The sequence below is a fragment of the Gordonia sp. YC-XJ4 genome, from assembly GCF_059511865.1.
In genome coordinates, this window is sequence record NZ_CM183447.1 from 1,899,145 (window position 1) to 1,956,293 (window position 57,149).

The 57,149-nt window shown below is 67.7% G+C and carries 53 protein-coding genes (2 of these 53 only partly in view); 33 read left to right on the forward strand and 20 right to left on the reverse strand.

Annotated elements, in window-relative coordinates:
* On the reverse strand, nt 1-555 hold the 5' portion of the coding sequence (gene pdxR, locus AC5ZH6_RS08330; RefSeq protein WP_020171767.1) for a MocR-like pyridoxine biosynthesis transcription factor PdxR. Its footprint begins 921 nt before the window's first position; the window shows 555 of its 1,476 coding nt (coding positions 1-555); its start codon is at nt 553-555; its stop codon lies off the left edge, out of view.
* Between the two features lie 83 nt (nt 556-638).
* On the opposite strand from pdxR, the gene AC5ZH6_RS08335 reads away from it, so the two are divergent.
* Nucleotides 639-1,403, forward strand: coding sequence for an SDR family oxidoreductase (locus tag AC5ZH6_RS08335; protein WP_020171766.1), 765 nt, complete (start codon nt 639-641; stop codon nt 1,401-1,403).
* Nucleotides 1,400-1,879: a carboxymuconolactone decarboxylase family protein gene (locus AC5ZH6_RS08340; protein ID WP_006372270.1), complete on the forward strand. Its 480-nt coding sequence runs from the start codon at nt 1,400-1,402 to the stop codon at nt 1,877-1,879. The genes AC5ZH6_RS08335 and AC5ZH6_RS08340 overlap by 4 nt, the downstream gene beginning before the upstream one ends.
* 17 nt (nt 1,880-1,896) lie before the next feature.
* On the opposite strand, the gene AC5ZH6_RS08345 is transcribed toward AC5ZH6_RS08340, so the two are convergent.
* Complete coding sequence (locus AC5ZH6_RS08345; protein ID WP_020171765.1) at nt 1,897-2,349, reverse strand: MarR family winged helix-turn-helix transcriptional regulator; 453 nt, start codon at nt 2,347-2,349, stop codon at nt 1,897-1,899.
* Between the two features lie 58 nt (nt 2,350-2,407).
* Between AC5ZH6_RS08345 and AC5ZH6_RS08350 the strand changes: the two genes are divergently transcribed.
* Nucleotides 2,408-2,776 (forward strand): cupin domain-containing protein, encoded by a 369-nt coding sequence (locus AC5ZH6_RS08350; protein ID WP_014359437.1) that lies wholly within the window; start codon nt 2,408-2,410, stop codon nt 2,774-2,776.
* A gap of 15 nt (nt 2,777-2,791) precedes the next feature.
* Here the strand turns inward: AC5ZH6_RS08350 and coaA are convergent, their stop codons facing one another.
* Entirely contained in the window at nt 2,792-3,733 is a 942-nt protein-coding gene (gene coaA, locus AC5ZH6_RS08355; RefSeq protein WP_006372267.1) for a type I pantothenate kinase, read from the reverse strand.
* Nucleotides 3,734-3,889: 156 nt separating this feature from the next.
* On the opposite strand from coaA, the gene AC5ZH6_RS08360 reads away from it, so the two are divergent.
* The 4 genes from AC5ZH6_RS08360 (at nt 3,890) to phoH2 (ending at nt 9,265) form a co-directional block, all read left to right on the forward strand.
* Nucleotides 3,890-5,140, forward strand: coding sequence for a hypothetical protein (locus tag AC5ZH6_RS08360; protein WP_020171764.1), 1,251 nt, complete (start codon nt 3,890-3,892; stop codon nt 5,138-5,140).
* 76 nt (nt 5,141-5,216) lie between these two features.
* Nucleotides 5,217-6,548: a serine hydroxymethyltransferase gene (gene glyA / locus AC5ZH6_RS08365; protein WP_014359439.1), complete on the forward strand. Its 1,332-nt coding sequence runs from the start codon at nt 5,217-5,219 to the stop codon at nt 6,546-6,548.
* An 82-nt stretch (nt 6,549-6,630) separates the two neighbouring features.
* Nucleotides 6,631-7,503 (forward strand): acyl-ACP desaturase, encoded by an 873-nt coding sequence (locus AC5ZH6_RS08370; RefSeq protein WP_006372264.1) that lies wholly within the window; start codon nt 6,631-6,633, stop codon nt 7,501-7,503.
* Between the two features lie 454 nt (nt 7,504-7,957).
* Entirely contained in the window at nt 7,958-9,265 is a 1,308-nt protein-coding gene (gene phoH2, locus AC5ZH6_RS08375) for an RNA 5'-3' helicase PhoH2 (protein ID WP_006372263.1), read from the forward strand.
* A 57-nt stretch (nt 9,266-9,322) separates the two neighbouring features.
* Here the strand turns inward: phoH2 and AC5ZH6_RS08380 are convergent, their stop codons facing one another.
* Nucleotides 9,323-10,747 carry an NAD(P)/FAD-dependent oxidoreductase gene (locus tag AC5ZH6_RS08380; RefSeq protein WP_020171763.1) on the reverse strand — a complete coding sequence of 475 codons (1,425 nt, stop codon included), beginning with the start codon at nt 10,745-10,747 and terminating at the stop codon, nt 9,323-9,325.
* A gap of 132 nt (nt 10,748-10,879) precedes the next feature.
* On the opposite strand from AC5ZH6_RS08380, the gene AC5ZH6_RS08385 reads away from it, so the two are divergent.
* From AC5ZH6_RS08385 to AC5ZH6_RS08415, 7 genes are all read left to right on the forward strand, one after another.
* Entirely contained in the window at nt 10,880-11,995 is a 1,116-nt protein-coding gene (locus AC5ZH6_RS08385; protein WP_006372261.1) for an ABC transporter ATP-binding protein, read from the forward strand.
* Nucleotides 11,992-13,173, forward strand: coding sequence for a polyamine ABC transporter substrate-binding protein (locus AC5ZH6_RS08390; protein WP_020171762.1), 1,182 nt, complete (start codon nt 11,992-11,994; stop codon nt 13,171-13,173). The genes AC5ZH6_RS08385 and AC5ZH6_RS08390 overlap by 4 nt, the downstream gene beginning before the upstream one ends.
* Nucleotides 13,170-15,026, forward strand: coding sequence for an ABC transporter permease subunit (locus AC5ZH6_RS08395; protein ID WP_094602264.1), 1,857 nt, complete (start codon nt 13,170-13,172; stop codon nt 15,024-15,026). The genes AC5ZH6_RS08390 and AC5ZH6_RS08395 overlap by 4 nt, the downstream gene beginning before the upstream one ends.
* A gap of 55 nt (nt 15,027-15,081) precedes the next feature.
* Nucleotides 15,082-15,903, forward strand: a complete 822-nt coding sequence (locus tag AC5ZH6_RS08400; protein ID WP_006372258.1) for an SDR family oxidoreductase — start codon at nt 15,082-15,084, stop codon at nt 15,901-15,903.
* 57 nt (nt 15,904-15,960) lie between these two features.
* Entirely contained in the window at nt 15,961-17,229 is a 1,269-nt protein-coding gene (locus AC5ZH6_RS08405) for an acyl-CoA dehydrogenase family protein (protein ID WP_006372257.1), read from the forward strand.
* Between the two features lie 59 nt (nt 17,230-17,288).
* On the forward strand, nt 17,289-18,347 hold the full coding sequence (locus tag AC5ZH6_RS08410; RefSeq protein WP_006372256.1) for a phosphotransferase family protein: 1,059 nt from the start codon (nt 17,289-17,291) through the stop codon (nt 18,345-18,347).
* 112 nt (nt 18,348-18,459) lie between these two features.
* The gene (locus AC5ZH6_RS08415; protein WP_020674412.1) at nt 18,460-19,149 is read left to right on the forward strand and encodes a TetR/AcrR family transcriptional regulator; all 690 of its coding nucleotides are present in this window, start codon (nt 18,460-18,462) and stop codon (nt 19,147-19,149) included.
* A gap of 6 nt (nt 19,150-19,155) precedes the next feature.
* Here AC5ZH6_RS08415 and AC5ZH6_RS08420 read toward each other — a convergent pair whose 3' ends face one another.
* The 3 genes from AC5ZH6_RS08420 to AC5ZH6_RS08430 all read right to left on the reverse strand — a co-directional run bounded on the left by AC5ZH6_RS08420 (nt 19,156) and on the right by AC5ZH6_RS08430 (nt 23,042).
* The gene (locus tag AC5ZH6_RS08420) at nt 19,156-20,406 is read right to left on the reverse strand and encodes an MCE family protein (protein ID WP_006372254.1); all 1,251 of its coding nucleotides are present in this window, start codon (nt 20,404-20,406) and stop codon (nt 19,156-19,158) included.
* Between the two features lie 148 nt (nt 20,407-20,554).
* Nucleotides 20,555-22,072, reverse strand: a complete 1,518-nt coding sequence (locus AC5ZH6_RS08425; RefSeq protein WP_094602265.1) for a class I adenylate-forming enzyme family protein — start codon at nt 22,070-22,072, stop codon at nt 20,555-20,557.
* A gap of 10 nt (nt 22,073-22,082) precedes the next feature.
* Nucleotides 22,083-23,042, reverse strand: a complete 960-nt coding sequence (locus AC5ZH6_RS08430) for a phosphotriesterase family protein (RefSeq protein WP_020171759.1) — start codon at nt 23,040-23,042, stop codon at nt 22,083-22,085.
* A 194-nt stretch (nt 23,043-23,236) separates the two neighbouring features.
* Here AC5ZH6_RS08430 and AC5ZH6_RS08435 point away from each other — a divergent pair, with 194 nt between their 5' ends.
* The gene (locus tag AC5ZH6_RS08435) at nt 23,237-24,235 is read left to right on the forward strand and encodes a L,D-transpeptidase family protein (protein WP_014359451.1); all 999 of its coding nucleotides are present in this window, start codon (nt 23,237-23,239) and stop codon (nt 24,233-24,235) included.
* Between the two features lie 72 nt (nt 24,236-24,307).
* Here the strand turns inward: AC5ZH6_RS08435 and AC5ZH6_RS08440 are convergent, their stop codons facing one another.
* Complete coding sequence (locus AC5ZH6_RS08440) at nt 24,308-25,042, reverse strand: PIG-L deacetylase family protein (protein ID WP_006372250.1); 735 nt, start codon at nt 25,040-25,042, stop codon at nt 24,308-24,310.
* Nucleotides 25,043-25,084: 42 nt separating this feature from the next.
* Nucleotides 25,085-26,485 carry a class II fumarate hydratase gene (locus tag AC5ZH6_RS08445; protein WP_006372249.1) on the reverse strand — a complete coding sequence of 467 codons (1,401 nt, stop codon included), beginning with the start codon at nt 26,483-26,485 and terminating at the stop codon, nt 25,085-25,087.
* 222 nt (nt 26,486-26,707) lie between these two features.
* Here AC5ZH6_RS08445 and AC5ZH6_RS08450 point away from each other — a divergent pair, with 222 nt between their 5' ends.
* On the forward strand, nt 26,708-27,658 hold the full coding sequence (locus tag AC5ZH6_RS08450; RefSeq protein WP_020171758.1) for a type IV toxin-antitoxin system AbiEi family antitoxin domain-containing protein: 951 nt from the start codon (nt 26,708-26,710) through the stop codon (nt 27,656-27,658).
* 42 nt (nt 27,659-27,700) lie between these two features.
* Here AC5ZH6_RS08450 and AC5ZH6_RS08455 read toward each other — a convergent pair whose 3' ends face one another.
* Both AC5ZH6_RS08455 and AC5ZH6_RS08460 read right to left on the reverse strand, forming a co-directional pair.
* Nucleotides 27,701-29,401, reverse strand: a complete 1,701-nt coding sequence (locus AC5ZH6_RS08455) for a fumarate hydratase (RefSeq protein ID WP_006372247.1) — start codon at nt 29,399-29,401, stop codon at nt 27,701-27,703.
* A gap of 22 nt (nt 29,402-29,423) precedes the next feature.
* Nucleotides 29,424-30,287: a LysR family transcriptional regulator gene (locus tag AC5ZH6_RS08460; protein ID WP_006372246.1), complete on the reverse strand. Its 864-nt coding sequence runs from the start codon at nt 30,285-30,287 to the stop codon at nt 29,424-29,426.
* A gap of 70 nt (nt 30,288-30,357) precedes the next feature.
* Here AC5ZH6_RS08460 and AC5ZH6_RS08465 point away from each other — a divergent pair, with 70 nt between their 5' ends.
* Nucleotides 30,358-30,726, forward strand: a complete 369-nt coding sequence (locus AC5ZH6_RS08465) for a nuclear transport factor 2 family protein (RefSeq protein ID WP_020171757.1) — start codon at nt 30,358-30,360, stop codon at nt 30,724-30,726.
* A 47-nt stretch (nt 30,727-30,773) separates the two neighbouring features.
* Here AC5ZH6_RS08465 and AC5ZH6_RS08470 read toward each other — a convergent pair whose 3' ends face one another.
* Nucleotides 30,774-30,959 carry a hypothetical protein gene (locus tag AC5ZH6_RS08470; protein ID WP_006372244.1) on the reverse strand — a complete coding sequence of 62 codons (186 nt, stop codon included), beginning with the start codon at nt 30,957-30,959 and terminating at the stop codon, nt 30,774-30,776.
* A gap of 30 nt (nt 30,960-30,989) precedes the next feature.
* Entirely contained in the window at nt 30,990-31,985 is a 996-nt protein-coding gene (gene glpX / locus AC5ZH6_RS08475) for a class II fructose-bisphosphatase (protein WP_014359458.1), read from the reverse strand.
* A 168-nt stretch (nt 31,986-32,153) separates the two neighbouring features.
* Here glpX and AC5ZH6_RS08480 point away from each other — a divergent pair, with 168 nt between their 5' ends.
* Nucleotides 32,154-32,726, forward strand: a complete 573-nt coding sequence (locus AC5ZH6_RS08480) for a DUF4245 domain-containing protein (protein ID WP_006372242.1) — start codon at nt 32,154-32,156, stop codon at nt 32,724-32,726.
* A gap of 11 nt (nt 32,727-32,737) precedes the next feature.
* On the opposite strand, the gene AC5ZH6_RS08485 is transcribed toward AC5ZH6_RS08480, so the two are convergent.
* The 4 genes from AC5ZH6_RS08485 to AC5ZH6_RS08500 are packed head-to-tail and all read right to left on the reverse strand — an operon-like array spanning nt 32,738 to nt 35,540.
* Nucleotides 32,738-33,220, reverse strand: coding sequence for a GNAT family N-acetyltransferase (locus tag AC5ZH6_RS08485; RefSeq protein ID WP_006372241.1), 483 nt, complete (start codon nt 33,218-33,220; stop codon nt 32,738-32,740).
* Nucleotides 33,221-33,250: 30 nt separating this feature from the next.
* Nucleotides 33,251-33,562, reverse strand: a complete 312-nt coding sequence (locus AC5ZH6_RS08490; protein ID WP_006372240.1) for an exodeoxyribonuclease VII small subunit — start codon at nt 33,560-33,562, stop codon at nt 33,251-33,253.
* On the reverse strand, nt 33,559-34,851 hold the full coding sequence (xseA, locus tag AC5ZH6_RS08495) for an exodeoxyribonuclease VII large subunit (RefSeq protein WP_006372239.1): 1,293 nt from the start codon (nt 34,849-34,851) through the stop codon (nt 33,559-33,561). Before xseA ends, AC5ZH6_RS08490 begins: the two co-directional genes overlap by 4 nt.
* Entirely contained in the window at nt 34,848-35,540 is a 693-nt protein-coding gene (locus tag AC5ZH6_RS08500) for a lipid droplet-associated protein (protein WP_006372238.1), read from the reverse strand. The genes xseA and AC5ZH6_RS08500 overlap by 4 nt, the downstream gene beginning before the upstream one ends.
* Nucleotides 35,541-35,592: 52 nt before the next feature.
* Here AC5ZH6_RS08500 and AC5ZH6_RS08505 point away from each other — a divergent pair, with 52 nt between their 5' ends.
* A complete protein-coding gene (locus AC5ZH6_RS08505; RefSeq protein ID WP_014359464.1) occupies nt 35,593-36,546 on the forward strand; it encodes a 4-hydroxy-3-methylbut-2-enyl diphosphate reductase in 954 nt (317 codons plus the stop codon).
* A gap of 33 nt (nt 36,547-36,579) precedes the next feature.
* On the opposite strand, the gene mycP is transcribed toward AC5ZH6_RS08505, so the two are convergent.
* Complete coding sequence (mycP, locus tag AC5ZH6_RS08510) at nt 36,580-37,944, reverse strand: type VII secretion-associated serine protease mycosin (protein WP_006372236.1); 1,365 nt, start codon at nt 37,942-37,944, stop codon at nt 36,580-36,582.
* Between the two features lie 71 nt (nt 37,945-38,015).
* A complete protein-coding gene (gene eccD / locus AC5ZH6_RS08515; protein ID WP_006372235.1) occupies nt 38,016-39,548 on the reverse strand; it encodes a type VII secretion integral membrane protein EccD in 1,533 nt (510 codons plus the stop codon).
* A 162-nt stretch (nt 39,549-39,710) separates the two neighbouring features.
* Between eccD and AC5ZH6_RS08520 the strand changes: the two genes are divergently transcribed.
* From AC5ZH6_RS08520 to AC5ZH6_RS08575, 12 genes are all read left to right on the forward strand, one after another.
* Nucleotides 39,711-43,943 carry a type VII secretion protein EccC gene (locus AC5ZH6_RS08520; protein ID WP_020171754.1) on the forward strand — a complete coding sequence of 1,411 codons (4,233 nt, stop codon included), beginning with the start codon at nt 39,711-39,713 and terminating at the stop codon, nt 43,941-43,943.
* Nucleotides 43,944-43,948: 5 nt separating this feature from the next.
* A complete protein-coding gene (locus tag AC5ZH6_RS08525) occupies nt 43,949-45,274 on the forward strand; it encodes a type VII secretion-associated protein (RefSeq protein WP_496169196.1) in 1,326 nt (441 codons plus the stop codon).
* A gap of 221 nt (nt 45,275-45,495) precedes the next feature.
* Nucleotides 45,496-45,939, forward strand: coding sequence for a 50S ribosomal protein L13 (gene rplM / locus AC5ZH6_RS08530; protein WP_006372232.1), 444 nt, complete (start codon nt 45,496-45,498; stop codon nt 45,937-45,939).
* Nucleotides 45,936-46,532, forward strand: a complete 597-nt coding sequence (gene rpsI, locus AC5ZH6_RS08535; protein ID WP_006372231.1) for a 30S ribosomal protein S9 — start codon at nt 45,936-45,938, stop codon at nt 46,530-46,532. The genes rplM and rpsI overlap by 4 nt, the downstream gene beginning before the upstream one ends.
* A 1-nt stretch (nt 46,533) precedes the next feature.
* The gene (gene glmM, locus AC5ZH6_RS08540) at nt 46,534-47,862 is read left to right on the forward strand and encodes a phosphoglucosamine mutase (RefSeq protein ID WP_006372230.1); all 1,329 of its coding nucleotides are present in this window, start codon (nt 46,534-46,536) and stop codon (nt 47,860-47,862) included.
* A gap of 13 nt (nt 47,863-47,875) precedes the next feature.
* The gene (locus tag AC5ZH6_RS08545) at nt 47,876-48,571 is read left to right on the forward strand and encodes an HAD family hydrolase (RefSeq protein WP_006372229.1); all 696 of its coding nucleotides are present in this window, start codon (nt 47,876-47,878) and stop codon (nt 48,569-48,571) included.
* A gap of 169 nt (nt 48,572-48,740) precedes the next feature.
* A complete protein-coding gene (locus tag AC5ZH6_RS08550; RefSeq protein WP_006372228.1) occupies nt 48,741-49,115 on the forward strand; it encodes a hypothetical protein in 375 nt (124 codons plus the stop codon).
* Nucleotides 49,108-50,151: a hypothetical protein gene (locus AC5ZH6_RS08555; RefSeq protein WP_006372227.1), complete on the forward strand. Its 1,044-nt coding sequence runs from the start codon at nt 49,108-49,110 to the stop codon at nt 50,149-50,151. Before AC5ZH6_RS08550 ends, AC5ZH6_RS08555 begins: the two co-directional genes overlap by 8 nt.
* Nucleotides 50,148-50,408 (forward strand): hypothetical protein, encoded by a 261-nt coding sequence (locus AC5ZH6_RS08560; RefSeq protein WP_006372226.1) that lies wholly within the window; start codon nt 50,148-50,150, stop codon nt 50,406-50,408. Before AC5ZH6_RS08555 ends, AC5ZH6_RS08560 begins: the two co-directional genes overlap by 4 nt.
* 10 nt (nt 50,409-50,418) lie before the next feature.
* On the forward strand, nt 50,419-51,360 hold the full coding sequence (locus AC5ZH6_RS08565) for a dienelactone hydrolase family protein (protein WP_006372225.1): 942 nt from the start codon (nt 50,419-50,421) through the stop codon (nt 51,358-51,360).
* 6 nt (nt 51,361-51,366) lie between these two features.
* Nucleotides 51,367-53,229 carry a glutamine--fructose-6-phosphate transaminase (isomerizing) gene (gene glmS, locus AC5ZH6_RS08570; RefSeq protein WP_006372224.1) on the forward strand — a complete coding sequence of 621 codons (1,863 nt, stop codon included), beginning with the start codon at nt 51,367-51,369 and terminating at the stop codon, nt 53,227-53,229.
* Nucleotides 53,230-53,244: 15 nt separating this feature from the next.
* The gene (locus AC5ZH6_RS08575; RefSeq protein ID WP_168436252.1) at nt 53,245-54,681 is read left to right on the forward strand and encodes an NAD(P)H-hydrate dehydratase; all 1,437 of its coding nucleotides are present in this window, start codon (nt 53,245-53,247) and stop codon (nt 54,679-54,681) included.
* Between the two features lie 46 nt (nt 54,682-54,727).
* Here the strand turns inward: AC5ZH6_RS08575 and AC5ZH6_RS08580 are convergent, their stop codons facing one another.
* Nucleotides 54,728-55,216, reverse strand: coding sequence for a hypothetical protein (locus tag AC5ZH6_RS08580; RefSeq protein ID WP_006367578.1), 489 nt, complete (start codon nt 55,214-55,216; stop codon nt 54,728-54,730).
* Nucleotides 55,217-55,426: 210 nt separating this feature from the next.
* Here AC5ZH6_RS08580 and alr point away from each other — a divergent pair, with 210 nt between their 5' ends.
* The gene (gene alr / locus AC5ZH6_RS08585) at nt 55,427-56,599 is read left to right on the forward strand and encodes an alanine racemase (RefSeq protein WP_006367577.1); all 1,173 of its coding nucleotides are present in this window, start codon (nt 55,427-55,429) and stop codon (nt 56,597-56,599) included.
* Nucleotides 56,593-57,149 carry the 5' portion of an alpha/beta fold hydrolase gene (locus AC5ZH6_RS08590; protein WP_006367576.1) on the forward strand. 571 nt of this gene lie beyond the right edge of the window, so only the first 557 of its 1,128 coding nucleotides appear in the window; it begins with the start codon at nt 56,593-56,595; its stop codon lies beyond the right edge, outside the window. Before alr ends, AC5ZH6_RS08590 begins: the two co-directional genes overlap by 7 nt.

Genomic DNA, 57,149 nt, shown 5'->3' on the forward strand with positions numbered 1-57,149 from the left:
GGCACGGGCGAGGTAGGCGGCCAGTTCGGTGCGCAGTGTCTCGCTGCCGTTGGGTGCCGACGGCGCGAAGACGGAGTCGGAGGCGCCGTTCAGTGCACGTCGTGTCGAGGCAGCCCATGCCGACCGCGGAAACAGCGACGGATTCGGTTGCCCGAGAGCGAAATCGTGGTCTGCAGTGGGCAGGGTGACCGTTGGTGGCGCCAGACTGGCCGGCTGCGGATGTATCCCGCCGGCCACTCGTGTGCCCGAGCCCTGACGCGCGGTGAGGCGGCCCTCGGCAACGAGTTCGGCGTACACGGCCGCCACCGTGCCGCGGGCGAGTCCGAGATCGGCGGCCAGCGACCGGTACGGCGGCACCATGGTTCCCGGGGGTAGCCGACCATCGGAGATGGCGTCGCGCAGGGCGTCGGCGAGAGCGCGGCGTCGCATGGCTCCGCGTCCTCGTGCCGTCGTCGACGGGTCCGGCTGGAGATCGAGGAACAGGTCGGTGCCCAGGCGTGCCGCCACACGCTCCCACGGGTCGCCCTCGGTCGAATTGACCTTCTTTTCGGCCATCGGATTGGACCTCTTTTCCGGTGCAATTACTCCCTACCGTAGGTGACACGACACTCGAGATGTGAAACCGGAGGAGGCAAGGGATGCGGACAGTCGTGTTCGGGGCGAGCGGTGAGATCGGACGCCACCTGGGCGAAACGTTGCAGGGCAGAGGGATCGAGGTGGTCGCCGCGCAGAGGTCGGCCGGTGTCGATGCGTACACCGGCGACGGCGTGGCGCAGGCGTGCGCAGGTGCCGATGTCATCGTCGATTGTGTCAACGTCACGACCACTCGTGCCAAGGTCGCCGTCGACTTCTTCGGCACGGTTGCGCGGCGGATCGCCGAGGGGGCGGTCACCGCCGGGGTGGGCCGTGTTGTCTGCCTGTCGATCATCAATGCCGCCGATCCGGCGGTCAACGCGAAGTTCGGCTACTACCAGGGCAAGGGTGAGCAGGAGCGGGTCTACCGCGAGTTGCTCGGGCCCGAGGTGCTGAGGGTGGTGCACTCGGCCCAATGGTTCGAACTCGCCGAGCAACTGCTCGGGCGCATGAGTCTGGGGCCGGTGGCGATGGTGCCGCGCATGAGGTGTCGGCCGTTGGCTGCTGCCGACGCCGCCGACGCCGTGGCCGATGCGGCGCTCGAACCCGCACGCGGCGATGTCGAGGTGGCCGGGCCGGAGGTACTGGACTTCGCCGATCTGGCGAAAGATGTTGCTCGTCAAGACGGTTCCCCACGATGTGTGATTCCGGTGCGTATCGGGGGTCCGGCGCTTCGGACGAACGGGTTGTTGCCGCGCGACGGGTTCGTGCAGACCGACACAACCGTCGAGACCTGGCTCGCCCGGCGCGGTGAGCGGGTGTCGCGATGAGCCCGGTGACGCCTGATGGCGTACGTTATTGGTTGCCGACGGCCAACCCCGGTGTCTACAAGGCGCTCGTCGCCCTTCAGCGCGCCTCGGCGGATGGGCTCGATCGAGAGCTGGTGGAACTCATGAAGATCCGCGCTTCGCAACTCAACGGGTGCGCGTACTGCCTACACATGCATCTCTCCGATGCGCTCGGTCTGGGCATGGATCCGATCACCCTCGGGATGGTCGGGGTGTGGCGTGAATGTCTTTCGATGTTCGACGAGAAGTCCAGAGCGGCATTGGAGTTGACCGAATACGTTACTCGAATCGGCGACGACGGGGTGCCCGATGAGGTCTACGAGCGGGTGCGTTCGGTGTTCGGTGACGAGGCCTTCGGTCAGGTGCTCGCATCGATCGCCATGATCAATGTCTGGAACCGGATTGCCCTCACCGGGGGCTATCCCGCCGGTCTCGACGAGCGCACAGTGCATTCCTGAGTTTTCGTCGACACGAGTCACCACAGGGGGCGGGGAGTGGCGTCCGTGCCGAGCCGCTGCAATGCGCCGACGACCGTCGCCATCGCGTCGTGCCCGATGTCGCGCTCGAGGTCGGCGGCGACGTCGGCGGCGCTCTGCGCGGCCAGCCGGGTCACCGCCCGACCGCGTCTGGTGAGTTCGACCAGCCGCGCCCGCCGATCGGTCGGATGCGGCCCGCGTGTGACATAGCCCTGATCCTCCAGCGTTTCCACGATCGCGGCGGCCGATTGCTTGGTGACCCCGAGATGTGCGGCGATCTCGTTGACCGTCGCCCCGGCGGAGGCGATCCGCGCAAACACCAGTCCGTGCACCGGACGCAGGCCCGGGTGTCCGTGGGCCACGATCCGGGAGTTGATGTGTTCGGTGACCGCCGACTGTGCGCGCATCAGCAAGAACGGAAGGTCGGCCATCGGGGGACCCGGGGTTGACATGTGGACAGTCTAGCTGTCTTATAAAGACAGTTTAACTGTCTGATGAGGAGTGGTTGTCATGTCTGTCGTCGTTCGACCGGTGGTTCACGGAATGCATGGTGCGCGGTTCGAGTCCTTTGTGGCGCCGTCGCGCGGTAGTGCCGAATTATGTGCGTGGCGAACGGTTCTGGAATCCGAACAGATCGGCACGGCGCATCGGGTGGATCGCGAGGAGGTCTTTCTGGTGTTGACCGGGGGGCCGGAGTGCGAGCTTGATGGTCGGCGGCACACCTTGGCGGCGGGGTCGGTCGTCCACGTGCCGGCCGGATCGCGAGTGCGGCTGGACAATCCGGGATCGGCGGAGGCGACGGTGTGGGTCACCGCACCGGCCGGCCTGACCGCGGTCACCGACTCCGGGGAGACGATCACTCCGCCCTGGGCTCGCTAGGGAGTGTCCGCGGGTTCACAACTTGCGCAGGCGAACCCGATTGATCGAGTGGTCGGCGTCCTTGCGGAGCACCAGACTCGCTCGGGGGCGGGTCGGCAAGATGTTCTCGCGCAGGTTGGGCAGGTTGATCGAGGTCCAGATATCCCGCGCGGCGATCATCGCCTGGTCGTCGGTCAACGACGCGTAGTGGTGGAAGTGCGAATTGGGGTCGGCGAACGATGTCGACCGCATCTGCAGAAACCGGGAGATATACCATTTCTCGATGTCGTCGGTCTTGGCATCGACGTAGATCGAGAAATCGAACAGGTCCGACACCATCAGGGTGGGGCCGGTCTGTAAGACGTTGAGCCCCTCCAGGATCAGGATGTCGGGCTGGCGGATGTAGTGGCGGACATCGGGAACGATGTCGTAGGTGAGGTGTGAATAGACCGGCGCGGTGACCTCCCGGGCGCCCGATTTCACCTCGGTGACGAAGCGCAACAGCGCCCGACGGTCATACGACTCGGGAAAACCCTTGCGGTGCATGATGGCCCGACGTTCCAACTCCGCGGTCGGCAGCAAGAAGCCGTCGGTGGTGACGAGATCGACCTTGGGGTGCGACTCCCAGCGTGCGAGTAGCGCCGCGAGCACACGCGCGGTCGTGGACTTGCCCACCGCGACACTGCCCGCGATGCCGATCACGAACGGGACCTGCTTTTCTCCGTGGCGGTCGCCGAGGAAGGTCGAGGTCGCGGCGAACAGTCGTTGTCGCGCGGCCACCTGCAGATGGATGAGTCGCGACAACGGCAGGTAGACCTCGGCGACCTCGGTCAGGTCGATCTGTTCGCCGAGGCCGACGAGCTGATCGAGTTCGTCGGAGGTCAACACCATCGGCATCGATTCACGCAGTTCACGCCACTGTTTGCGGTCGAGTTCCATGTACAGGCTCGGATCGCGATCGCTGGAGTGGCGTGCCATCAGCGCAGCACCGGATCCGTGACGGTCGCTGCATGGGTGCTCGACATGCCACCCACCCTATAAGCACCGCAGAATCGGCGGTGTCGGTGCCCTATCGGGACGAACGCGACATGACGGCGTGGCCGTTACGCGATGTGGTGGGTAGCGTGTCCGACTATGTCTCCTGCCCAGGCGAGCACCTCATCGTCCGACGTGGTCACCGCATACCTCCGGCTCGGGCTGGCCTTCGATCGCCTCGAGGAGGGATTCGTCGACGCCTACACCGGCGACCCGAACCTGCGTGCCGCGGTGGGCAATGCACCGGCACCGCAACCCGCCGAGCTCGCCGACGTCGCACGGGGACTGCTCGCCGATCTACCCGGCGACCTCGATCCGGACCGTGCCGCCTTCGTCGGCACCCACCTGCGCGCGCTGGAGTGTTCGGCCCGCAAATTCGCCGGCGACGACATCGGTTTCGTCGACGAGGTGCGCGCGTACTTCGACGTCGACATCGAGCCGGAGGACCCGGCGATCTATCGGGCGGCGCACGCCGAACTCGCTGCGGCCCTCGGTGTTCCGGGAAGTTCGGGGGAAGCGCTGGCGGCGGCCTATGCCCGCCATCGGCGTGCCGACGAGATCCCGCCGGAGCGGGTCGACGAGTGCGTGCGTGCCTTCAGCGGCGCACTGCGTGAGCGGGTGCGCGCCACCTATCCGCTGCCCGACTCCGAGATCGTCGACTTCGAGGTGGTCACCGACAAGCCGTGGTCGGGATTCAACTACTACCTCGGCGACTATCGCTCCCGGGTGGCGATCAACGTCGATCTGACACAACACATGTCGAACCTGCCGCACCTGATCGCCCACGAGGCCTATCCGGGTCATCACACCGAACACTGCCGCAAGGAGCAGCGACTCGTCGGTGGGGGACAGCAGGAGCAGACGATCTTTCTCGTGAACACCCCGCAATGCCTCATGGCCGAGGGTTTGGCCGACCACGCCCTGCACGCGATCGTCGGGCCCGAGTGGGGTGTGTGGGCGCAGGAGATCTACGCCGATCTCGGCCTCCGGTTCGACGGGCAGCACGCACAACAGGTGAGCCGGGCGACCGCCGGGCTGCTCGGCGTGCGCCAGGACGCCGCCCTGATGCTGCACGATCAGCACCGCGACGCCGACACCGTCGCCGAATTCTTGCAGCGCTGGCTCCTCGCGCCGCCCGAACGGGCGCGACAGATGCTGCGCTTTCTCACCTCGCCGTTGTGGCGCGCCTACATCTCCACCTACGTCGAGGGCTACCGTCTGCTGGAACGCTGGCTCGACTCCGATGCCCCCGGTATCGGCGGTGCCGATCGTGCCGCGCGCTTCGGGCGGCTGCTCGACGAGCCATTGATCCCGGCGTCGTTGCGAGCCGAACTCGGCGCGACCGCCTGACCTCGCCCCGGAGGTCCGCAGCGGAGGGTCCGGGGAGGATTCGGTCAGCGGGCGCCGGGCCCATAGACTTGCGGGCATGACCGAGAACGCCTCGTCCGCACAGTCCGTGAACTCGACGTCGGTGAACGCGATGTCGCTGGTCGACGTCGACCCCGACGTCGCCGCCGCGATGAACGGTGAGTTGAGCCGGCAGCGCGACACCCTCGAGATGATCGCGTCGGAGAACTTCGTCCCGCGCGCGGTCCTGCAGGCGCAGGGCAGCGTCCTGACGAACAAGTACGCCGAGGGATATCCGGGTCGGCGCTACTACGGCGGTTGCGAGTACGTCGACGTCGTCGAAGACATCGCGCGTGACCGGGCCAAGGCGCTCTTCGGAGCCGACTTCGCCAATGTGCAGCCGCATTCGGGCGCGCAGGCCAACGCCGCGGTGTTGATGGCGTTGATGAATCCGGGTGAGACCCTGCTGGGTCTCGACCTCGCACACGGCGGGCACCTGACCCACGGGATGCGACTGAACTTCTCCGGCAAGCTCTACGAGAACGCCTTTTACGGCGTGAGCAAAGAGGACTTCCGCATCGACATGGACGAGGTGCGCAAGATCGCCCTCGACACCCGCCCGAAGGTGATCGTCGCCGGGTGGTCGGCCTATCCGCGCACCCTCGACTTCGACGCGTTCCGCTCGATCGCCGACGAGGTCGGCGCCTACCTGTGGACCGACATGGCCCACTTCGCCGGCCTGGTCGCCGCCGGGCTGCACCCCAACCCGGTACCCGCCTCCGACGTCGTCTCCTCGACGGTGCACAAGACCCTCGGCGGACCGCGCTCGGGCATCATCCTGGCCAAGCAGGAATGGGCCAAGAAGCTCAACTCGGCGGTGTTCCCCGGTCAGCAGGGTGGTCCGCTCATGCACGTCATCGCCGGTAAGGCGGTCGCACTGAAGATCGCGGGCACCGAAGAGTTCGCCGAGCGGCAGCGTCGCACCCTGTCCGGCGCGAAGATCCTCGCCGACCGTCTCACCGGCGCCGACGTCGCCAAGGCCGGTGTCTCGGTCCTCACCGGCGGCACGGACGTGCACCTGGTGCTCGTCGACCTGCGCAACAGCCCGCTCGACGGCCAGCAGGCCGAGGATCTGCTGCACGAGGTCGGCATCACCGTGAACCGCAACGCGGTGCCCTTCGATCCGCGCCCGCCGATGGTCACCTCGGGACTGCGCATCGGTACCCCCGCGCTGGCCACCCGCGGGTTCGGCGACGAGCAGTTCACCGAGGTCGCCGACATCATCGCTACCGCGCTGGCCGCCGGGACCGGCGCCGACACCTCGGCGTTGCGGGCACGCGTGTCGCGTCTCGCGCTGGACTTCCCCCTCTACGACGGGCTCGAGTCGTGGGGGCTGATGAGCCGCATCTGATCGGCCGTCGCGGCGGGCGGCGCGCCACGCAGGCGATGTCCGGATTGCCCCCGATGGTTACGCATCCGTATCCTCTTACGCGATGAACGCACTCACCGAAGACGACCTGATCATTGCGCTCGAGAAGGCGCTTCCGGAGATCGCCGAGGATCACGCCGCGGCGGCCACGCCCTGGAACCCGCACGACTGGGTGCCGTGGGACGACGGCCGCAACTTTGCCTTCCTCGGCGGTGACGACTGGGATCCGTCGCAGGCGACGCTGTCCGACGAGGCGCGCGCCGGCACCCTCGCGCTGCTGCTCACCAAGGACAACCTGCCGTCCTACCACCGTGTGCTCGCCAAGCACTTCCCGGCGTTCTCCGACTGGCGTCAGCTCGTCGGGGTGTGGACCGCCGAGGACAACCGGCACGCCATCGTGTTGCGCGACTACCTGGTGGTGCGTCGCGCGATCGACCCGGTCGATGCCGAGGAGCGTCGTCGCGAGCACGTCACCAAGGGGTACCGCCAGCGTCCCGAGCTCGTCCGGGATCTCGGCCCGCTCGACGTCCTGGCATTGATGGCGGTGCACGAGTACCAGTGCGTGCACTACGTCAAGCGTCTGGCGACCGCGGTGACCGACGACGTCTACCAGACGATCCTCACCAAGATCGCCGGTGACGACGAACTGCAGGCCCGGACCTTCACCAACTTCCTCGGTGCCGGGCTCGTCGCCGATCAGGACGCCACCGTGATCGCCGTCGACGAGGCGCTGGCCCGACTGACCACCGAGCCCATCGGATTCGACATCGACGACTTCGACGCGGAGCGCGCGCTGATCGCCGACTACGAGAGCGGCGAGACGCACGCCGCGATCGCCGCCGCCATCGCCGACGGCCTCAAGCTCGAGAGCTTGCAGGAACTCGGTGACGACGCGCAGGCCGCACGGCAGCGCATCCAGGCGCTCGCCGGCCGATAGTCCGCCAACTCACCACACTCCCGGTACCCCGCGATCACGTGGGTGCCGGGAGTGTGTGCGTGAGCGGGTGCCGCGGTCTCGCGTCGCACGCGGTTCCGGCGCTGTCCCGGGCCAGTCACCGGCGGTGAAAACTGTTCCGGACATGCCGATTGAGCACGGCTTTTCTCCCGGTGGCGGCGCCATCGTCACTTCGCTCAAACGATACGTGCGTTTACGCGAAATTCACGCCGACACACCTTCTCCGGCGCGCCGCCACGCGCCACACCGCGTACGTTGGCGAGTGACGGGCCGCGGGGAAGCGGTTCGTCCGGGAGGTTCTCATTCGTGGTTTGCAAGAGCAGCGCGAGGGGGCCGGCCCCGGTCCCCGTCCACTTCGGCTAACCGGAGCGGACCGAGACCCAGCCGGTCGACTTGAACTGGTTTGTGCGGGCGCCGCACAAATGTAGGAGCCCACGTGACCACACGCACCTACGTCCTCGACACCTCCGTCCTGCTCTCAGATCCCTGGGCGGTCACCCGTTTCGCCGAACACCATGTGGTTCTTCCGCTGGTGGTCATCGGCGAACTCGAGGGCAAACGTCACCACCACGAGCTCGGCTGGTTCGCACGTGAGGCCTTGCGGCTCCTCGACGATCTGCGGCTGGAATACGGTCGACTCGACATGCCGTTCCCCATCGGGGACGAGGGCGGCACGTTACAGGTGGAACTCAATCACACCGATCCGGCCGTACTGCCGGCCGGATTCCGCACGGAGACAAACGATTCACGGATTCTCGCGTGTGCACTCAACCTGCGGGCCGAGGGTAAGAACGTCACCCTGGTCTCCAAGGACACGCCGCTGCGGGTGAAGGCCGGCGCGGTGGGCCTGGCCGCCGACGAGTACCACGCCCAGGATGTCGTGGTCTCCGGATGGTCGGGGATGGCCGAACTCGACGTCGACCAGCCCGCCATCGACACCCTGTTCGCCGACGGCGTCGTGGACATCGATGCAGCCCGGGAACTGCCGTGCCACACCGGGGTTCGGCTGATCGGTCAGGGCTCGTCGAGTGCGCTGGGCCGGGTGAACGACGCCAAGCAAGTGCAGTTGGTGCGCGGCGACCGCGAGGCTTTCGGTCTGCACGGGCGCTCCGCCGAACAGCGTGTGGCGCTCGATCTGCTGCTCGACGACAGTGTCGGCATCGTGTCGCTGGGCGGCAAGGCCGGAACCGGCAAGTCCGCGTTGGCCTTGTGTGCCGGACTGGAAGCCGTCCTCGAACGACGGACCCAGCGCAAGGTGGTCGTCTTCCGGCCGCTCTACGCGGTCGGCGGACAGCAGCTCGGATACCTACCCGGCGGCGCCGACGAGAAGATGGGCCCGTGGGCGCAGGCGGTGTTCGACACGCTGGAAGGCCTTGCCTCGCAAGAAGTCATCGAGGAGGTGCTGGCACGCGGCATGCTGGAGGTGTTGCCGCTCACCCACATTCGTGGCCGGTCATTGCATGACTCGTTCGTGATCGTCGACGAGGCACAGTCGCTGGAGCGCAACGTCTTGCTGACCGTGCTCTCGCGTCTGGGGTCGGGGTCGCGGGTGGTGCTCACCCACGATGTCGCGCAGCGCGACAACCTGCGCGTCGGACGACACGACGGGGTGGCGGCAGTCATCGAAAAGCTCAAGGGCCACCCACTTTTCGCGCACATCACGCTGACCCGCAGCGAACGGTCGCCGATCGCTGCGCTCGTGACCGAAGTGCTCGAGGAATTCGCGCCGGGCGCGGCGTACTGATCACCGGGTGAAAGTCAGGGTGCTCGAAACCTACTGAGTCGCACCGGGTGTCGGGGTTCAGGACCGACCCGACACCCGGTCGGCCATCCGTGCGATGACATTCGTCCGCGATGAGCCATCGGCCAGTTCACGTCGATCGGCCGTGCGGTAGGCGGCGTACATCGTCGCCACGCCGAGCCAACGAAGCGGTTCTGGTTCCCAGTTGCGTGTGCGGTGTCCGACCCACGGTAGGTCGGTGAGATCGGTGCGGTCGCCGGCGACGAGGTCGCACAGCGTTCGCCCGGCCACGTTGGTGGTGGTCAAACCTGATCCCACATATCCACTGGCAGAACCGATTCCGGTGACCGGGTCGTAGCAGATGGACGCCAACCAGTCCCGGCTCACCCCCAGCACCCCACACCAGGTGTGGGCGATCGGGGTGTCCGCGGTGGCCGGGAACATCTCGTGCAACGCGGTTATCAGGGACGCCGTCGTTCGCTCCTGGGTCCGGCCACGATCATCGATGCCGGAACCGAATCGATAGGGAACACCGCGCCCGCCCAACGCAATCCGGCCGTCGGCGGTGCGCTGCGAGTAGGTGTAGGCGTGAGCGGTCTCGCCCAGCAGCTCGCACCCGCCCCATCCGATGCGGTCCCAGATCTCGTCGTCGACTGGCTCGGTGACGATCATCGACGAATTCATCGGCAGTAGCTTGCGGTGTGTACCGGGCATGGTGGCGGTGAAGCCCTCGAGGCAGACCAGAATCGATTCGGCCCGCACCACACCGCGATCGGTGTCGACCCGGCGCGGACCGATGCCGGTGACGGTGGTGCCCTCGAAGATCTGTACGCCCCGGCGGGCCACCGCGTCGGCGACGCCCCGGGTGAGCTTTGCCGGGTTCACCCGCGCGCACTGAGATGAGTACATCGCCGATCGTGCACCCGCAACGGTGATCCGTTCGGCGACGGCGACGTCGTCGAGATACTCCCATCGACCACCGAGATGCTCCTCGTGCTCGATCTCGGCGCGTAGTCGGGCGTCCTGTGCCGCGCAACGGGCGATGTGCAGGACCCCCGACTTCACCGCGCCACACTCGATGGACTCGTTGGTGATGCGGTCGAGAACCTCGTCGACGCCGGACCGCATCGTCGCCGTGAGACGGCGATTCGCGTCGAGACCGTCGCGACCGCGGGAATCGGCGACCGCCGCGTAGGTGCGGCGATTGCCCGCGACCTCGGCCGAGAGCCATCCACCGTTGCGGCCGCTGGCGCCGAAACCGCAGAACTCGCGCTCGAGCACGACGATGCGCGCGTCGGGCAAGCGCTCGGCGAGGTAGTACGCCGACCACAGGCCGGTGAGTCCGCCGCCGACGATCGCGATGTCCGCGTCGCGATCACCCGGCAACGGTGGCCGGATGGCCGACGGTCCGGTGGTGGAGTGCCAGAAGGAGACGTCACCGTTGCGCATGTGCCCACCGTACGTCGCCGAATGTTGCGCGCGCATTAAGAATCAGTTGTTCAGCTGGCTATCGGAGACTGAATCCGTGACGATTTCTGCGAAAGACTGCCGTAATCGATACTCCCAAGGTTCGACCGACCCGCCCGCCGCCGGCGTGGTCGCCAGGAAAGGCCCACCATGACCACTGTCTCGCAGGCTCCGATCGCCGAGTCCGTGCCGACCACCCGCGGCGCGGTTGCCCTCCGGGCGATTCGCAAGGTGTATGCCAACGGCCACGTCGCGGTCACCGGCATCGATCTCGACGTCGCCGCGGGCGAGTTCGTGTCGCTGCTGGGCCCGTCGGGGTGCGGTAAGACGACGCTGCTGCGCATGCTGGCCGGTTTCGGGCGGCCCACCGCCGGTGACATTCTGCTCGACGGTGCCTCGATCGTGGACGTGCCACCCGAACGCCGCCCGGTCAACACCGTGTTCCAGTCCTATGCGTTGTTCCCGCACATGACGGTCGCGCAGAACGTGGGTTTTGGTCTGCGACAACGCAAGGTGGCGAAGAAGGAGATCGGCCAACGTGTCGCCGACGCGCTCGATCTGGTGCAGATGACGCGCTTCGCCGACCGCAAACCGGCCATGCTCTCCGGTGGTCAGCAGCAGCGGGTGGCGCTGGCCCGCGCGCTGGCGAACCGGCCCGACGTGCTGTTGCTCGACGAGCCGATGAGCGCGCTGGACCGCAAGTTGCGCGAGGAGATGCAGATCGAACTCAAACTGCTGCAGAAGGAGCTCGGCACCACCTTCATCTTCGTGACCCACGATCAGGAGGAGGCATTGTCGATGAGCGATCGGATCGTGGTGATGAGCGAGGGGCGCATCGCCCAGGTCGGCATCGGTAAGGACATCTACGCCGCGCCGACCAACCGGTTCGTCGCCGACTTCATCGGCAAACAGACCTTCTTCGACGTCACCGGCGACTACGAGGACGGACGCATCGCCACCACCGACGGGCGTTTCGCCGTCGCCGAGATCCCGGCCGACGCCACCGGTGGCCTGGTCGTCGCGGTACGCCCGGAGGCGATCTGGTTCGCCGAGAACGACTCCGACGTCGACGCCGCCGACAACATCGTGTCCGGCACCGCCGCAGGCGTGTCGTTCCTCGGCGACCTGACGCAGGTGGTGGTCACCACCGACGCCGGCACCGAGGTGCTCGTACGCGGCGCCACCCGCAACTTCCCGCCATTGCACGAGGGACAGCGTGTGCGGTGCACCTTCGCCGCCTCCGACGCCCGGGTGTACGCCAAATGACCGCCCGCACAGCGTCGGACGCATCGGACGCGGTGCGCGCACTGGTGCCGAATCGGTCCGTCGCGCGGATCACCCGTCGCAGCTTCCTCGCCGGAATCGGTGTGGCGGTCGCCGGGGTCACGGTGTCGGCGTGCGGTGGTAGTCACAAGATCGCGAGCTCGGCGCCGATGGGCGCGGCCGCCGAGGGCAGGCTGAACTACTACAGCTGGGGTGACTATGAGGACCCCAACGATCTCGACGGCTACGAGAACCGCTACGGGGTCACGCTACAGGTCGATTCCTTCGGCTCCAACGAGGAGATGATCGCCAAACTCGCTGCGGCACGCGGAACCTCGGGGTATGACGTGGTGGTGCCGACCGGGGTGTACATCCCGCAGATGGTGGAGCACGACCTGCTCGATCCGCTCGATCATGCGCGCGTGCCCAACCTCGCCAACCTGGAGGAGCGGTTCTTCGACCCGCCGTGGAATCCGCGCTCGCGCTACGGCGCCTGCAAGGACTGGGGCACCACCGGATTCATGTATCTCAAGTCGCTGACGACGAGGACGCCGACCACCTGGCGCGATTTCATCGAGCTGGCCCAGGGTCCGGCCCGGGGGAAGGTCAGTGTCCTCGAGGATCCCTGGGAGGTGGTCTCGATCGCCATGGGGGCGTTGAACATCGACCCCAACACCACCGACGAGAAGGATCTCGCCGCGGCCCGGACACTGCTCGTCAACGATCTCGCCCCGACGCTGCAGGGTTACAACTCGTCGATCACGTCGGTGGTGTCGGGCGGCGCCTACAGCTTGCTGCAGGCGTGGAACGGCGATGCGCGTCTGACGCTGACGAACGAGAGCGACCCCGACAAGTGGGGATTCGTTTATCCGCTGCCGACGGCCAACCTGTTCGTCGACAACTTCGCGATCGTGCGCGGGACCCAACACCCGGTCGCCGCACACGAATTCATCAATTACATGCTCGACCCGGAGGTGTCGTACCGGGAGATGGAGTACATCGGCTACCAGACCGGGGTGAAAGGGATGGCGGAGAAGGGCCGGGCCGCCGACCTCGACTACCCCGACCTGTTGTTCCCACCCGATGAGGTGGTCGATCGGCTGGTGTCGGCCAATGTCGACTCGGCCACCCAGGAACGCACCGAGATCCTGGGCCAGATGCAGGCGAGGAGCGCCCGATGACCACTACCGTCGACACCCCCGCGATCAACCCAGAACCGATCACCCCGGAAACGATCAGCCCGACCCCGAAACCGCCATGGCGGCAACGGTTGTTCGGTGCAGGTGGGCTCACCTTTCCGGCCTGGGCGTATCTGCTGTTCTTCTTCGTCGTCCCGGTGGCCTTGGTGGTGTGGTACAGCTTCGGCTACAAACCCGACCAGTTCACCACCTATGCCACCGACCAACTGAGCTTCGGTCGCTATTCGGAAGCCTTCGGCGCGGACTACCGGTCGACCTTCTACAACACCCTCACCATCGCCGTCACCGGAGTGGTGATCGCGCTTGCCGTCGGTGTGCCGTTCGCCTATTGGCTTGCGGTCAAATCGAATCCGCGACGCCGCCCGATCTATCTCGCCCTCATCATCATCCCGTTCTTCACCAACTTCCTGGTGCGCACCATCGGCTGGCAGATCACCCTGGCGCCGTCGGGATGGCTCTCGGGCGTGATGCAGAGCGTGGGGCTGGGCGAACTCGGCATCCTCTACACCCGCGCCGCGGTGCAGGTCGGCGTGGTGTACAACTACCTGCCGCTGATGATCTTCCCCCTGTTCGTCGCCATGGATCGGGCGGGTCTGTCGCTGCGGGAGGCCGGGCGCGACCTCGGTGCCAACCGCTGGACGACGTTCTTCCGGATCACCCTGCCGCTGGCGTCGCCGGGCATCGTCTCGGGCACGCTTCTGGTGTTCATACCGTTGATGGGCGACTACGTGACACCCTCGGTCCTCGGCGGTGCGAAGGGCACGATGGCCGGGCAGATGATCGCCGCGCAGTTCGAGACCGCCCAGAACTGGGCGCTCGGCAGTGCGATGACGGTATCGCTGATGATGATGGTGCTCGTGTGCGTGGTGCTCGCCGGTCTCGTCGTCAAAGGTGTTGCGGTGGTGCTGGATCGGCGGGTCTTCTCGGTGACGCTGCCGACCGGCGGCCCGGCCGATCTCGGCGCCCTGCCGGGTCTGGTGATGACGCCGCGGCGCACCCGGCGGGACTGGTACTCGATCTGCCTGAAGGGGTGGGCGGTCGTGGTCTATGCCTTCCTGTTCCTACCGATCCTGGTGATCGTCGCCTACTCGTTCAACACCGGGCGTGTGCTCGCCTCGTTCGAGGGATTCGGGTTCGGCGCCTACCGCGACGCGCTCACCGACGACACGATCCTGCACAGTGTGCGCATTTCCTTGGAGGTGGGCCTGCTGTCGGCTCTGCTGGCCACGCTCCTGGGGTCGTTGGCCGGCATCGCCATCGGGATGTCGCGGCGCCCGCGCTGGTGGTCGGTGGGGTTGCTGGCCCTGCTGACGGTCACCCTGGTGACGCCCGACATCGCCGATGCGGTGGCCTTCCTGCCCTGGTACGTCACGCTCGGCGTCGACTGGAATCTGTTGCCGTTCAACAACGGTCTGGTGCGGTTGGTCATCTCGCACGCAGTGGTGTCGATGGTTGTGGTGACATTCATCGTGCGAGCCCGGGTGTCGGCCCTCGATCCGGCACTCGAGGAAGCGGCCGCAGATCTCTACGCCTCGCCGCTCGCGCGGCTGCGGCACGTGATCCTGCCCGCCGCCACCCCGGGCATCGTCGCCGGGATGATGCTGGCCTTCACGTTCAGTCTCGACGACGTCGTGATCTCGACCTTCGTCCAGCAGCCGGGCTACACGCCGTGGCCGGTCTACATATTCTCCGCGGTGCGTATCGCCCTGCGGCCGGAGGTGGCCGCGATGTCGACGCTGATGCTCGTCCTGACGCTGGTGGTGCTGGCGCTGTCGGCCCTCGTGCTGCGCAGGTCGGGGGAGGATGCGACCTCGATGGCCAAGATGATCGGCTGAGGCACGACCCGACCCGAACCTTGAAGGTGAAACCGGGTTCAAGTACGGTCGGGGCATGGAGATCCAGAACACAGTTGCCGTGGTCACCGGTGCCGGCGGCGGCATCGGTGGCGCGATCGCCCGCGCGCTGAGCGTTGCCGGCGTCCGCGTGGTGCTGACCGACCTCGATTCCGACGCCGTCGCGCGCACCGCCGAGGCGATCATCGAAGCCGGTGGCCAGGCGATTGCGCTGGCCGGCGACGCTTCGGACAACGCGCACATCGACGACGTGCTCGCCACGGCCGGTGAGCATTTCGGCCCCGTTGATCTGTATTTCGCCAACGCCGGAATCGGCGGTGCGGCGGGTCTGGATGTCACCGACGACGACTGGGACACCGTCATCGACGTGAACCTGATGGCACACGTACGCGCCGCGCGTCGGCTCGTGCCCGAGTGGAGCGAACGCGGCCGCGGATACTTCGTCAGCACTGCGTCGGCGGCCGGCTTGCTCACCCAACTGGGGTCGGCGACCTACTCGGTGACCAAGCATGCGGCGGTCGGGTTCGCCGAGTGGCTCAGCGCCACCTACGGCGACGCCGGCATACGCGTCAGTTGTCTGTGCCCGATGGGCGTCGACACCAAGCTGCTGCGTCCCGACCATGCGCCGGACACCGACGGCGAGCGCCTGATGCAACGAGCGGTCGAGACCGCCGGCGCGGTGATCACCCCCGAGGAGGTCGCCGACCTCGTGCTGGCGGCGATCGCCGATGAGCGTTTCCTGATCCTGCCGCATCCGGAGGTACTCGAGATGTACCGACAGAAGGGCGCCGACTACGACAGGTGGCTGCGCGGCATGCGGCGCTATCAGGCCGCGTTGCTCGCACCGCAGGACGCCTGAAGCGCCACCGTCGGCGAATCCGTCGAGACCACAACCGCTCTCATCGAGGAGACAACCATGACATTGTTCGAGCCATCACCGCGCGCCGAGGAATACCGGCAGAAGCTGCTGGCCTTCATGGACACCTACGTCTATCCCAACGAGGCCGTCTACGACCAGCAGATGTGGGAGTCGGCCAATCCCCATGCCACCCCGGACATCCTGATCGAACTCAAGGCGAAGGCCAAGGCCGAAGGATTGTGGAATCTGTTCCACCCCTACGCCGAATGGGGGCCGGGGCTGTCGAACCTGGAGTACGCGCATCTCGCCGAGATCATGGGACGGGTCGGTTGGGCGCCGGAGGTGTTCAACTGCAACGCCCCCGACACCGGCAACATCGAGGTACTGACCCTCTTCGGCACCGACGAACACAAGCAGCGCTACCTCAAGCCCCTGCTCGACGGAGAGATCGCCTCGGCATTCGCGATGACCGAGCCCGCGGTCGCCAGCTCCGACGCGACCAACATCGAGTTGCAGATGGTCCGTGACGGCGACGAGTACGTCCTCAACGGACGAAAGTGGTTCGCCTCCAACGCGGTGCGGCCCGACTGCAAGGTACTCATCGTGATGGGCAAGACCGATCCCACCGCCCCCACCCATCGACAGCAGTCGATGATGGTGGTGCCCACCGACGCAGAAGGTCTCACCATCCTGCGCAACCTGCCGGTCTTCGGCTACGTCGACCGGGAGAGCCACGGCGAGTTGGTGTTCGAGAACGTCCGGGTGCCCGCGACCGACGTCCTCAAAGGAGAGGGTGAGGGATTCGCGATCGCACAGGCGCGTCTGGGGCCGGGCCGCATCCATCACTGCATGCGCACCATCGGGATGGCCGAGCGGGCACTGGAACTCATGTGTCGGCGAGCGGCCGCACGCTCGACGTTCGGACAGCCACTGGCCGACCGCGCCAACATCCAGGACTGGATCGCCGAGGCGCGCATCGACATCGAAATGGTGCGGCTGCTGACCCTCAAGGCCGCGTACATGATGGACACCGTCGGCAACAAGGCCGCGGCGACCGAGATCGCCGCCATCAAGGTGGCTGCACCCAACATGGCGCTCAAGATCATCGACCGCGCCATCCAGGTCCACGGAGGTGCCGGTGTCACCGACGACTTCCCGCTGGCCATGGCCTACGCGCACCTGCGCACGCTGCGCCTGGCCGACGGTCCCGACGAGGTACACAAGCGCGCGATCGCCCGCCGCGAGTTGCGCAGTTACCGGGAAGCCGCCACGGTGCCGGAGACGGTGGCCGGCGTGTCCGACGACGCGCTCTCGGCCCGGTACTGATCGAAGGCGGGAAGCCGTTGCAGCGCAAGAGAGTCCGGTGATCGAGTGGGGAGCGGGTAATGAGTGAGACCGACGTGGTGGGGGATCTGGCGGAGATCGCCGAGGTCGATCCCGTCGCCCTGCTCGGCTGGCTGCGCGGAGCGGGTATCGAGTGGGCCGGCACGGTGCGGTGTACGCGCGTCGGATTCGGTCAGTCGAATCTCACCTATCTCCTCACCGATGACGCCGATGGCCGATGGGTGCTGCGTCGTCCGCCGGTCGGCACCCTGCTGGCCTCGGCGCATGACGTGGCGCGTGAGGCGCGCATCCTCGCTGCGCTGGCCCCGACCGACGTCGCGGTTCCGGCCGTCCTCGGTGTGTGCGCCGACGAGTCGGTGAGTCCTGTTCCGCTGGTGGTGATGGAGTTCGTGGACGGTGTCGTCCTGGACCGGCTCCCGGCGGCGCAGGCGCTCTCGCCCGCGATACGGCGGGCGGTGGGGGAGTCGATGATCGACACCCTCGCCCGCATCCACGACGTGGACATCGAGCAGGCCGGTTTGGCCGACCTGGCGAGCCACACGCCCTACGCGGCACGCCAACTCAAGAGGTGGAGCGCGCAGTGGGAGAAGTCGAAGACCCGTGAGATCCCGGCGCTGGACGAGTTGACCCGACGACTGACGGCGAGTGCACCCGACCAGCAGGAGACCCGACTGGTCCATGGGGACTTCCACATTCGCAACGTCATGATCGATCCGGACAGCGGAACGGTACGGGCGGCACTGGATTGGGAGTTGTCGACCCTGGGTGATCCACTCGCCGACATCGGGAGCACCCTGGCGTACTGGCCGGCGGCCGGTGAACCGCCGCTCAGTGCCGCGCCGGTGGAGTTGCTCGAGGGGTTCCCGACCCGCGACGAGCTCGCCGAGATGTACCTCGACCGCACCGGCCGCGACGCGAGAGCCCTGCAGTTCTGGCACGCACTCGGACTGTGGAAGGTCGCGATCATCGCCGAGGGCGTGCTCCGCCGTGCGCGGGACAATCCGGCGAACCGAGCCGCTGCCGGCGTCCCCACCGACGAGGTGATCGACAGTCTGGTCGCGCGGGCCATCGCCGTCGCCGACGCGGCCGGACTCGGATGAGAGCGGGCACGGGTGAGAAGATGTCGGAATGACTGCACGTGATTCGCGCGCGGTGGGGACACAGCCGTTGGAGACACAGCCGGTGGGGACACAGCCGGTGGGGACACAGCCGGTGGGGACACAGCAGGTGGGGGAGCAGCCACTACCCCCGCTGGCGGTGACCGACGGCGACAAGGCCCCGCCGGTGACCGCGCGCGGCGAGCGCACCCGCGCCGCCCTGATCGCCGCCGCGCGAAGGATTTTCGAGCGCGACGGCTTCTCCGACGCGAGACTCACCGACATCACGGCCGAGGCGAAGTGCTCGACGGGAACCTTCTACACCTATTTCGACAGCAAGGAAGAGGTGCTCGACGCCGTCCTCGCGCTCGCCCACGAGGACATGCTGCATCCCGGGCTCCCGCACGTCGAGACCGATCCGCACGAGGATCCTTATGCGGTGCTCGAGGCCGCCAACCGCGCGTACTTCGAGGCGTACAAGCGAAACGCCAGGTTACGGCTCGTTCTCGAGCAGGTGACCGCCAACATCCCGGAGTTCCGTGAGAAGCGGCGTCAGCGTGGGCTCGTGTTCGCCACCCGAAATGCCAGGCACATCAAGGATCTTCAGGACCGCGGCCTCGCCGATCCCGAACTCGACCCGCTGGCGGCGGCGAGCGCGCTCTCGGGCATGGTCTCGCGGATGGCCTATCAGGCCTTCGCACTCGGCGACAACGCCGATCTGGACCAGATGGTGTTCACCGCAACCCGGTTGTGGGCCAACGCCATCGGTCTACGGAGTGGTGATCGCCGACCGCCTCGGCGGTGATCGCCCTCAGGCCGGCCGGACGCCCATGAGCGCGGCCAGTTGCCGGGCCAGTGGGGTCAGGTCGAGGCGGTCGGGGTCCTTCTTGGGTGTCGAATCCCACGGCTGCGGCGTGTTCGGATTGGCGTAGATGGTTCGTGCCGCACTGCGGACGCCCGTCGGATTGCCTTGTGGGACAGTGCATCCGGCGCCGGTGTTGAACGGGAAGTCGTCATAACGGATGTCGAAATCCGGGTTCGCACGTTTCATCTCGTCGATGATGCGGGTGGTGCCCTCGTATCCCTGAGTGCACGCCGGTGGGTTGTTCGTCTCGAGCACGACACCGAAATGGATCTGCCCGTCGCCGGGGGCGGTGGAGTGGCTGCCGGCCGAGATGTTGGACAGCATCGCGAACGTCAAAGATGTGGTGTAGGTGGCAGGTCGGAGCGTACGCGTCACCGACGCCAGGTCGTGGACAACCTTTGCGGCATCACCACCGTTGCGCTGCACCAGTTCTGAGAGCCGACTGGCCGAGGCGTTCCCGGTGGTCAGCAGGCGGCGCAGGTCGGGATCGGATGCCGACAGCGTCGCCGTGAGGACGTCGAGCCCATGTGACCAGGTGAGAATGGCGTCGGACTGGTCGGCCTGGGTGGCCAGTACCGAATTCGCGTCGCGAATCAATCCGATCGTCGCGGGTAGATTGTCGGCACCGTCGGCGGCCAGCGTCGACAACGAGTCGACGAGCCGGGACAGGTTGTCGCTTTGTCCGTTCAGCGCTTTCCCGAGTTCGGTGATCACGGTGTGCAGGTCGTCGAGTGGTATCGATTGCGCGAGTCGCACGGTGGAGGCCACCACCTCATCGAGGGGTGGTGGCACCGAGGACCTCGTGATCGTGGACCCGTCGTGGAGGTGCGCATCGTCATCGCCGCGGGTCGGCTGGAGGTCGATGAACTGTTCGCCGATCGCGGATCGGTTGGCGACGACCGCCATTGCCGACGCCGGGACCTTCGCCGCTCCCGAGTCCAGCTGGAGTTCGACGTCGACGCCGTCGCGCGTGAGATGTAGCGGCCCGACGCGGCCGACCGGTATGCCGAGGTAGGTAACCTCGGCATTGGTGAAGATGCCCCCGGAATCGGGGAGATGTGCGGTCACCGTGTAGACCCCGACACCGACGACGCGGTTCACGTGGACCAGCCAGATCCCCGCCACCACACTGACCACCAGTCCGAGGACGACGATCGCGGTGATCTGAAGTCGCGCAATCCGACTCAGCGGTGGCATGTGTGAGGACCCGACCCTTCCGCCTCGCGTTCTCGCGAGGCCGGTCGAACATTACTCGGGGGTAAGGTTCGGCAGCCAGGTCTCTGTGGTCAACGCCGCGATGAGCCTCCACTATGACGGGCGACATAGCGCGGTGGTGGGTCCGTGATCAGTGCGGAACCGAGGCCAACGGTGCGCGGTCGATGGCCCGCTTGAGGATCTTGCCGGTTGCCCCCTTGGGGAGTTCGTCGACGACGTGCACGATGCGCGGCACCTTGTAGGCCGACAGGCGTTCCTTTGCCCACTCGCGCAACGCGTCCTGCTCGATCGTGGCACCCGGGCGCACCGCGACGACCGCGGCGATCTCCTCGCCGTAATGGTCGTCGGGTACCCCGATGACGGCAACCTCGACGATGTCGGGGTGGGTGTAGAGGACCTCCTCGACCTCACGGGGATACACGTTGTAGCCGCCGCGGATGATGAGGTCTTTGGCGCGATCGACGATGCGGACGTCGCCGTCGGCGTCCATCGAGCCCAGATCACCGGTGCGCAGCCATCCGTCGACGAGCTCGGCCGCGGTGGCGTCGGGCCGATTCCAGTAGCCGGTCATCACCGTCGGGCCGCTGATGAAGATCTCGCCGACCTCGTCGGCGGGCAGGACGGTGCCGTCGGGGTCGCGGATCTCGATCCGGAAGCCGGGCAGCGCTGTCCCCACGGTCCCCACCTTGGGCGGACCGTCGAGATTGCGGAAGGTGGCGGTGCCCGCGGTCTCGGTGAGGCCGTAGCCCTCGAGGATGGAGCAGCCGAACCGCTCCTCGAAGACGCGGATCACCTCACCGGGAAGAGAGGCGCCGCCCGAGCAGGCCAGTCGTAGGTCGGCGAAATCGCCTGGGGTGTAGCCCCCGGTGACCTGCAGCATGGCGTTCCACATGGTGGGCACCCCGCACGCGATCGTGATGTGCTCGTCGCGCAGGCGATCCATGAACTCGGTCGGCGTGAAGGGGCTCATCAGCGACAACGTGCCCGCCCAGGTGAGTGCGCCGTGCATGACGACCACTTGACCGAAACAGTGGAACAAGGGTAACGCGGTGGCCCATCGCTCGGTGTCGTGCAGGCGCAATGGGTCGCGGAACGCCTGTGGTGCGGCGTTGACGTTCGCGATGCTCAGCTGTGCGCCCTTGGGTTTGCCGGTGGTGCCGGAGGTGTAGAGTATCACCGCGGTCTCGTGCTCGTCACGCTCGACATACGTTGTCACGCCGTCGATCTCGGTGGCATCTTCCTCGAAGGGCCGGATCTCGGCGAAGGGCAGCCCGCGCTGCTCGGCGACCGCGCGGGCATTGGTCGCACAGTCCTGCCAGGCGACGATCATCGTCGTGCCCGAATCGTCGACGACGTAATCGATCTCGGGAACCGTCGACATCACGTTCATGGTGATGACGGTGGCGCCGAGGGTGTGCAGACCGTAGTAGACGATCGGGAATTCGGGGATGGTCGGTGCGATGAGCAGGACGCGGTCCCCGGGCGCCACCCCGGCGGCGGCGAATCGGGCCGCGGCCAGGGCGATGCGGGCCCGAAGGTCGGCGTAGGTCAGCGCTCGCGGCCCGCTGCGTACCGCGATGCGATCGGGATGCTGCTCGGCGTTGTTCCACAGTGCGGCAACAGGGTTGGCTGCGACAGGGGTGTTCATGAGGTGGCTCTCACTCGAAGTAACGGCGGGGGACCTCGACGAGCATCGTGGTGATCTGCTCGTCGGAGACTCCGCGTTCACGCAGGGTCGGTAGGACGTCTTCGCTGATGTGGCGGTAATTCCACTTGGGCACCGCCTGCTTCTTGGCCTCGGGATCGAACCAGTCGATGAAGCATGCGGCGTCGTGCGCGAGACCGATGCGGTCGGCGTATCCGCGTTTGCACAGTTCGACGATGGTGTTGATGCGATCGTCGAAGGGCAACAAGACATCGAGCCCGAACCGATCCATGCCCAGGATCGACCCGGCGTCGGCGATCTTCATCAGATAATCGAGGTCGGTGCTGTCTCCGGAGTGTCCGATGACGACCTTGCTCAGATCGGCACCCTCCTCGGCGAGAACGCGCTGGGCGACGAGTCCGGATTCGGTGTGCGGATTGGTGTGCACGGTGATGGGCGCACCGGTGGCAACACTGGCCTGTCCGACCGCGCGCATCACCCGCTCGACGCCCGGGGTGAGCCCCTGTTCCTCGATGGCGCACTTCAAGAACGCCGCGCGCACGCCGGTGTCGGCGATGCCCTCGGTGAGATCGCGCACGAAATAGGTGACGAGCGGTTCGTCGACGTCGAAGAGCAAGCCCGGGCCGGTGTAATGGAACTGGAAGGGGATCTCGTTGTAGGTGTAGAGCCCGGTCGCGACGACGATGTTGAGGTCGACCTGCTCGGCGATCTTCTGGATGCGGGGGATGTACCGACCGAGACCGAGGACCGTCGGGTCGAAGATGGTGTCGATGCCCAGGGACTTGAGTTCGTTGAGGTCGCGGACGGCCTCGGCGATCTTGCGCTCTTCGTCCCAGTCGTCCTGATAGTTGAGCCGATACTCCTCGCCGACGACGAAGACGTGTTCGTGGATGAGGGTGCGACCGAGGTCGTCCGAGGAGATCGGACCGTTGACGGTGGTGACGGTGGACATGCGCTTCCCTTCGATGCGAGCGAGATCCGGTGATGCACTGTGGTCTGCATCACTGCAAGGACCCTAGTTGAGGGTGAGTTCAGATTCAAGGAGGGTGAGGTGATCGGATCCATGCCGCACCGTGACCATCGCGAGACTCATCACCTCTTGCCTTTTGCCACACTGGTGTGGTGCAGAAGTTACTGATGAGGCGAATGAGGTTTTTGGGACTAATGGTGATTGCGGTGCTGGCCGCTTTCGCCGGTGGTGCCGGCATCGCGACTGCCGCCCCATCGACCACGCCGACGACCCCGACCACGCCGGCCACTCCCGGTGCGACGCTGCCCGGCGGCATCAGCATTCCGCAGACCGGCATCCCCGAACTCGACAAAGTCCTCGACACTCTCTCCGGGACCGGCTCGTCCGGCGGTGGGACGCAGTCGAGTCAGACAAGTCAGCTGATCGTGGTGACCGCACCCAAGGCGAGTGACCAGAAGGCGACGCTCACGGCGTTCGAACGCGACTCCGCCAGTGGTAGCTGGAAGCCGGTGTTCGGGCCGACCCAGGCGTTCCTGGGGGAGGTGGGAATGGGCGAGCCCGCCGACAACGTCTACCGCACCCCGCAAGGCACCTTCGCGCTCGACCAGGCCTTCGGGCGGCTGGCCAATCCCGGCACCAAGATGCCGTATTTCCAGGTGACACAGCAGGACTGGTGGGACTCCAACATGAAGTCACCCACCTACAACACGCACGTGCACCAGGCGCAGAGTCCCGGCGGGGACAGTGAGAACCTCTACGACGCCGGACCCGCGTACGACTACGCGGTCAACATCGCGTCCAATCCGCAGCGCATCCCCGGCAAGGCGTCGGCGATCTTCCTGCATGCCAGTACCGGCGAGCCGACGATGGGTTGTGTGGCGATCGACAAGGATGTGCTGCGCAACATCTTGACCTGGCTGGATCCCGCCAAGAGCCCGAAGATCACCATCGGTGTCAATCAGGCTGCGCCCACGGGTAATGCGCCGGCGCTGACGACACCGCAGTCGACCACACCGCAATCAACGCCCCAGTCGGGAACCCCTCAATCAGGAACCCCGCAGTCGGGAACCCCGCAGTCGGGCACCACGAGTGGACTCCTCGACGACAATGCCCTGACCCAGTTGCTCAATCAACTCGTCGGCATCCTGCCGTCGATGCTGGGAGTCGGTGGCTGACAACCACATCCGTGAGGTGACGAGGCGACGCCGTCGATCCATGTGGGATCGGCGGCGTAGCCGTGTCAGTGGTCAATGGTCGGGGTCGGTGTCACCGTCGCGCACCAGTGTGAAAGCGACCGCACGTCGGCCCCCGAAATCCTCCCTGGGCGCGGTGACCTTCTCGATCTGGGCGCGGGCCTGCTCGTCGACCGGAGTGTCGGGGTCGAGGACCTCCAGATACCTCCGATGCGCGGCAAGGGATCTCACTGCAACCTCGACCTCGTCGCCGACCTCGACGGCATGGCTGGCGTTTGGACCGTTCTCGAACAGCCACCGCTGATGTGCGCGCGGTAGGAGCGCGTCGTAGGCGTCGACGACCGCAGCGGCGAACTCGATGTGGTCGCGTTGGTTGGGCGCGCCGGGTGCCCAGTGGTCGCCACCGAAGAGCGAGATGATCACGTCGGGGTCGACGGCCATGATCGTCTCGGTGATCCGGGCGCGCAGGGCCTCACTGTTGGCGATGTCGCTGTCGGGGAAGCCCCAGAATTCCACCTCGTCGACCCCGACGATGGATGCGGCTTCGCGTTGCTCCTGCTCACGCAGTGGACCGGCCTCGTCCGGGTCCATCCCCGCGATGCCTTTCTCGCCGCTGGAGGCCAGCGCGTAGACGATGCGCTTGCCCTCGCCGACCCATCGCGCCACCGCGGCGGACATCCCGTATTCGGGATCGTCTGGGTGGGCGACCAACGCCAGACCGGTGTGCCACCGGGTCGGGAAGTCGGCGAGGTCGCCGGTGCTCTGCTCGGTCGTCGTTGCGTCGCCCATCTCTGAAGACCGTAGTGCGCTCCGAGGGAGATTCGTCGCCGATCAGCGTTCGCGGTCGAGATTCGCCATCTTCAGCACGTCGAGCCGCTTGTCGAGCTCGGCCTCGCTGAGCTTGTCGCCGATGAGGCCACGGTCGATGACGGTCTGCCGAATCGTCTTGCCCTCCTTGAGGGCTTGTTTGGCGACCGCGGCCGCCTCCTCGTACCCGATCGCCGAGTTGAGCGGGGTGACGATCGACGGAGAACTCTCGGCAAGCGTCCTGAGACGCTCCTCGTGGGCGACGAGGCCGGAGATGCAGCGGTCGGCGAACAGCCGGGACACGTTGGCCAGCAACTTGAGCGACTCCAGCACGTTGCGCGCCATCATCGGGATGTACACGTTCAGCTCGAAGGCGCCGTTGCCGCCACCCCAGGTGACCGCGGCGTCGTTGCCGACGACCTGTGCGGCGACCTGGGTGACCGCCTCGGGCAGAACGGGATTGACCTTGCCGGGCATGATCGAGCTGCCGGGCTGCAGATCGGGCAGCTGGATTTCGCCGAGGCCGGTGAGTGGGCCCGACCCCATCCAGCGGACGTCGTTGGCGATCTTGGTCAGCGACACCGCGACCGTCTTCAGCTGACCCGACAGTTCGACCAGCCCGTCCCGGGCGGCCTGCGCCTCGAAGTTGTCCTTGGCGAGTGAGAGGGCGTCGACGTCGGTGAGCTTGCGCAGTTCGGCGACGACCTTGGTGCCGAAGCCGGCCGGCGCGTTGAGTCCGGTGCCGACGGCCGTTCCGCCGATCGGCAGTTCGCCGACCCGGGGGAGTGTCGAGGTGATGCGTTCGATACCGGCCTCGACCTGGCGGGCATAACCGCCGAACTCCTGGCCCAGGGTCACCGGTACCGCATCCATCAGGTGGGTGCGACCGCTCTTGACGACCTCACGCCACTCGTTCGACTTCTCCAACAGGGCCAGCCGGAGATGGTCGAGCGCCGGGATCAGATCGCTGACCGCGGCCTCGGTGGCGGCGACGTGGGTGGCGGTCGGAAAGGTGTCGTTGGACGACTGCGACATGTTGACGTGGTCGTTGGGATGGACCTCGACGCCGGCCGCCTTGGCGATCGAGGCGATGACCTCGTTGGTGTTCATGTTGGAGCTGGTGCCCGAGCCGGTCTGGAAGACATCGATGGGGAACTGGTCGTCGTGGCGGCCGTCGGCGATCTCCTTGGCCGCGGCGATGATGGCGTCGGCCTTCGCCGCATCGAGTAGCCCGAGATCCTTGTTGACCTGCGCGCACGCCGCCTTGAGCAGTCCCATCGCCCGGATCTGGGTGCGCTCGAGTGGGCGGTGGCTGATCGGGAAGTTCTCGACGGCGCGCTGGGTCTGGGCCCGCCACAGCGCGTCGACGGGGACTTTGACCTCGCCCATGGTGTCGTGCTCGATGCGGTACTGCTGCTCGGTCATGGTGCTGCGTCCTCCGATGGTCGACGGCGAGTTAGGACTACCTCAATTCACGCTACTCGTCGCGTGTGCAGCCCGGCGCGCAGGCCCGTCGACAGACCATGCCGTACTTCGGTGTCACTGGGTGACACGAAAGTACGGCACAAGTGGTGGTCTCGACCGAGTTGTCCACAGATCCTCCTCGCGGGCGACCAACGGCGCCGTCGAGCGGTCACACTGTGCGCCATGACTGTTGCTGCGCCCGACACGGCTCGTCTCGACGACCTGCTCGCGTCGCAGGACGGTGTCATCACCCGCGGGCAGGTGATCGACTGTGGATTCTCCGCAGCCTTCGTCCGCCGCATGGTGCGGCGCCGGGAATGGGCGACGGTGTTCCCCGGCGTCTATGTCGATCACACCGGGCCACTGACTGCACGACAGCGCCAGTGGAGTGCGGTACTCGACGCGTTTCCGGCGGCCCTGAGTCACTCATCGGCGATACTCGACGGCGACGTGGCGCCGACCCAGCCGGTGCACATCGTCGTAGACCGACAACGCCGGGTGACCAGACGCCAGGGTGTGGTCGTCCACTACGGGTCTCGGCTGGACGACAGGGTGCTCTGGCATGCGCGTCCCCCGCGCCTGCGTATCGAGGAGGCCGTGCTCGATGTCGTCGATGCGTCGTCGTCGGCGCGCGTCGTCGCCTGCCTGGCAGATGCGGTGCAGGCTCGCCGAACCACCGCAGACCGCCTGCTCGCGGCGCTGCGCCGCCGGCCACGGATCGCGCACCGACGGTTCGTCGAGGGCGTTCTCCGTGATGTACGGGACGGCACGTGTTCGGTTCTCGAGCACGGATACCTGACGAAAGTCGAACGGGCCCATGGTCTTCCTGCGCCGATCCGGCAGGCGCCGACCACCGTGGGACGTCGGGGCCTGCGCGATGTGGAGTACGTCGACTTCGGTCTCGTCGTCGAACTCGACGGCCGACTCGGTCACGACGGTCCGGTGGCACGCGACCGCGACCTCGAACGTGACCTCGACGCCGCGGTTCACGGCGATCGGCTGACGCTTCGTCTGGGATGGGGACAGGTGTACGAACGTCCGTGTGCCACAGCGACGAAGATCGCCCGCGCGCTGCGCGCCCGTGGATGGCGGGGAACCGTCGCCGGATGCCCGGCATGTCCGTCATCGCCGTAGATCGGTGTCACATGGTGGCATCGATCTACGGCGTGAGCCCGCTCAGCGCTCCTTCGACCGGATGCGCACCCCACCCAGCGGGACGGTCACCGCGCCGCCCGGGTCGGTGAAGAAGTCGTTGCCCTTGTCGTCGACGACGATGAACGCCGGGAAGTTCTCCACCTCGATCTTCCAGACGGCTTCCATACCGAGCTCGGGATACTCGATGACCTCCTGGCTCCTGATGCAATCGAGCGCGAGCCGTGCGGCCGGTCCACCGATCGAGCCGAGATAGAAACCACCATGTGCCGCACAGGCATTGGTGACCTGCTTGGAGCGGTTGCCCTTGGCCAGCATGACCATCGAGCCGCCCGCCGCCTGGAATTTCTCGACGTAGGAGTCCATGCGGCCGGCCGTGGTCGGTCCGAATGAGCCCGAGGCCATACCCTCCGGGGTCTTCGCCGGTCCGGCGTAGTAGACGGGGTGATCGCGCAGGTACTGCGGCATCGGTTCACCTGCGTCGAGGCGCTCGGCGATCTTGGCATGCGCAATGTCACGGGCGACGACGAGCGGGCCGGTGAGCGAAAGTCGGGTCTTGACAGGATATTTGGACAGCTCCGCCAGAATTTCGCTCATCGGGCGGTTCAGGTCGACGTCGACGACAGCGCCGCCCTCGATGTCCTCGGCGACGCCGGCGTCCGGCATGTACTGTGCGGGATCGGTTTCGAGCTGCTCGAGGAACACACCGTCGGCGGTGATCTTGCCCAATGCCTGGCGGTCCGCCGAACACGACACCGCGATCGCGACCGGACAGGAGGCGCCGTGGCGCGGCAGCCGGACGACGCGGACGTCGTGACAGAAATATTTGCCGCCGAATTGTGCTCCGATGCCGAAGGATTGGGTGAGCTTGAAAACCTCCTCCTCCAATTCCACATCCCGGAAGCCGTGGGCGGACATCGATCCCTCGGTGGGCAGGGTGTCGAGATAGTGAGCCGAGGCGTATTTCGCCGTTTTCAAGGCGAATTCGGCGGAGGTTCCGCCGATGACCACCGCGAGGTGATACGGCGGGCAGGCTGCGGTGCCGAGCGAGCGGATCTTCTCGTCCAGGAACTCCAGCAGCCGCTTGGGATTGAGGATGGCCTTGGTCTCCTGGAACAGGAACGACTTGTTGGCGCTACCGCCACCCTTCGCCATGAACAGGAACTTGTATTCGGGGCCCTTCGGTCCCTGCTCGGTGGAGTAGATCTCCACCTGCGCAGGCAGATTGGTGCCCGTGTTCTTCTCGTCGTAAGTGGTCAGCGGTGCCAGCTGCGAATACCGCAGATTGAGCTTGGTGTAGGCGTCATAGACACCGCGTGAGATCCACTCACCGTCGGTGACCCCGGTGAGCACCCCCTCGGACTTCTTGCCCATGACGATCGCGGTACCTGTGTCCTGGCACATCGGTAGCACGCCGCCGGCGGAGATGTTGACGTTCTTGAGCAGGTCGAGCGCGACGAAGCGGTCGTTGCCCGAGGACTCCGGATCGTCGATGATCTTGCGCAACTGCGCGAGGTGCGCGGGCCGCAGATAGTGGCTGATGTCGTGCATCGCCTCGGCGGTCAGCCGCTGCAACGCCTCGGGGGAGACTCTGAGGAAGGTCTGACCGTCGGCGGTGAAGGTCGAGACCCCCTCGGTGGTGATCAGTCGATACGGGGTGTCATCGGCGCCGGAGGGCAGCAAGTCGGCATAGCGGAACTCCGGAGCAAGGGCTGGTTTGCTCACGCGGAAATCCTAGCGCGGCACCTCAGAGCCGGAGCAGGGAGCGGAACGCCTGCGCAGCCGCCGACGGATCGCGACGCGAGACGACCCCGAGACTCGAGCGGGCTGCGGCGTCGGCCAGGGGCACCGCGACGATGCCGTCGAAGCCGGCCGCGGTGTTCTCGCTGAGTGCACCGACGCCGATGCCGCGTCGGGCCAGCAGGCTCACCTGGGCGGGCGTCGTCACCTCCCAGCGTGGGGTTGCGGTCATCCCGATACGAGCAGCTGCGGCATCGAGTGCGGTGCGTGCCCCGGTACCGACCGGTAGGGAGATCAGATCGGCGGTCAACAGTTGCGCGGTGTCCAGGGTCGTCGACGACGCCCACGGATGATCGGGGGCGAGGACCGCGCACAACGCATCCTCGACGATGACGCGGGTGAGCAGGTCGGCCGGTGCGTCGCCCGCCCATCCGGCAACGGCGACGTCGAGCCCGCCGTCGCGCACCGCGCGCATCAGGTCGTCGGAGAGACCCTCGATCAGTCGGACGTCGATCCCCGGGTGACTGTCGTGCATCACCGCCAGGGCGTCGACGAGCGGATCCCACGTCAGTCCGGTGACGGCTCCGACACGCAGCGATCCGGTCATCACACCGCGGATCGCGTTGGCCGTGTCGGTGACGGCGTCGATGCCGGTCAGGGCCTGGCGAATCACCGGCAGCAGTGTGCGGCCCTCCGCGGTGAGCGACACCCGCCGCGATGTGCGATCGAAGAGTGTCACGCCCAGTTCGCGTTCGAGCTTCGCGATCTGGGTGGACACCCCGGACTGGCTGACACGCACGGTCTGCGCGCCGGCGGTGAACGTGCCGGCGTCGACGACCGCGGTCACGTATCGCAACTGATGCAGTTCCATTGCTGAAAATGATAGATGCTATCCGAAAGATCTGTTGGACGGATGGACTCTCGGACTCCACCATGGAGTCATGACAGAGATGATCTCCACCACCGAGACCACCCGTACCGTCGCCGAGACCTACTTCGATGCTTGGCGCACAAGAGATTTCGACCGGTTGCGGTCGGTGCTCGCCCCCGACGTGAGCTTCGTCGGCGTCATGGGTGTCGCCGACGGCGCCGACGCCTGCCTCGCCGGGCTGCGGGGCATGGCCGAATCGATCATGGATGACCTCGTCCTGCACGCCCGAGTGGCCGACGGCGACGACGTCATCACCTGGTTCGACCTGGTGACCAAGGACGGCGCCACGTTGCCGACCGCCAACTGGAGCCATGTCGAGGACGGACTGATCACCCGCATCCGGGTCACCTTCGATCCGCGGCCACTCGGAAACGGTTGAGCCTCAGGGGTAGTGGCGCACCGGCCCGAACTGGGGCCGGTGCGCTTTCAGACGCAGTGTTCGATGTCGGCGTAGTCGCCGATCTCAGCAGCGAGAAGCTCGGCTATGCGGTGTCCCTCGGTTCGCCAGCGTGCCTCGATGGCTGAATCGCACTCCTCCGTGCTCACCGCCGTCCAGGCCGGCAGGGCCGGCTCACCGTCGGCGGCCGCCGGCTCGGTTGCGTACAGAACCACGTGTGTCGTCCGGGTGCTCCTCGCGAGGACTCAGATGCTCAGGCGTGCGTACTCGCGGAGCTTGGCGGTCTTGTGGACGGCCTCGATCCGGCGAATGGTGCCCGACTTGGAGCGCATGACCAGCGAACGCGTGGTGGCGCCGCCGGGTCGGTAGGTGACGCCGCGCAGCATGTCGCCGTTGGTGACGCCGGTCGCGCAGAAGAACGAGTTCTCACCGCTGACCAGATCGTTGGTGCCGAGCACACGGTCGAGATCGTGGCCGGCGTCGAGTGCCTTCTTGCGCTCTTCCTCGTTGCGCGGCCAGAGCTTGCCCTGGATCTCGCCGCCCATGCACTTCATCGCGACAGCGGTGATGATGCCCTCGGGGGTACCACCGACACCCATCAGCATGTCGACGGTGCTGTAGTCGCCCGCAGCGGCGATCGACCCCGCGACGTCGCCGTCGGAGATGAGGCGGATCTTGGCGCCGGCCTGTCGGATCTCGCCGATCAGATCGGCGTGGCGCGGCCGGTCGAGCACGACGACGGTCAGGTCGGCGACGTCGATGCCCTTGGCCTTGGCGACCGAGTTGATGTTCCACTCCACCGATTCGTCGATGTTGATGGCGCCCTTGGCCTCCGGCCCCACGGCGATCTTGTCCATGTAGAACACCGCCGACGGGTCGTACATGGTGCCGCGCTCGGACACCGCGATCACCGCGATCGAGTTGGGGCGGCCCTCGGCCATCAGGGTGGTCCCGTCGATGGGGTCGACCGCGACGTCGCAGTCGGGTCCGCTGCCGTCGCCGACCTCTTCGCCGTTGAACAGCATCGGGGCTTCATCCTTCTCGCCCTCACCGATCACCACGACGCCGCGCATCGACACCGTCGAGAGCAGCTCACGCATCGCGTCGACGGCGGCACCATCGCCGCCCTTCTTGTCGCCACGACCCACCCAGCGTCCGGCTGCCAACGCGGCGGCCTCGGTGACTCGCACCAACTCCATCGCGAGGTTGCGGTCAGGGGCCTGGGGGGTGGCTTCGGTCATGTCTTGGACTCCTCGGCGTGCGGCGGTGCGACTGCCCTCCATCCTCGCATGTCACCTCGATGCGCTGGTCACCGCCCGGTGTGATCGATCCGTGCGGTTGCGTGCGGCCGGTAAACGGCGGATGGGCGATTTGCCGAACGGCGTGTGTCGGCTGGAATACTGAGCCCCATGGCCCAGAAACCGCGCTATCTCGTCAGCGGTAAGGACATGATCTGGTCGATCATTCCGCTGTTGGCGATCTGCGCGCTCGTCGCGATCGCCTCGGGGAACTGCTCGGTGGGGCTCACCGGAAGTGCCTCCGACGACCGGCGCAGCCCGTTCGACGTGCAGGGTGCGCTGCTCTCGGACTCGCAGACGCTGCCCTTCCCGATCCGCAAGCCGCCGGACCCCGCCGGATGGAAACCGAGTTCGGGCAGCCGTGAGAACGTGGCCGGACACGTGGTCAGCAACGTCGGCTGGATCACCAACAGCGGTAGCTACGTGCAGCTGACCCAGACCGACGCGTCCGAGGACGAACTCGTCGACCATCTCGCCGATGGTTCGACCGTGGCCTCGGGGACCGGCACCCGTGAGATCGGTGGGCAGCGCTGGGTGACCTACAGCACCCACGACGGCAACAAATTCTGGATCACCGACCTCGGGTCGGTCCGAATCGCGGTCATGTCCACCGGTTCCGACAGCGGGATGGCCACGATGGCCGAATCGGTGATCGAGCAGCAGCCGCTGCCGGGTAGGGGTTGACGCGCACCGCGTCAGCAGTAGCGAACCATCAGATCGTTGTCAGTGCTGAATCCGCAACGTGCGTATAGCGGAACGGATTTCGAGGTCGGGGACAGAACGACCTTGGTGTAGCCTCGAGCGTCGGCGAATCTGAGTACCGCTTCGATGAGGTCGTGGCCGATGCCGCGGCCTCGATGTTCGGCAGCTACGAAGAGATGCCCGAGATATCCCCACGATCCCGCGGCAACAGACCTGGGACTGGGCATGCGCGTGTATTCGGTCAGACAGACCATGCCCACCGCGGCCGACGTTGTGCGATCCGCTGCCACGACCTCCGTAACGGCGGTCCACACCGACCGGTGCGGGGCAGTCATCCAGCGCTCAACCTCAGTGACGAACTCGGCATCGGCCGACCACGCCGGTATCTCCGGCGCGGTTTCCCGCGCCCAGGCCCATCGCAGCACGGCCACGTCGGTGGGACTGGTGCACTCGGAGATCATCGTCGCTTCGGCCACTGTGCTCCTCGTCTTCTTCTGACTCGAAGCTCAGTCGTCGAACTCGTCGTCATCCTCCGTGTCGTCCTCGTGATCGAGTTCCTCACCGTCGTTGAGCACCGCCTCGATGCGTTCGCGTGCGCCGGCGAGGTGAGCCTCGCAGCGATCGGCGAGTGCCTCCCCGCGTTCCCACAGCGCGAGCGACGCGTCGAGGTCGAGGCCCCCTCGCTCGAGGGTCGCGACCACCTCGGCGAGTTCGTCGCGGGCTTGTTCGTATCCGAGTTCGTCGACCGGGGTGCGTCCGTCGTCGGAGGTGTCGGCCTTCTGTGAAGCCGAATTCTTGGCTGCCCGTTGGGGACTCACTGTTCCTCCTGCGCATGGTCGTCGGTCTCGTCGTGGTGGTGAGGGGAGTGCGCGGCCGATTCGATCGAGGTGACGTCGGCGTGAATCGATCCGTCGCCCAACCGGATTCGTAGCCGCGCCGACGTCGGCAGACCGTCCACGGAGTCGAGCACGTGCGGCGGGTCGGTGTCGACGCGCTGCACGACCGCGTAGCCGCGGGCCAGCGTCTGAGCAGGCCCCAGCGTCGCCAGCCGGGCCCCGAGATGTTCGGTGCGGCGGTCCTCGGTGTCGAGTCGGCCGATGAGGGTACGACGCAGATCGGCTCGCAGTCGGTCGACGCGTTCGTTGTGTCGGTCGAGCACGGTGAACGGATCGGCGAGCACCGGGCGGGCACGAAGGCCGGCGATCACCCGGTCCTCGCGGTGCACCCAGTTGCGCAGGGCGTGCGCGCTGCGGCGGCGCAGGGCGGCGATCCCGGCGAGTTCGGCCTCCACGTCGGGGACCACGCGTTTGGCCGCGTCGGTGGGGGTGGCGGCACGGATGTCGGCGACGAAGTCCAGGAGCGGATTGTCGGGTTCGTGGCCGATCGCGCTGATCACGGGCGTCGAACACGCGGCGACCGCCCGCAAAAGCGCCTCGTCGGAGAATGGCAACAGGTCCTCGACGCTGCCGCCGCCGCGGGCGATGATGATGACGTCGATGTCGGCGTGCGCGTCGAGCTCGCGAAGGTGGCCGATGATCCGCGGTACCGCCGTCGGGCCCTGCACCGGTGCATCGCGCACATCGAAGCGCACCGCCGACCACCGCGCCGAGGCCACCGACACCACGTCGCGTTGCGCGGCACTGGCGCGGCCGGAGATCAGGCCGATGGTGCGCGGTAGGAACGGGATCGGACGTTTCAGACGCGCGTCGAAGAGTCCCTCGGCGGCCAGCAGCTGCCGTAGCCGCTCGATGCGCAACAGCAGCTGACCCACGCCGATGGGGCGAATGTCGCTGACGCGCAACGAGATCGTGCCGCGGCCGGTGTAGTAGCTGGGACGACCGAGCATCACCACATGAGCCCCATCGGTGATCGGGACCTCGGTGCGGGCCAGCAGATCGGGGCTGCAGGTCACCGAGATGGAGATGTCGGCGGCCGGATCGCGCAGCGTCAGAAACGATGTGCGCGTACCGGGGCGGCGGCTGATCTGGGTGACCTGGCCCTCCACCCAGATCTGGCCGAGCCGGTGAATCCAGTCGGCGATCTTCGTGTTGACGGTGCGCACCGGCCACGGGTTGTCGGCCGAATTCGCCGAACCGCCACCGCTCACTTCGATGGCGTGCGCTTGTTCTCGGCCGCGGTGATCCGGTTGTCGATCATGGTGATGAACGGAGCGCGGTTGCGGTTGGCCTTCTCGTAGGCGAGCAACTCGGAGAGTTCGTCGACGCCGACCGACCTCAGCTTGGCACGCAGCTGGGCCAGGGTGAGGTTGTCGTATTCGGTGTATTCGACGACCTCGGGCACCGGACCGGTGGGCGCCGGGGTGTCACTGCCGGGGCCGGTGGTCGAGGAGGTGATGACCTCCTCGGGGGCCGATGAGTACAGCGCGAATCGCCCGGCGTTGGCGCGCGGGGCCGGCGACTCGGCGGGTGTGGACTCGGACGGCGCGGGCCCGGTGTCGTCGTCCGCAGCGGTGTCGTGCTCGTCATCGGTGGTGTCGGTGAGGCTCGCCCGCCCGGACTCGATCGGCACGACGGTATCGGCGACCTCGGCGTCATCCTCGTCGAACCGCGCCCACGCGGGTTCTTCGCTGGGGCGGTCGAAGATCATTTCCAGTGCGGTGTCGCCCTTGATGGCCAACTCGGCGATGCCCTGTTGGGCGCGCATCGCCAACTGCAGCGTCTCGCTGACCGCGGTCACCGGCAGGGTGAACAGCAGAGTCGGCAACTTGCGCGTCTCTTCGACGGCCGTGACGACGAGACCTGCGGCGATACGGGCCGGATAAGGAGCACGAACCATGGGTTCACTCTGCCATCTCGCGGCGAGTGGTCCAACACGTACCCTTGGGGACATGACTGAATCCAAGCGCATCCTGCTCGCCGAACCGCGGGGATATTGCGCCGGCGTGGATCGCGCCGTGGAGACCGTCGAGCGTGCACTCGACAAGCACGGTGCGCCCGTCTACGTCCGCAAGGAGATCGTGCACAACCGGCACGTCGTCGACACTCTCGCCGAGCGTGGCGCGATCTTCGTCGGCGAGACCGACGAGGTACCCGAAGGCGCCATCGTCGTGTTCTCCGCCCACGGCGTCTCCCCGGAGGTGCATCGCACCGCCGCGCAACGCAACCTCAAGACCATCGACGCCACGTGCCCGCTGGTCACCAAGGTGCATCAAGAGGCCAAGCGCTTCGCCCGCGATGACTACGACATCCTGCTCATCGGTCACGAGGGCCACGAGGAGGTCGAGGGCACCGCGGGGGAGGCGCCGGAGCACATCCAGCTCGTGGACGGTCCCGACGCCGTCGACACCGTGAGTGTGCGTGACGAATCGAAGGTCATCTGGCTCTCCCAGACCACGTTGTCGGTGGACGAGACGATGGAGACCGTGCGCCGCCTCCGTGAGAGATTCCCCGAGCTCAACGACCCGCCGAGCGACGACATCTGTTATGCGACCCAGAATCGTCAGGTCGCGGTCAAGGCGATGGCCCCGAAGTGCGACCTGGTGATCGTCGTCGGCTCGAAGAACTCGTCGAACTCGGTGCGGCTCGTCGAGGTGGCGCTGCAGAACGGCGCGTCGGCCTCCTACCTGGTCGACTATGCGCGGGAGATCGACCCGGCCTGGCTCGACGGCGTCGAGACCGTCGGCATCACCTCGGGTGCATCGGTGCCGGAGGTCCTGGTCCGTGGGGTCATCGACTTCCTGTCCGAGTACGGCTTCGATTCCGTAGAAAAGGTCACCACCGCCGAGGAAACGCTGACCTTCGCCCTGCCGCGTGAACTGCGGCCGGCTCGAACGGCCAAGTAACCCAACACCGGATCCGTCGTACCCGGATTCCGGTTAGTACTCGTCAGGGTCGAGTCGACGGACCCGACGATGAGGCAGTGAGAGCGCCAGAACCGCAACCACCACGGCCGCGGCGAGCCCCACGCCCACCAGCGCGACGTTGCGCGGGCTGTGATCGGGTGCCGGCGCCACCGCGGGAGCCGCGATCGCCGCAGGCACCTCGGGATCGGCGAGCGGTCCCTCGGGCAGCTCAGCGGTCAGCGCCGCGACGGTGTCGATGACCCCGTGACCGATCGCCTGATCGTGGCCCGGTCCCGGGGCGTGCGCGGTGCGGACGATACGGTCCATCACCTCACCCGCCGACAACCCCGGGTACCGTGCGCGGACCAATGCCACCGTGCCGGCGACGAACGGGGTGGAGAAGCTGGTGCCCAGCAACGGAAGCGGGCCCGAGTTGCTCCGCTGCGCGTTGACCAGCGACGAACTGCGGGGAGTGCTGTCGAGACTGATGATCCCGGTACCCGGTGCCGCGACATCGACCCACGGCCCGTGCAAGCTGAACGAGCTCGGCGCTCCGGTGCCGGCATCGACCGAGCCCACCGCGAGAACATAGGGCGAGAACCAGGCGGGACTGGCCACGGTCTGGACCGATCCCCACCCGTCGGGATCGCCGGGTAGCGGTGGCGGATTCTGTTCGGCACACGCCGACCCCTGCGACAGGTTGCCTGCAGCGACCACCACGACCACGTTGCGGTCGAAGGCGTAGCGGACCGCGGCGCCCAGCGAACGGTCGGCGGGCCGGGCACCCGCCGGGGAACACGCCACCTCGGAGATGTTGATGACCGTGGCACCGAGGTCGACGGCGCGGACCACCGCGTTGGCGAGGGTGGTCACCGACCCGTATCCGCCGCCGACCGCCGGGTCCGCGTCGTCGCGACGCCGGTCCTTGGCGTCGAAGGCGCTGCTGGACTGGCGAATCGAGATGATCGAGGCATCCGGTGCGACTCCGGAGAACGCGTCGTCAGGCGACGAGGCGGCCGCGATGAGCCCGGCCACCAGCGTGCCGTGCGCATCACAGTCGGCGAGTCCGTCGCCACCCGAGACGTAGTCGCCGCCGCCGCGCAATCGAGGCAGTCGGGGATGCGGCGTGACACCGGTGTCGATCACGGCGACGCGTTGTCCCGCTCCGCGCGAAAAGCGCCAGGCCTCTTCCAGATTCATCATCTGTTGAGCAGGAGAGGGCTGGCTCGCGGCGGTGACGGCGACGGGTCGCGCGCAGAGCGTGCGTTGTTCGGTGGGTTCGGGCGGCGCCACCGGGGCGGACCGGTTCAACGCCCCCGGATCGACCTGAGGCGGACTCAGCGCGAAGGCGGGCCCACCACCGGAGACGGCGACAAGCGTGGCGACGGCCAGTGCCATGGCGAGGCCGGTCGGGAAACGACGACGACGGACAACTCCGGACGCCGGTCGCCCAGCTCCGTGACGGACCACTAGATGTCCCGAACCGTCTGGTACAGATCGAGAATCCAGACGAGCAGCGGCACGATCACCACGATCAGGGCGTACTCGCCGAGCTCGGCGAGGCGTCGCATCACCGGCGAGAACTCATGTCCGGGTGCGAGCACACCGACCACGAGTGCGACAACGAGAGCTGTTGCCGCGACCACGAATCCGACGAACGGCCACCACCCGTCGACCGCGGTCAACGAACCGACGAGCGCAGCGAGGGTCAGCACCCCACCGCCGATCAGGACACACGCCTGCACGAGGTCGCTGTGTGAGCGGCCGCGCAGGCACAACACGACGGCCAGGATGACCGCCAGTGCCATCGACTTGGCGTCGACGCCGTTCCACGGGGTCGCGGTGATGACCGCGGCGGGGCCGATCACCGCGGTGGCACCGGCCACGATGCCCGTGAGATAGGCGTTCGCCAGATACGAACGACGTTCGAGCGCATCGGCTTTCGGAAGAGCCATCGCTCCGATCGCGCCGATGCCCTCGATGGTGGGGACAGGCTGGGCGTCGTCCGGATCGAGCGGCACACCAGCCGTCGGCACCGGCGGCAGCGGTAGTTTCGCCAACACGATCGTCAGCCGGGGCGCCATCGCGACGACGAGCAACGCCGCGGCCGCGCCGACGGCGGCGACATTGCGCGTCGAGCTGTCGATGAGCAGAGCGGCCAGCGAGATCGCACCACCGATCACCGAGGCGGTCAGCAGGGCGGCGTGCACCACCGCGCCGACCGCGCTCAGCCGATAGGACACGACGCAGACGAGCACCACCACCGCGAACCCCAGCGAGAGATGCGCGGAGCCGTAGGGTCCGGGAACGGTGAGCATGCCGGCCACGAACGCCGTCGGAGCGGCCGCGGCAGCCAGGACCGTCGCCGTGGTGTCGTCGCGATATCGATGGGCGACGATGGCCGATGCGGTGACCAACGCCAGCGTCATCGTCGCGGCCGGGATCGCCGGCCACCAGACATCGGCATGCCACCGCATCCCGGCCAGGGCCACCGCGCCGACGATGCCCGCCAGGATCGCCGCGGCGAATCCGATCACCCGGGCTCCCTGCGCCGACCAGTTGGCGAAGCGCGATTCGTTCAGGCGCGCAACGGCATCGACGACGTCGTCGAACAGTGCCGGCGAATCGTCGGTGCGCACCGAGGTGACCATCAGCAGGTCGCCGTCACGCACCCCGGAGTCGGCGAGCGAACGGTTCACGGGCAGCGGCGGCTGCCCGATGCGCGACAGGGTCCATCGTGACCGCCGATCGAGCACGTTGTCGCCGCTCGGATCCGGCTCGGTGTCGTCGGGGTCTCGCCGGCGCGGGCTGCGCGACTCGATCTGGGTGACGAGATCGCCGAGGAGCGCAGCCACCGGGACTGCAGCCGGAAGTGCGACGTCGAGCTGGGTGTTGCCGCCGAGCACCGACACCCGTACCAACGCGGGTTCGATCGACGGCGCCGACGCCCGCAGCGCACCGTTCTCGGCGGGTGCCGCTGGTCGGGTATCCACAGATGACATCTCGACGTTCCTCCCCCTTGATTCGCAGTTACCATAACCACACGTTCGGCTTTGGGTGAGATGTCCTATTCGTTCCGGTGGATAACACGGTGTACGGAACGTCTCGGTGAGTCGACGGGGGACAACGCGCGAGGGGCGAGGTAGAGGGGACGAGGGGGACAGGTGAGCACAACCGATGGTTTCGTGCGGCGGCCACGGATCACGCCACCACGTGCGCCCGGTGGTGAACTGAACATCCAGCCGCCCCCGGATGTGCCGCGGGTGGTTCCGGGCGGGATGTTGCTGAAGTTGCTGCCGGTGATCATGGTGGTCGCGGTCATCGGCATGTTGGCGATGATGTTCGCGACCGGGGGTCGCAACATCCTGACCAATCCGCTGTTCATGATGTTCCCCCTGATGATGCTGATGTCGATGTTTGGAATGTTCGCAGCGGGAGGTCGTGGGGGCGGCAAGAAGGCCGCCGAACTCAACGAGGAACGCAAGGACTACTTCCGCTACCTCGCCGGCCTGCGCACGCAGGTCGGCGACACCAGTGGTGCACAGCGTGCGGCGTTGGCCTGGAGCCATCCCGATCCGCGCAGCATTCCCGATCTGATCGGGACGCGCCGGATGTGGGAGCGGCGACCGGCCGACAACGATTTCGCGCATGTGCGGGTCGGTCTGGGTACGCAGCGATTGGCCACCCGTCTGGTGCCGCCGGAGACCGGGCCGCTGGAGGATCTCGAGCCGGTGTCGATGGTCGCGCTGCGGCGATTCGTCCGGACGCATTCGGTGGTGCACCGACTGCCGACCGCGGTGTCACTGCGGGGCTTTCCGGCCATCAACATCGAGGGTGTGCGTCAGGAGACCCGAGAACTGCTGCGCGCCATGGTCATCGAGTTGTGTGCCTTCCACGGGCCGGACCATCTCCGGGTGGCCGTGGTGACCGCCGACCCGGCCGGTGAGGCCTGGGACTGGGCGAAGTGGCTGCCGCACGTCGGGCATCCCTCGTTGGCCGATGCCGTCGGACCGATGCGGATGATCTTCCCGACATTGGCGGACCTGGAGACCGCGCTCGCCACCGAACTGGCCGACCGCGGCCGGTTCTCCCGGTCGGCGCCGCCGACTCCCGGTCGGGTGCACCTGGTGGTGATCATCGACGACGGCAGGGTGACCGGAGCCGAGCGGCTCGTCAACGACGCCGGGATGGAGGGCGTCACCGTACTCGATCTGACCGCACCACCCGACGGGCTCGCCGCCAGACGCGGACTGCAGCTGGTGGTCTCCGACGGCACGGTGTCGGCGAGAAGTGCCTATGGCACCGAGGATTTCGCGACGATGGATGCGTTGGGTATCGCCGAATGCGAGGCCATGGCCCGACGGCTGGCTCGCTATCGGTTGGCGACGGCGGCCTCCCTGGCCAGTCTCGATTCCGAGGCCACCGCCCTCGACCCCGGACTACCGGCGTTACTGGGCATCGACGATGTGTCCCGCTTCGATACGGCGGTGCACTGGCGAGGGCGCACCGGGCGTGACCGCTTGCGCGTTCCGATCGGCTACACACCATCGGGTGGGACAGTCGAACTCGACATCAAGGAGAGCGCGCACGGCGGCACCGGTCCGCACGGGTTGTGCATCGGCGCAACCGGTTCGGGAAAGTCGGAATTCCTGCGCACGCTCGTGGTGGCGATGCTGGCCACCCACTCACCCGCCGAGCTCAATCTGGTCCTCGTCGACTTCAAGGGCGGCGCCACCTTCCTCGGGCTCGAACGCAGCCCCCATGTGGCGGCCTTGATCACCAACCTCGAGCAGGAATTGGCGATGGTCGACCGGATGAAGGATGCGCTGTCGGGGGAATTGAATCGTCGTCAAGAAGTGTTGCGCGCGGCCGGGAACTTCGCCAACGTCACCGAATACGAACAGGCCCGCGCCGCCGGCGCTCCGTTGCAACCCCTGCCGGCATTGTTCATCGTCGTGGACGAGTTCTCCGAATTGCTGGCGCAGAAACCGGATTTCGCCGAACTGTTCGTCGCGATCGGACGGCTCGGGCGGTCGCTGCACATTCATCTGCTGCTTGCCTCCCAACGACTCGAGGAGGGCAAGTTGCGCGGTCTCGACAGCCACCTCTCGTATCGGATCGGTCTGAAGACGTTCTCGGCGAACGAATCCCGATCGGTACTCGGGGTTCCCGACGCGTACCATCTGCCCAGCGTGCCCGGTTCGGGATACCTCAAATGCGATGCGGGCGAGCCGATCAGGTTCAACACCTGCTACGTCTCGGGTCCGTATCAACCGCCCGCCGACGTGCGAGACACCGTGACCGGGGTCGGTGACGCGCCGGGGTTACGGGGTGCGATGAAGATGTTCACCGCCCTGCCCGTCCCGTTCGACGCCGCCGACGACGCCTCGGGCCTGGATACGACGGGGACGAATCGGGTGCCGCCCGCCGCGTCCGTTGGTGCCGGTGGCTCGGTGCTCGACCAGGCGGCCGCACTGCTGTCGGCGGTGCCGCCCGCCTCCTCACCCCCTTCCGTGCCGGCCCCCACTGCGTCCACCCCACCTGCGTCGACCCCACCTGCGTCCACCGCCACCTCCGACATCCCACCGGAGCCGGCGGGCGTGACCGCCGGAACCGTGAGCGTTCCGTCCCTGCTGCAGACCCTCGTCGGACGGATCGCCGGTGCCGGGCCCAGCGCCCACGAGGTCTGGCTGCCACCGCTCGACGAGTCGCCGACCGTCGACGGGTTGATCGGCGACCGCGACTTCTCGACACCGTCGGCACCCGGCGACCTGCGGGTACCGGTCGGCATCATCGACCGGCCCTTCGATCAGCGCCGTGACCAGCACGTCCTGGACCTGTCCGGTGCGGCAGGCAACGTCGCGGTCGTCGGCGGCCCCCAGACCGGCAAGTCGACCGCGGTACGCACGCTGATCGTCGCCGCGGCCGCCACCCACACCCCCGAACAGGTGCAGTTCTACTGTCTGGACTTCGGTGGGGGTTCCCTCGCCGGTATCGCGGGCCTGCCCCACGTGGGTTCGGTCGCGACCCGCGGCGACATGGACGCGGTGCGTCGCACGGTCGCCGAGGTGACCGCGGTGGTGCGGGCGCGGGAGTTGCGGTTCGCCCGTCTCGGTATCGAGTCGATGTCCGATTACCGTGCGCGGCGCCAGGACTGGATGCGGACCGGCCGCACCGGGCCCGACGATCCGCTCGCCGATGACCCGCACGGCGATGTGTTCCTGGTTCTCGACGGGGTCGGCGTGTTGCGCGGGGAGATGGAGTTCCTGGAAGAACAGATCGGGATCATCGTCTCCCAGGGGCTTTCCTACGGCGTCCACCTGATCGTGACGGCCACCCGCTGGGCCGAGGTCCGCCCGGCGATGCGGGACCTGATCGGCAGTCGACTCGAACTACGCCTCGGTGACGCCATGGATTCCGAGCTCGGACGCAAAGCGGCCTCGCAGGTGCCGCACAACCGGCCCGGCCGTGGACTCAGCCCCGACGGTATGCATCTGCTGGTGGCATTACCGCGCCTCGACGGCGACCCCTCGCCGGCGACATTGCCGATGGGCGGACAACTCGCCCTCGACACGATCTCGCTGGCCTACCCCGACCGGCGAGCACTACCGGTGCGCAAGCTCGGCACCGAGATCTCCGCGGCACGCGTTGCCGAGCTCGTCGCCGACGCCGAGATCGTCCTCGGTCCCCACCAGGTGGCCATCGGAGTGGGGGAGCTCGAACTCGCCCCGGTCATCCTGGATTTCGGTGTGCAGCCCCACTTCATGGCCTTCGCCGACGTCGAGCACGGCAAGAGCACACTCCTGAAAACGATCATCTCGGGTTTGGTCGGCGGGGCCACGCCGGATCAGGTGAAGATCGTGCTGATCGACTACCGCCGCACCATGCTCGGCATCATCACCGGTGATCATCTCGCCGGGTACGCAAGTTCGGGGGAGAACGCGACGAAGATGATGCACCAGCTCGCCGCGTACTTCACCAAACGCCTGCCACCCGACGACCTCACCGTCGATGCGCTCAAGGCACGCAGCTGGTGGTCGGGACCGGACGTGTACATCGTCGTCGACGACTACGACATGGTCGCCACCTCGTCGGGGAATCCGTTGCTGCCCTTGATCGATCTGGCATCCCACGCCCGCGACATCGGTATGCACATAGTGTTGGCGCGTCGCTCCGGCGGACTCGGGCGGGCGCTGTTCGACCCGGTGATCGGGCGACTCAAGGATCTCTCGTCGGACATGCTGCTGATGAGCGGTGACCGCGACGAGGGATACATCACCGGACGAACCCGCATGCAGCGGTTGGTGCCCGGCCGCGGTGAACTCGTGTCCCGCACCCGCACGCAGGAGATGATCCAGGTCGCCACCTCCGACCCGACCGGTCCGCACACCCCATGACGGGAATGCTGGCCACCGACCGGGCCATCCCGGGCGCCGCGACGACGACCTCGGCGAGACCGCTCGTGATCGATCTCGCCTACGGGCACACCACGATCGGTGCCGTCGGCGGCCCGGACGTCACCGACCTCCTCGAGGCCATCGATGCGGACGTCATCGTCGCAGGCGGGGTCCGGATCGGCGTCGAACAACGCTGGCGTGAGGTGTTCGCGCAGATGATCGGCGGGTACCGCGGGCCCCTGCTCATCGGCCATCCCAGCACCTGGGGTGCCATACGTAGAGGGGTGCTCACCCGGGCCGCGGGCTCGCTGCGCCCGGACATCACGCTGGTACCCCGGGCGATCCTCGTCGCCCGCAGCCATGCCGATGCGACGGTCAGCAGGTGCGCCGTCGTCGAGACCACCCACCGGCCCACGCACCACTGCGCACCGGTGCCGCCGCGCTGGGGCGTGCAGCGTCTGCGTCGCGGGGCCGCCGGCTGGGAGATCGAGGATTCCGCGGTGCTCCGCCCGGCCGGCTCGACGGCCGCCGACGCCGCGGCGGTCGAAGAGGCGATCGACGACGGCGTCGAGGCGGTCTACGTCGACGGTGACGATCCGGCGGAGGTGGGCCAGGCCGTCGACCTGATCCTCGACCACGCTGTGGCCGGCCGGGTCGTGTCGGTCGATCGCCGACTGATCGCCCGCTGGGGTTCTCGCGTCGCCCACCTCGAGCCGCTGGATTTCGGCGACCTCGAGGCGCGGGTGGCCGCATCGTCGGGGCGCCGGCGTGTGGAGCTGACGCGATGGCAGGTGCTCGGCGCGACATTGGCGGTCGCGATGCTTGTTGTCGGTGTCGTCGCCGCGGTGGCGTTGACCCGACACGACCGGCCACCTGCGCCCGCCGACCACCGCGTCACCCAGGGGCGGACGAGTCTGCTGATCCCGACCGACTGGCAGCAGGCCGAGCAGAGTGCGCCGAGTGGTGCGACGTCCTCGTCGGTGCAGTCGCGCATCGTGTTCGTCGCCCCCGAGGACGGTAGCCGCATCCTGCTGGTCCAGAGCACCGTGCGGGCGGGCTCGACGCCGTCGTCGGTGGCGCTGAGCCTGCGCAATCGGATCGCCCAGCGTGGCGACGACGTGGTCAGTGAGTTCTCCGCGTCGACCCGCTTCGCCGGGCGGGATGTGATCAGCTACCGCGAGGCCCCGGCATCGGGTGCGCCGATCCGCTGGTACGTGCTCGTCGAGCACGATCTACAGGTGAGTGTCGGATGCCAGGCCGGCACCGGCGGTGACTCCGTCGACGAACCATGCGCGCAGGCGGTGGCCTCGGCGCGCATCGCCCCGGCCTGACCTGCGGGTGCCGACGGGTACTCCGCCGGCGCGGATGAAGCGTGTTTTGACCCTGACCTGGGCTCTCGCGTAGCCTGGATCGCTGGTACGTGGCACCTTCTCGTCGTGCTCATCGAGCGCGGTGCGAGGAGGTAGTCGAGGCCCGGGTCCCCACTGGTCGCCGGAACATCCTCTGCCGTCGTGCCCGACCAGCATCCATGACAAGAGTTGAAGGACCAACTGTGCCTACCTACACCCCGAAGGCCGGTGACATCACCCACGCGTGGCATGTCATCGACGCCACCGACGTGGTGCTCGGCCGGCTGGCCGTGCAGAGCGCGAACCTGCTCCGCGGCAAGCACAAGCCGACCTACGCCCCGCATGTCGACGGTGGCGATTTCGTCATCATCATCAACGCCGAGAAGGTCGCGCTGACCAGCAACAAGGCCGAGCGCAAGCTGAACTACCGGCACTCCGGGCATCCCGGTGGCCTCAAGGTCCAGACGACTGCCGAGTTGCTCGAGAGCCACCCCGAGCGCGTGGTCGAGAAGGCCATCACCGGCATGCTGCCGCACACCAAGCTCGGCCGCGCCATGGCGTCCAAGCTGAAGGTCTACGCCGGCCCGAATCACCCCCACGCGGCCCAGCGCCCCGTCCCCTTCGAGATCAAGCAGGTGGCCCAGTGAGCAACGAGAACATTTCCGACGAGGCCGTCGAGGCCGCCGTGGAGAACGCTGCCGAGGTCCAGGCTGCCGCCGGTGACGACACCGCAGCTGCCGAGAGCGCCGTCGAAGCCGCCGTCGAGGCTGTCGAGTCGGTCGAGCAGGCTGCCGACGACTACGACGCCGATGCCGTCGCCGAGCCCGCCTTCGATCGTGGCCCGGTCGTCATCGACCGCCCGATCCAGACCGTCGGTCGCCGCAAGGAGGCCGTGGTCCGTGTTCGCCTGGTGCCCGGCTCCGGTCAGTTCCACCTCAACGGCCGCACCATCGAGGAGTACTTCCCGAACAAGGTGCACCAGCAGCTGATCAAGGCCCCGCTGGTCACCGTAGAGCGCACCGAGTCGTTCGACATCTACGCCAAGCTCGTCGGTGGCGGCCCCTCGGGCCAGGCCGGCGCGCTGCGTCTGGCGATCGCCCGTGCCCTCATCGAGGTCACCCCGGAGGATCGTCCGGCCCTGAAGAAGGCCGGCTTCCTCACGCGCGACCCGCGTGCGGTCGAGCGCAAGAAGTACGGCCTGAAGAAGGCCCGCAAGGCGTCGCAGTACTCCAAGCGCTGACTTGGCACGCCTTTTCGGAACCGACGGCGTCCGAGGCCTGGCCAACGCCGAGCTCACCACCGAGCTCGCGTTGCGCCTGGCCTCGGCCGCCGCGTTCGTTCTCGGTACCGGCCCCCGACCCCGCGCGGTCGTCGGCCGGGATCCGCGCGCCTCGGGCGAAATGCTGGAGGCCGCGGTCTGCGCCGGGCTGGCCGCCTCGGGTGTCGATGCGATCCGCGTCGGCGTCCTGCCCACCCCGGCCATCGCCTTTCTCACCGCCGACTACGGCGCAGCGTTCGGCGTGATGATCTCGGCGTCGCACAATGCGATGCCCGACAACGGGATCAAGTTCTTCGGCGCCGGTGGCCACAAACTCGACGACGAGATCGAGGACCGTATCGCCGCGGCGATGGACACCGAGTTGCCCCGTCCCACCGGTGCCGGCGTCGGCCGACTGTCCGACGCGCCCGATGCGTCGCAGCGTTATGCCCGGCATCTGGCCGAGGCGATCGATGTGCGACTCGACTCGCTGACCGTAGTGGTCGACTGCGCCAACGGCGCAGCGTCACTCATCGCCCCGCAGGTCTACGCCGCCGCGGGGGCCACGGTCATCCCCATTCACGCCGACCCCGACGGCATCAACATCAACGAGGACTGCGGCTCGACCCACATGGGGAAGTTGCAGGCCGCGGTACTCGAACACGGCGCCGACCTCGGGTTGGCCCACGACGGTGACGCCGATCGGTGTCTCGCGGTCGATTCCACCGGCCAGATCGTCGACGGCGACCACATCATGGCGATTCTCGCAGCCGCGCTGCACCGCCACGGACGCCTGCACGAGGGCGTGCTCGTCGCCACGGTGATGAGCAACCTCGGCCTGCACATCGCGATGCGGGAAGCGGGAATCACGTTGCGCACCACCGCTGTCGGCGACCGCTACGTCCTCGAGGAACTCCGCCGCGGTGGCTTCTCGCTCGGCGGCGAACAATCCGGGCACATCGTCGTCCCGGCCTCGGGCACCACAGGCGACGGCATCCTCACCGGTCTGCTGCTGATGGCGGAGATGGTCGAGAGCTCCTCGCGACTGGCCGATCTCGCGGCCGTCATGACGGTGTTGCCGCAGGAACTGATCAACGTGCGCGTCACCGACAAGCATGCGGTCGCCACCGCGGCGGCCGTCACCGAGGCGGTCTCGGCCGCAGCGGCCGAGCTCGGTGACGGAGGTCGAATCCTGTTGCGCCCGTCCGGAACCGAGCAGTTGGTTCGCGTGATGGTGGAGGCACCGACCCCGGATCTGGCACACACGATCGCCGCGCGCGTCGCCGACGTCGTCGAGACCGCCGGCGCGTGACGCACACACGGTCATGAGCGGTGTCCCGAAGGCTGTCCTGTTCGATTTCTCGGGCACGCTCTTCCGCTTCGAGGCACGTGACGAGTGGTTCGCCGACCTCCACGACCAGCAGGGCCGGCCGCTGCACGTCGACGCGCAGGCCGAGTTGGTGCGCCGGATGACCCAGCCGGTCGGATTGCCCGCCGACATCATCGACGACGACCGGATCGCCTGGGAGCAGCGAGATCTCGATCCCGTCCAACATCGGCGCGCGTATCTGGCGATGCTGCGCACTTCTGGGCTCACCGTGCCCGGCCAGGCGGAATCGCTGTACGAACGGGTACTCGACCCGCACTCGTGGGTACCCTTCCTCGACACCGCGGCGGTCTTGACCGCGCTGTCCGCCCGGCGGATTCCCGTGGGCGTCGTCAGCAACATCGCCTTCGATCTCCGAAAAGTCTTGGCGCTGCACGACCTCGCCGACACCGTCGGCGCGTACGCGCTGTCCTACGAGGTCGGTGCGATCAAACCCAATCCCCGGATCTTCCATGCCGCGCTCGATGCGCTCGGCGTGGCGGGCTATGACTGCCTGATGGTCGGGGACAGCGAGGAGGCCGACGGCGGAGCCCGCCGGATCGGCGCCGCCTTCGAACTCGTGCACGACCTCCCGCCGGAGCAGCGGCCCACCGCGCTCGGCGACGCCGTCCGCGCGCACGGCATCGACCTCTGACGGTGCGACCGGCCCGGAGAAGAAAGCCGCGCACGTCGGCGCCCGATACGTGAGACTTGGGTCAGTTGGGTGAAACCTGGCGTGAGGGGAACCACGGGGACGTCGCGTGCGTCCAACCTCACGGTGGACATCTCGAGGCGAGTGATGATGGGCAGGGGAGGGAGTCGGTATGAAGCACGAGGCAGCCTCATCCGAGGAGGCGACCGGGGTGACGTCGAGGGCCGGGGTGTCGGTGGAAACCGACGAGGTGCTCGCCGTCGCCGACTTCTATCGCAAGACCTCGCAGGTACTCGCGGTGGCCGCGGGCGACCTCGACGAGCACCGATTCGGCACCTGGGCCGCCGACGATGACGACCACGCCCGGCTCGCCGGCCGCTTCACCGAGATCAGCCGGGTGCTGACCGGACGATTGCGTGATCAGTCGGAGTCGGCCGCGGCGCTCGCAGAGCTCCTGACGCGCGGACTCGCCGCGATCGATGCCGCCGACGACGAGGCGGCGCGAGGTGTGTCCGCCGCGGTGGCGGGAGCTGATTCGGATGGCTGATCCGTCGGAAACACTTGTCGCGCTACGTGATCGGGCGATCGCGGGCGTCGAGGACCTGATCTCGGTGCTCGGTGCCGGCCGCGTCGTCGGGGTGGCCGTCCCCGCCGACGATGAACTCCGGGCAGTACTGGCGCGGACCGGACGGCTCGACATCCCCGGGCTGGCCGCCGACGCACGCCGGCTGGCCGCCGTGCACCGGGTCGTCGCCGACCAGATGCACCGGCTGCCCGAGCAGCAGATACGTCTCGACCACGGCTGGTCGTCAGGTGCCGGAGCCGTTGCCGTCGGCCTGGTGATCGAACACCAACGCCGCGCCGAGGCCGATCTGGCGGTGGTCCGCTCCGTGGCGGAGGCGACGAGCGCCGCAGCGGCGGGAATCGATCAGATCCTGCGTACCTGGTATCGCACGGTGGCCCGGCTGTCATCGCCGCTGGTCGCAGGCGTGCCATTGCCCGAGCTACCCGCGGCGGTGCTGACCGGTCGTGTCCCGCCCGCTGTGGTCGCCGCCGACATCACCTCCCGGATCGCGCTGCTGACCACGACCGCACACGCCACTCAAAGCGGTGTGCAGGCAATTCTGTCGATCCTTACCCGATCCGCCGACGAGTGGGATCTGACTCAACGCACCGAGGCACCGGCGCGGGTGCGCGTGCCGGATGGTGACGGCGGTTCACCGGACGAGCGAGGCGATGTCCCCGTCGAGGGCAAGGTACCGACGCCCGACGCCGCGCGACCCGTGGCCGCCGGACAACCCGCGCACGTCACGGTGACCGACGGATCGCCCGCCGTCGAACCGAAGTCGAGTCCGGCCCCGGACGGCCCCGACGTACCGTTCACACTCACCGCGGAGGAGGCGGGCACTGGTCAGACCGGCTCGAGTATCCAGCCGGCCCCGAGACCCGAGCCGGCGCCGGCAGCCGAATCGCCTTCGACACCCCTAGCGGACCCAACACCCCAGTCGGCCCCGGCACCTGCGCCGAGTCCCGGAACCCAGCGGGCCCCGGCGTCGGATCTGGCTCTGGCAGGTGATCAATGAACGCGGCCGAGCAGATCGAACACCTCACCCGATCGACGATCGGGAGCCTGACCGCCGCGTCCCGCGAGTTCAGCGAGACGCAGCAGGTGCTGGTGGCCCGACTCGACGATCACCAGCACGCACACCGCACCGAGGTGTCGCAACTGCGCACCGACCTGCAGACCGCGGCCGATGCCGCCGACAACGCCACGCCGCGGATCCTGCTGCCCGCCGACATCGCCGAGGCCAGTCCCCACGGCGCGGCCGCAACCGAATAGGCTGTTTCCCGTGTCCGGCAAGAAGCGATCCAGCAAGCCGTCCAAGCCCCCTGCCAAGCAGTTCAAGGCGTTGACGAGGCGCGGTCCGCACCGTGTGCTCGCGGGCAATCTGGGCATCGTCGGAATCGAGGGGCGGGTGTTCACGCCCGCCGAGGGCACCCGGTTACCGGCCATCGCGTTCGGCCACACCTGGCTGTCCGGCGGCAACCGATACCGGGACCTGGCCTACCACCTGGCCTCGTGGGGTTTCGTCGTCGCACTCCCACAGGGGCAGCGCGGACTGATGCCCTCGGATGTGGGACTTGCCGCCGAGATGCGTTCGGCACTCGGTGTGGTCTGCAGTGCGCCCCTCGGCGACGGCGGGATCACCGTCGACGCAGCGAAGGTCGGGTTCGCCGGACACGGCTTCGGCGCCGCGGCCGCGGTGCTCGCCGCCTCCGACGAGCTGTTGCTGGGTCAGGAACCGGTGCCGACGTCGGGTGTGGTGGCGATCTTCCCCGCCCCGACGACCGCATTGCTGCCGGCCGCCGCGCCACGCGTCACCGCGCCCGGGCTCATCCTGGCCGCCGGGACCGAACTCGACACCTTCGACGCCAATGCCCGTCCGCTCGCGCGCGTGTACGGCGGTGATGTGGTGTTGCGCACTCTGCCTGCCGCAACCAGTCGCGGGCTTCTCGAACGCCGCACCTGGAAGACGATCCTCGGGGCGAACGGGGCCGACAAGACCACACATCGGCAGGTCCGCGCACTGATGACGGGATTCCTCCTGCACACCGTTGCCGGCGACACCGACTATGCCGGGTTCGGTGACCCGCAGGCCGTCATCGGCAAGAGTCTGGTTGTCGACCCCTCCGACGAGCCCGAACACGAGTTGGATCACATCTCTCGTCTGCTCGGCGCCAAGCCCCGCGAACAGCGTGGCCGGATCGCCCGCAGAATCCCGGTACCCTGACCTTCTATGTGTGGAATCGTCGGATATGTGGGAGGGCGTGACGCCCTCGACATCGTGGTCGAAGCGCTGCGGCGGATGGAGTATCGCGGCTACGACTCGGCGGGTGTGGCAATTCTCGACGGCCACGGGCATACCGCGATCGAGAAGAAGGCCGGACGGCTGGAGAACCTCGACAAGGTGATCGCCGGCGTCGGGCGGGAGAAGCTGTCGGGCACCACCGGGATGGGCCACACCAGGTGGGCGACCCATGGTCAGCCGACCGACCGCAACGCGCACCCGCACGCGAGCACCGACGGCAAGCTCGCCGTGGTGCACAACGGCATCATCGAGAACTACGCGCCGCTGCGTGACGAACTCGAGGCCGACGGTATCGAGTTCACCTCCGACACCGACACCGAGACCGCGGTCCATCTCGTCGAACGCGAGTATGTGAACGGCCCCGACGCCGGTGACTTCGTGGCGAGTGCCTACCGCGCCCTGCGCCGTCTCGAAGGTGCGTTCACGCTGGTGTTCACCCACTCCGATCATCCGGGCACGATCGTGGCGGCACGCCGCTCGACCCCGCTCGTGGTGGGCGTGGGTGTCGGCGAGATGTTCGTCGCATCCGACGTGACGGCGTTCATCGAGCACACCCGCGAAGCGGTGGAGCTCGGCCAGGACGAGGTCGTGGTGATCACCGCCGACAGCTACGCCATCACCGACTTCGACCAGAATCCCCGGGCGGGTAAACCGTTCCACATCGACTGGGACCTCGCCGCCGCCGAGAAGGGCGGCTACGACTTCTTCATGCTCAAGGAGATCGCCGAGCAGCCCGCCGCGCTGGCCGATACCCTCCTCGGCCATCTCGAGGAGGGCCGCATCGTCCTCGACGAGCAACGCCTCACCGATCAGGACCTGCGTGACGTCGACAAGGTCTTCGTCGTGGCCTGCGGCACGGCCTACCACGCCGGGATGCTGGCCAAGTACGCGATCGAGCACTGGACGCGACTGCCCGTCGAGGTCGAACTCGCCAGCGAGTTCCGTTATCGGGACCCGGTGCTGGATCGCTCGACGCTGGTCGTGGCGATCTCGCAGTCCGGCGAAACCGCCGACACCCTCGAGGCCGTCCGGCACGCCAAGGACCAGAAGGCCCGGGTGTTGGCGATCTGCAACACCAACGGCGCGCAGATCCCGCGCGAGTCCGACGCCGTGCTCTACACCCACGCCGGACCAGAGATCGGGGTGGCCTCCACCAAGTGTTTCCTCGCCCAGATCGCGGCGGCCTACATGGTCGGCCTGGCTCTGGCCCAGGCTCGCGGGACCAAGTACGCCGACGAGGTCGCCCGCGAGTTTGCGGCGATGGAGCACATGATCGAGGCGGTCCGTGACGTCCTGGGCACGATGGAACCGGTGCGCGAGCTCGCTCACTCGCTGGCCCATCACAACACTGTGCTGTTCATCGGCCGTCACGTCGGGTATCCGGTGGCGCTCGAGGGTGCGCTGAAACTCAAGGAACTCGCGTACATGCACGCGGAGGGTTTCGCGGCCGGCGAGCTCAAACACGGCCCGATCGCACTCATCGAGGACGGCTTGCCGGTGATCGTCGTGATGCCCTCACCCGACGGTCGTGCGGTCCTGCATTCGAAGATGGTCTCCAACATCCGGGAGATCCAGGCCCGCGGGGCAGTCACCATCGTGATCGCCGAGGACGACGACGCATCGGCGAAATCCGTTGCCGATCACTTCATCCCGATCCCCAAGACGCCGACGCTGTTGCAGCCGCTGGTGTCGACGGTGCCGTTGCAGGTGTTCGCCGCCAGTGTCGCGCAGGCCCGTGGCTACGACGTCGACAAGCCTCGCAACCTGGCCAAGTCGGTCACGGTCGAGTAGGTCCGGGACGCGCCCATGCCGGTCAGTCACTTCACCGCCGAGGAGGTCCGGGCCGCCGAGCGCGCCACCGGGCACCTACTGACCGACGGCACCCTGATGCGCCGCGCCTCGCACGGCGTCGCGCAGGTTGTCATCGGCGAATTCGCTTCTACGGGCGGATGTTACGGACGCCGGGTGGGGCTCGTGGTGGGTGCCGGTGACAACGGTGGCGACGCCCTGTTCGCCGGGGCGGAGCTCGCTCGCCGTGGTGTCGACGTGACCGCCGTACTCCTTGCCCCCGACAAGGCGCACCCGGCCGGATTGGCCGCGCTGCGACATCGCGGTGGGCGTGTCGTCGCGGCACTGCCCGCCGATCTCGACGCCGTCATCGACGGTGTGGTGGGCATCGGTGGGCGAGGTCCGTTGCGCGACAACGCCGCCGAGGTGTTCGCGGCGCTCGACCCGAGTGTGACCGTCGTCGCGGTCGACCTGCCCTCCGGCGTGGACGCCGACACCGGCGAGGTCCATCACCCGGCGGTGCGCGCCGATGTCACCGTCACCTTCGGCGTGCTGCGTCACGCGCACCTGCTCGCCGGACCGCAGTGCGGGCGCATCCACGTGGTGGACATCGGGCTGTCGGGAACCATCGGCCGGCAGGGCGGTCCCTTCCTGTGCTCGTTGTCGGACACCGAGATCGCCGAGGCATGGCCGATTCCGGGCGCCCACGACGACAAGTACACCCAAGGGGTCGTCGGCGTGATCGCCGGCTCGCACCGCTATCCCGGCGCGGCCATCCTCGCCTCGGGCGCCGCCGTCACCGCCACGTCGGGCATGACCCGCTACGTCGGTTCCGCGCACGCCGAAGTCGTCGAACATTTCCCGGAAGTGGTTGCGGTGCCGGATCTCTCCGATGCGGGCCGGGTACAGGCGTGGGTGATCGGGCCCGGAGCGGGCACCGACGCCGCCGCACTCGAGGTGCTGCGCACCGTGCTGGGCACCGATCTGCCCGTGCTCGTCGACGCCGACGCGCTCACCCTCGTCGCCGACCACCACGATCTCGTCGTCGGCCGTGACGCGCCGACACTGCTCACCCCGCACGCCGGCGAATTCGCCCGTCTCACCGGCGAACCGGTCGGCCCGGACCGGCTCGGCGCGGTCTCGTCGCTGGCCCGGCGGTGGGGGGTGACCGTACTCCTCAAGGGACGTATCACTCTCGTCGCCGAATCCGACGGCGTCGTTCATGGGAACGATGCCGGATCGTCGTGGGCGGCCACCGCCGGCGCGGGAGACGTGCTCTCGGGGATCGCCGGAGCACTGCTCGCGGCCGGGCTCCCGCCGATCTGGGCCGGTGCCGCCGCCGCCCGGGTCCACGCGCGCGCCGCCGCGCTGGCGGCGCGCGGCGCCCCCATCGGCGCGTCGGCTCTCCTCGGCGCACTCCGGCCGGCGATCCGAGAGTTGCTCGCCGGCTCGTGACCCCAAGGCTCGTGACCCAAAGGGCACCGGTCGACGGGCTTGGGGGTCACAAGAACAACGGCAGCCACCACACTCCCGGTATCAGCACGGGCATCGTGACCACACCACTCGCGATCGCCGCGCCGACGAATTCGCTCGTCGCGGGTAGCGGTCCGGTCGGGTGGTGGAGGGCCGTTCGATCCGGCTTCGCCGGGTGTCGCGCGGGTCGCGAGATGAACGCCGTGATCACCAGCACCACCGATGTCCACGCGCCGAGGACCGCTTGCACCCCGTGGACGGCCGCCAGCACCAGGACCGGCCGCCACCACCGACCGCCGGAGCCGGAGATCTCGGCGTCGAGGCCGCCCAAGCCGCCGATCATGAACAGGACGCCACCGACGAGGTAGCAGACCCCGGCCGCGCCACAGGCGATCCATGCGCCGCGTAACAACACTTTCGTGGCCGGTTGGCGGGGACTGTGACCGGCTGGGATCCCGGCCGCCGACGTGGCGGGTGCCATGGGCGGGTGCGGGGTGTGGAATCGGGGAGCGTGCATGCGCAAGGGCCTTTCGGCGACGGGGTTTTCCCCAGTCAAGTGCCCGGATGGGCCGATGGCATGAGCGAATTCCTCAGGTGTGGACAGATCGCCGCCTGTGGACACGAGGCGTGCGCTCCGACGCAAGGTGCGCTATGTGCGAGCCCGGTGGGGGCAACGCCGGCACACCGGACCACGGCGGCCCTCACAAATCTGGGACAATGGGCGGCGATGATCACCTCACCGCCGCCCGGCTCCGGGCATCACGGCTCGGCCCTGGCCGCCGTCGTCGACCTCGACGCCATCGCCCACAACGTGGGTGTGGTGCGCGAGGCAGCGGGTACGGGCGTGATCGCCGTGGTCAAGGCCGACGGGTACGGGCACGGTGCGGTGCCGGTGGCACGTGCGGCCCTGGACGCCGGAGCTGCCGAACTGGGCGTGGCGGTGATCGGCGAGGGACTCGCGCTTCGGGCCGCTGGGATCACCGAACACATCACGTGCTGGCTGCACACCAACAGCGCGGACTTCTCCGCCGCCATCGACGCCGACCTCGACGTCGCACTCTCGTCGGGTCGTCAGCTCGCGGCCGTCCTCGAGGCGGCCCGAGATCGGGGTACCGCGGCCACGGTCACCGTCAAACTCGACACCGGCCTCGGGCGCAGCGGGGTGGCGCCGGAGGAATGGGCGGATTTCGCCGACGATCTCGCGAAGGCCGTCGCCGAGGACGCCGTCCGGGTACGAGCGCTGATGTGCCACCTCGCCCGCGGCGACGAACCCGAGCACCCGTTGAACTCGCTGCAGGCCGAGCGCCTCGACGAGGCGCGCGCCGACCTGATCCGTCTCGGCGCGCCGCCGGAGGTCATGCACATCGCGAATTCTCCTGCGGCACTGACCCGCCCGGACCTTGCGCGCGATCTCGTGCGGCCCGGAATCGCCCTCTACGGCGGGGTACCGATCCTGGGACGTGAATTCGGGTTGATCCCGGCGATGAGCCTGCGTGCCGAGGTGGCGTTGGTGAAGAGAATCCCGGCCGGACAAGGGGTTTCCTACAGTCACACCTGGACCACCGAGCGCGACACCACGATCGCGGTGATCCCGGCCGGATACGCCGATGGCGTACCACGACTCGCGTCGGGACGGTTGCGGGTCCGAATCGGCGATCGTGTCTTCGGTCAGGTGGGCCGGGTGTGCATGGATCAGTTCGTGATCGACCTCGGCCCCGACGGTGGCGGCGTGCGCGAGGGTGACATCGCCGAGTTGTTCGGTACCGGCGTCGGCGGCGGACCCACCGCGGCGGAGTGGGCCGAGACGATCGGCACCATCGACTACGAGATCCTCGCACGGATCGGCGGGCGAGCGCGCCGCGAGTACGTCTCATCCCGGCGGCAGGAGGCGACGTGGTGAACTCCACCGAGCGTGTCGGCCTGGCAGCCGGACTCGCCGGGGTGGCGACCCTCGGCGGGCTGGCCGCCGCGGGAGCGGCACGCAGCGCCACCCGGCGTCGAATCCGACGGGGCCAGGATCCCTATCAGGGGATCGATTTCACCACGATGTACCAGGATCGGGCGTCGACGGTGACCGCGGCCGACGGCGTGCAGCTGGCGGTACGCACCGTCGACCTCGGTGGCCTCGAGCCGGACGAGACGCCGGAGCTGACCGTGATCTTCGTGCACGGGTTCAGCCTGCGGCTGGCGAGCTGGCACTTTCAGCGCTATGCCCTGGCACAGCTGTGGGCCGATCGCCGAATTCGCATGGTGTTCTACGACAATCGCGGTCACGGTCGCAGTGGCGAGGCCCCCGCGGACACGTGCACGATGCAGCAACTCGCCGATGACGCCGTCGCGATCCTCGATGCCACGGCTCCCGAGGGGCGGGTGGTCCTGGTCGGGCATTCGATGGGCGGGATGACACTGATGGCGCTGGCGCGGCGGTATCCGCAGCTCTTCGCCGCCGA

Excerpts from the sequence above, each read along its gene's own strand:
- AC5ZH6_RS08380 (WP_020171763.1), bottom strand. The coding sequence starts at position 10,747 with ATGCGCGCGCAACATTCGGCGACGTACGGTGGGCACATGCGCAACGGT.
- AC5ZH6_RS08575 (WP_168436252.1), top strand. The coding sequence starts at position 53,245 with ATGCCGGTCAGTCACTTCACCGCCGAGGAGGTCCGGGCCGCCGAGCGC.
- AC5ZH6_RS08450 (WP_020171758.1), top strand. The coding sequence starts at position 26,708 with ATGACTGTTGCTGCGCCCGACACGGCTCGTCTCGACGACCTGCTCGCG.
- AC5ZH6_RS08405 (WP_006372257.1), top strand. The coding sequence starts at position 15,961 with ATGACATTGTTCGAGCCATCACCGCGCGCCGAGGAATACCGGCAGAAG.
- AC5ZH6_RS08480 (WP_006372242.1), top strand. The coding sequence starts at position 32,154 with ATGGCCCAGAAACCGCGCTATCTCGTCAGCGGTAAGGACATGATCTGG.
- AC5ZH6_RS08555 (WP_006372227.1), top strand. The coding sequence starts at position 49,108 with ATGGCTGATCCGTCGGAAACACTTGTCGCGCTACGTGATCGGGCGATC.
- AC5ZH6_RS08410 (WP_006372256.1), top strand. The coding sequence starts at position 17,289 with ATGAGTGAGACCGACGTGGTGGGGGATCTGGCGGAGATCGCCGAGGTC.
- AC5ZH6_RS08335 (WP_020171766.1), top strand. The coding sequence starts at position 639 with ATGCGGACAGTCGTGTTCGGGGCGAGCGGTGAGATCGGACGCCACCTG.
- eccD (WP_006372235.1), bottom strand. The coding sequence starts at position 39,548 with ATGTCATCTGTGGATACCCGACCAGCGGCACCCGCCGAGAACGGTGCG.
- AC5ZH6_RS08350 (WP_014359437.1), top strand. The coding sequence starts at position 2,408 with ATGTCTGTCGTCGTTCGACCGGTGGTTCACGGAATGCATGGTGCGCGG.
- AC5ZH6_RS08435 (WP_014359451.1), top strand. The coding sequence starts at position 23,237 with ATGAGGTTTTTGGGACTAATGGTGATTGCGGTGCTGGCCGCTTTCGCC.
- AC5ZH6_RS08580 (WP_006367578.1), bottom strand. The coding sequence starts at position 55,216 with ATGCACGCTCCCCGATTCCACACCCCGCACCCGCCCATGGCACCCGCC.
- AC5ZH6_RS08505 (WP_014359464.1), top strand. The coding sequence starts at position 35,593 with ATGACTGAATCCAAGCGCATCCTGCTCGCCGAACCGCGGGGATATTGC.
- AC5ZH6_RS08395 (WP_094602264.1), top strand. The coding sequence starts at position 13,170 with ATGACCACTACCGTCGACACCCCCGCGATCAACCCAGAACCGATCACC.
- AC5ZH6_RS08550 (WP_006372228.1), top strand. The coding sequence starts at position 48,741 with ATGAAGCACGAGGCAGCCTCATCCGAGGAGGCGACCGGGGTGACGTCG.
- AC5ZH6_RS08360 (WP_020171764.1), top strand. The coding sequence starts at position 3,890 with ATGTCTCCTGCCCAGGCGAGCACCTCATCGTCCGACGTGGTCACCGCA.
- AC5ZH6_RS08500 (WP_006372238.1), bottom strand. The coding sequence starts at position 35,540 with ATGGTTCGTGCTCCTTATCCGGCCCGTATCGCCGCAGGTCTCGTCGTC.
- AC5ZH6_RS08340 (WP_006372270.1), top strand. The coding sequence starts at position 1,400 with ATGAGCCCGGTGACGCCTGATGGCGTACGTTATTGGTTGCCGACGGCC.
- AC5ZH6_RS08445 (WP_006372249.1), bottom strand. The coding sequence starts at position 26,485 with ATGACCGAGCAGCAGTACCGCATCGAGCACGACACCATGGGCGAGGTC.
- AC5ZH6_RS08345 (WP_020171765.1), bottom strand. The coding sequence starts at position 2,349 with ATGTCAACCCCGGGTCCCCCGATGGCCGACCTTCCGTTCTTGCTGATG.
- AC5ZH6_RS08420 (WP_006372254.1), bottom strand. The coding sequence starts at position 20,406 with ATGCCACCGCTGAGTCGGATTGCGCGACTTCAGATCACCGCGATCGTC.
- AC5ZH6_RS08525 (WP_496169196.1), top strand. The coding sequence starts at position 43,949 with ATGCTGGCCACCGACCGGGCCATCCCGGGCGCCGCGACGACGACCTCG.
- mycP (WP_006372236.1), bottom strand. The coding sequence starts at position 37,944 with ATGGCACTGGCCGTCGCCACGCTTGTCGCCGTCTCCGGTGGTGGGCCC.
- glpX (WP_014359458.1), bottom strand. The coding sequence starts at position 31,985 with ATGACCGAAGCCACCCCCCAGGCCCCTGACCGCAACCTCGCGATGGAG.
- AC5ZH6_RS08400 (WP_006372258.1), top strand. The coding sequence starts at position 15,082 with ATGGAGATCCAGAACACAGTTGCCGTGGTCACCGGTGCCGGCGGCGGC.
- AC5ZH6_RS08560 (WP_006372226.1), top strand. The coding sequence starts at position 50,148 with ATGAACGCGGCCGAGCAGATCGAACACCTCACCCGATCGACGATCGGG.
- AC5ZH6_RS08545 (WP_006372229.1), top strand. The coding sequence starts at position 47,876 with ATGAGCGGTGTCCCGAAGGCTGTCCTGTTCGATTTCTCGGGCACGCTC.
- AC5ZH6_RS08440 (WP_006372250.1), bottom strand. The coding sequence starts at position 25,042 with ATGGGCGACGCAACGACGACCGAGCAGAGCACCGGCGACCTCGCCGAC.
- AC5ZH6_RS08390 (WP_020171762.1), top strand. The coding sequence starts at position 11,992 with ATGACCGCCCGCACAGCGTCGGACGCATCGGACGCGGTGCGCGCACTG.
- alr (WP_006367577.1), top strand. The coding sequence starts at position 55,427 with ATGATCACCTCACCGCCGCCCGGCTCCGGGCATCACGGCTCGGCCCTG.
- AC5ZH6_RS08465 (WP_020171757.1), top strand. The coding sequence starts at position 30,358 with ATGACAGAGATGATCTCCACCACCGAGACCACCCGTACCGTCGCCGAG.
- coaA (WP_006372267.1), bottom strand. The coding sequence starts at position 3,733 with ATGGCACGCCACTCCAGCGATCGCGATCCGAGCCTGTACATGGAACTC.
- AC5ZH6_RS08460 (WP_006372246.1), bottom strand. The coding sequence starts at position 30,287 with ATGGAACTGCATCAGTTGCGATACGTGACCGCGGTCGTCGACGCCGGC.
- glmS (WP_006372224.1), top strand. The coding sequence starts at position 51,367 with ATGTGTGGAATCGTCGGATATGTGGGAGGGCGTGACGCCCTCGACATC.
- AC5ZH6_RS08430 (WP_020171759.1), bottom strand. The coding sequence starts at position 23,042 with ATGTCCACCGTCACCACCGTCAACGGTCCGATCTCCTCGGACGACCTC.
- AC5ZH6_RS08385 (WP_006372261.1), top strand. The coding sequence starts at position 10,880 with ATGACCACTGTCTCGCAGGCTCCGATCGCCGAGTCCGTGCCGACCACC.
- AC5ZH6_RS08370 (WP_006372264.1), top strand. The coding sequence starts at position 6,631 with ATGAACGCACTCACCGAAGACGACCTGATCATTGCGCTCGAGAAGGCG.
- glyA (WP_014359439.1), top strand. The coding sequence starts at position 5,217 with ATGACCGAGAACGCCTCGTCCGCACAGTCCGTGAACTCGACGTCGGTG.
- AC5ZH6_RS08425 (WP_094602265.1), bottom strand. The coding sequence starts at position 22,072 with ATGAACACCCCTGTCGCAGCCAACCCTGTTGCCGCACTGTGGAACAAC.